The sequence below is a fragment of the Shinella pollutisoli genome (genome assembly GCF_024609765.1).
In the GTDB taxonomy this organism is placed as follows: Bacteria; Pseudomonadota; Alphaproteobacteria; order Rhizobiales; family Rhizobiaceae; genus Shinella; species Shinella pollutisoli.
Map to the genome: position 1 here is coordinate 1 of NZ_JANFDG010000017.1, position 56,738 is coordinate 56,738.

Below are 56,738 nucleotides of genomic sequence, written 5' to 3' on the forward strand. Positions count from 1 at the left end.
CGGCGCCATCACCGGCATCGGCTGCGTGCTGCCGAAGGAGGTGATCCACATGTGCAACCTCGCCAAGGCCGCCGCCAAGGGCGACCCGGATGCGCGCGCCCGTGCGCTGGAGCTGGAGGCGGCGCTCGCCGTCCTCTCCTCCTTCGACGAGGGCCCGGACCTGGTGCTCTACTTCAAGCACATGATGGTGCTGAAGGGGGACAAGGAATACACGCTGCACTTCAACGAGACGGACGTGCTCTCCGACAGCCAGCGCGGCTATGTCGAGGCGCAGCTCAGGCTGTTCGACACCTGGTATGGCGAATGGAGCAAGCTGCCCGGCGCCGTCCAGGCCTGCAAGCCGTAAGCACCCGCCTCCCCGGACAGAAGGCCCTTCCGCACAGCCTGTGCGGGAGGGCCTTTTCCTGTGCATTCCGGGGTACGAACGCGGGCGCGTTCGTGCCACATTCGCCGTGGCCCGGCTGATTCTGCGGGGCCTGCCACAGGTTCACAACCAGGGCGCGGGCGGCGGGCGAACGGACCCCTGCCGCGCCGGAGGGAAGCGATGACGACGAAAGCCTTCAACCAGCCGCTCGGCGGCAACGAGATGCCCCGTTTCGGCGGTCCCGCCACCATGATGCGCCTGCCGACGCAGCCGACCACGGAAGGGCTCGACGCCTGCTTCGTCGGCATCCCCATGGACATCGGCACCTCGAACCGGCCGGGCACGCGCTTCGGGCCGCGGCAGATCCGCACCGAGAGCTGCATGATCCGCCCCTACAACATGGCGACGCGCGCGGCGCCCTTCGACAGCCTGCAGGTGGCCGATATCGGCGACGTGGCGATCGACACGTTCAACCTGCCGAAATGCATCGACATCATCACCGACGCCTATCGCGAGATCATCAGGGACGGCTGCAAGCCGCTCACCCTCGGCGGCGACCACACGCTCTCCTACCCGATCCTGCGCGCCATGGCGGAGAAATACGGCCCCGTCGGCCTGATCCACGTCGATGCGCACGCCGACATCAACGAGCACATGTTCGGCGAGCCGATCGCCCACGGCACCCCCTTCCGCCGCGCGGTCGAGGCCGGCGTGCTCGACACGAAGCGCTGCATCCAGATCGGCGTGCGCGGCACGGGCTACGCTGCCGACGATTTCGACTGGCCGCGCGAGCAGGGTTTCCGCGTCGTGCAGGTGGAGGAGTGCTGGCACAGGTCGCTGACGCCGCTGATGGAGGAGGTCCGCGCGCAGATGGGCGACGGGCCGGTCTACCTCACCTTCGACATCGACAGCCTCGACCCCTCCATCGCGCCGGGCACGGGCACGCCGGAGATCGCCGGCCTCAACACCATCCAGGCGCTGGAGATCATCCGCGGCTGCTGGGGCCTGAACCTCGTCGGCTGCGACCTCGTCGAGGTCTCGCCGCCCTACGATCCCTCCGGCAACACGGCGATCACCGCCGCCAACCTGCTGTTCGAGATGCTCTGCGTGCTTCCGGGCGTCCAGCGCCGCCAGAGCAATTCCGGCGAAAGCGCATAGCGGCTTCACATCCGCAATCGCGAGAAACAAATCACCCTGTCAACCCGAAGAAGGAGAACAACCATGATCAAGCGTCTGAAACCCGGCAAGCGTTTCTGCCAGGCCGTCGTCGTCAACGGCGTCGTCACCACGGCGGGCGTCACCGGCGAGGGAGCCGACACCGCCAGCCAGACCCGCCACATCCTATCGCAGATCGATGCGCTGCTCGCCGAGGCCGGCACGTCCAAGGCGAAGCTGATCAGCGCCAGCATCTGGCTGCGCGACATCGCCCATTTCGCGCAGATGAACGACGTGTGGGACCAGTGGGTCGACCAGGACAACCTGCCGGTCCGCGCCACGGTGGAAGCGCGTCTCGCCACGCCGGAACTGCTGGTGGAAATCCAGGTCAGCGCTCTCGTCTGACCGACGATGGAGCCGGCCGGGCTTCCCGGCCGGTTCTCCTCAGATGAGGCCGAAGACCACGGCGCTCACGAAGAGGAAGGCGGAGACGACGGCGAGGCTGCTGACGAGCGCCTGCCGCTCCGCGCGGCGGGTGCGGCGGCTGCCGAGCGTGCCGGCGCCGGCCGCATCGAGGGAACCATGGGTGGATCGGCCGCCGAAGATTGCATTGCGCATCGCCATCATCCCTTCGTCCTCAGGCCGTTTGCCGGCCTCCCGGAAAGACGGGCCTCATGGCCCGCCCGTTCTCGAAGGAAATTTATACAGGAACCCTATAAGATTGGTAGGGTATTTTTTCTCAATTCCGCCACAAAGATGAACGGGCCTTCCGCCTGAGGCTCATTCGACGATCGTCGCGATGCGGAACTTCCGCTTCTCGAGCTCCGGGAAATAGGTCGCCGCATCGAAATAGCTTTCCGGCGCGTGCACCCCGGGCTTCCTCGGATGGGCGAGGATGAGCTGGGCGGCGATGGAGGCGTTCATCGAGGTGCAGGCGTCGACATAGGGCGCATAGAGCGGATCGGGCGAGACCGTCACCTCGACGCGCACGGTGCGCGCCACCCCGTCCTTGCGGCCGCGGCCGATGGCGAAATGGATCTCGTGGCTCTCCTGCGCCGGGATCTTCTCCGCGTTCCTGCGCATGTTGCGCTCGATCACCTTGTTCAGCACGTCGAGCGGCTTCACCCTGACGCCGCCGATCGTGACCGGCTCGTCGAAATCGCCGAAGCCGGCCTTGACCAGCCCTACCCATGCCTCGTGCTCGCGGTGCGGCAGGTGCAGCTTCCAGGAGAATTCCCGGATGCCCTTCTCGCGGATGCCGTCGGCGAGCGGCACGGTGAGCTGCTCGGAATGGGGCGAATGCATGAACTCGCAGCGCCCCCAGGGCTCCGGCAGATCGAGGAACTCGCGGCCGCTCATCGGCGGGCATTCGACATGCTTTCCGTCATAGAACTGCGTGCTCGGATGGGCGTATTCGGCGAGCACCGTCGAGACGCTGTAGGGCGGCACCAGCACCGGGTTCTCCTCGCCGGTGAGCTCGGCCGCCCAGTAGAGGTTGATCCGGTCGATCTCGTCCAGCTGGTCGGCGACAGCCCGGCAGATGACGTTCGACATGCCCGGGTCGGCGCCGCAGCCGATGACGGCGGCAACGCCCGCCGCCTTGAAACGCTCGTGCTCGGCAAGCTGCTTGACCGTATAGGTGCCGAGTCCGCCGAGGTCCATGTAGGCGACGCGGGCGGCAAGCGCCGCCGCGAAGATCGCCATCTGGAAGCCGAGCAGCGTCGGCACGCAGTTGATGCAGATATCGGCCCCGGCGATCGCCCGCTCCAGCGCCGCGGCATCCGTCACGTCGAGATCGACGAGCGCGATGCGCGGGTCGCCGAGATCGGCCGCCAGCGCCTCCATCTTCTCCCGCGAGGCGTCGCAGAGGCGGATTTCGGCGATGTCGATAATGGTGCGGTCGGAGACGAGGTCGCGCACGATGCCCGCGCCCATGAAGCCCGCGCCGCCGAGAATAGTGATGATCATCGGTCTTTCCTTTGTCTGTTCAGGCGTGCTTGCGCCCGCCGTCCTCGTAGAACCAGTCGTCCGGGTAGGGATACCACCAGTCCTGCACGACCGGCTTGTGGTCGATGATGACCATCTTCGAGCGGCGGAAGGTATCGAGGCCGAGGCGGGAGAGCTCGCGGCCGAGGCCGGATTTCTTCCAGCCGCCGAAGGGCAGCGCGTCGTTGTCGATCAGCGGGTTGTTGACCCAGACCATGCCGGCCTCCAGCCGCTCGGCCGCCTCCATCGCCTCCTCCAGCGACGTGGTGAAGATCGAGGCGCCGAGGCCGAACGCGCTGTCGTTCGCCCGCGCGATCGCCTCGTCGAAATCGGCAACCCGCATGATCGCCGCGACCGGGCCGAAGCACTCCTCGCGCAGGATCGCCATGTCCGGCGTGCAGTCCGTCAGGATCGTCGGCTCGTAGAACCAGCCGACCGGCTCGCTTTCCGGGATCTTTCCGCCGGTGACGACGGTCGCACCCTTCGCCGTCGCATCCTCCACCAGCCGCATGACCTTCGCCCGCGCCGCCTCGCTGACGAGCGGGCCGATCTCGGCGCGGGAAAGGCCGTTGCCGATCCGAAGCCGCCGCGTCTCGGCGGCGAATTTCTCGACGAAGGCGTCGTGCACGGCGTCGACCACGAAGAAACGCTCGGCCGAGGTGCAGACCTGGCCGGACATGTGGAAGGCGGCGGTGACGGCGCCGGCGGCGGCCACGTCGAGCGGCGCATGCGCCGTCACGATCAGCGGGTCGGAGCCGCCCGCCTCGATCACCGCCGGCTTCATCTCGGCCGCTGCGGCCATCGCCACCGCACGGCCCGCCGCGACCGAGCCGGTGAAGGCGACGGCATGCGTCTTCGGCGAGGCGATGAGGGCTGCCGCAAGCTCCGCGCCGCCCGGCAGGCAGGCGATCAGCCCCTCCGGCAACGCCTCGAACACCTCCATGAACTTGAGCGTCGACAGCGTTGTGGCCGGCGCCGGCTTGACGATGCAGGCGTTGCCGGAGGCGAGCGAGGCGGCCACCGTCCAGCACATCAAGAGGATCGGGAAGTTGAACGGCATGATGTGCACGCTCACCCCCAGCGCCTCGTAGCGGGCGTGCTGGAAGGAGCCGGCCTGCGTCGTGCCGGCCACCTTGCCGGCCTCGTCGCGCGCCATCTCGGCGAAATAGCGGAAGGCGCCGGCGCAGTTCGCCACCTCGCCGATCGCCTCCGGATAGGGTTTTCCCATCTCGCGCGACATCAGCTCGGCGCAGCGGCGCATGTCCGTCGCCTCGATGCGGGTTGCGATGCGGTGGAGGACGGTGGCGCGGCTCTTGGCGTCGAGGCGCTTCCAGGCCGTCTGCGCGGCGGTCGCCGCGTCGAGCGCCGCCTCCATCTCGGCCGGCGTCGTGTCGGCGATGGCGCCGACGGCGACGAGCCGCGCCGGATCGGTCACCGCATGGCGCCGGCCGGCGCTCGGGACATAGGCCGGGTGCCGGTAGTGCACGGGATCGGCGGGGTCGAACATGATACTCTTCCTTCGTTGTCGGAGGGTGGGAAAGCCCCCTCACCCTGCCCTCTCCCCGAGGGGAGAGGGAAAGCCGCATATGCCGCCGCCGCCTCCCCTTCTCCCCGGCGGGGAGAAGGTCGCCCGAAAGGGCCGGATGAGGGGGCGGCCCCTTGCCTCACCGGATCATGTAGACCTTCTTCACCGTCTCGTGGACGGTGCATTCGCCCTTCCAGCCCTCAGGGAAGAAGGCGGCGGTGTCGGGGGTGATCTCGATCACCTCGCCGCTTTCGTGCACATAGGTGCAGCGGCCCTCCAGGAAGTGGCAGAACTCGTCGCGGGTGACGTGGCAGAACCATTTTCCGGGCGTGCATATCCACAGGCCGCATTCGGACCGGCCGTCCGGGCCCTTGTGGATGACCTTGCCGGAGGTGCGGCTCTCGCCCTCGATCATCGTCGGGATGACGCCCCAGTCCTTGAGGTCGGTCTCCTCGAGCGGCTTGCGCATCAGCGGGGTGGCGGTCATGGGATGTCCTTTCTCTGCCGGTCAGGCCAGCATGTAGATGTTGCGCATGGTCTCGATGACGGTGCATTCGCCGGTCCAGCCGGCGGGGAACATCACCGCCGTTCCGGCCTCGACCTCGATCACCTCGCCCGTATCCGAGCGGTAGACCGCCCGGCCCGCCACGAAATGGCAGAACTCGTCGCGCGGGATCGACAGCCGCCAGCGGCCGGGCGTGCAGACCCAGATGCCCGTTTCCGGCCGGTTGTCCGGTCCCTTGTGCAGGAGCCGGCCGGAGGAATGCGACTGCCCTTCGAGGCAATCCGGCTGGTCGCCCCAGTCGACGAGGCCGGCGAAGGTGGTGGCGTTGTGGATGTGCGGCGCCGAGGATTTCAGGGTGGCGGTCATGGCGATACCCCCCTCTGGCCTGCCGGCCATCTCCCCCTCAACGGCAAGGCTATCGCATATGGGCATGGCCCCTCATCCGGCCTGCCGGCCACCTTCTCCCCGCAAGCGGGGAGAAGGAAATTTGCCGCGCCGTTTTCCCGGACCCGTACCCTCTCGTTGGGCACGTCCCCTCTCCCCGCTTGCGGGGAGAGGGTTAGGGTGAGGGGCAAAACCATATGCGACCGCCCTGTCTTCGAGGGGGGAGATGGATGGAGGGGGTGAGCGTCACGCACCGGCATAGCTCCCCGTCCGCACCAGCTCATCGAGGATGCCGGCGGCCTTTTGCGGGCCGTTGCGGGCCTGCATGTGCGCGCTGGTGGCGGCAAGCTTCGCCTTCATCGCCGGGTCGTTGATGCAGGTTTCGAGCTTCGCGGCGAGGTCGGCGTCGGTCCAGTCGTAGCGCGGCATCTTGAAGCCGTGGCCGGTCTCGTCGACGCGGGTCGCATTGTCGTGGCCGTCCCAGACATAGGGCATGATGATCGCCGGCTTGCCGAAATAGAGGCATTCCGTGAACGAGTTGTTGCCGCCGTGATGGATGACGGCGTCGACCTGCGGGATGACGGAGGGCTGCGGGAACCAGCTGTCGATGATGACGTTGCCGGGCAGATCGCCATACTCGCCCATGTAGTCGCCGACATTGACGAGGGCGCGATAGGGCAGCTTGCCGATGGTGACGATCAGGCGCTTGAGCAGCCCCGTGTCGCCGGCCCCGAGCGAGCCGAAGGAGATGTAGATCAGCGGCTTGTCGTTGTTTGCGGCGAAGGTCGGCACCTCGTAGGGCTTCTCCTTGCGCACGCAGCCTTCGAGATACTGGAATCGCTTCGGATCGAGCGGATGCGCGCGCTCGAACTTCACCGGCTCCGGATAGAGCAGCAGGTTCATGAAGGGCGAGGCTTCGAAGAACTGGCCGATCGGATAGGCCGCCTCGCCGCATTCCGCAAGGAAGCCGTTGAAATCGTCGTGGATCGGCTTGATGACCTCGTTGAAGCGGTCGCGATAGGCCTGGTGGCAGGAAAAATCCTTCTCGCCGCAGCCGGAGAGATGCGGCGGGATCTTCGGGTCCTCGATCTCGTTCTCCGAGCAGGAGATGATGCGCACCCAGGGCTTGCCGAAGCGCTTGATCGCCGGGAAGAGGATGACGTTGTCGACGCAGATGAGGTCCGGCGAAATCTTCGCCAGCACGCCGGGCAGGTCCTTCTCCGCCCATTTGGCGCTGTCGACGATCGCCGTCCAGCAGTCCTTCACGTAGTTGTCGATCTGGTCGTAGGGCGACTTGCGGAAGTTCGGGATGTGGCCGTTGATGAAGTCCTCCCAGAACTTCGCCATCTGCTCGGGCGGCATCGGCTCGGAGAGGTTCACGGGATGCGCCTCGAAGCCGTAGCCCTCGTAGACGGAGACGAAGCCGGGGTCGGAGAGGAAGACGGCCCTGTGGCCCAGCGCCTCCACGGCCTGGGCGATGCCGACGGAGTTGAGCGCCGGGCCGAAGGCCGCTTCCGGGAAGAATGCGATGGTCTTTGACATGGTGTTCCCCTGTTTTCTCGATATCGGTGTTGCCGGCTGCCCCTCATCCGGCCTGCCGGCCACCTTCTCCCCGTAAACGGGGAGAAGGAAATTTGCCGCATCGCTTTCCCAACCCATGACCCTTTCGCAGGGCAAGTCCCCTCTCCCCGCTTGCGGGGAGAGGGCTAGGGTGAGGGGCGGAGGCGGGTATGCGGTGTCTCATGGTGTATCCCCCGAAAAGACCCGGCATTTGGCCGGGTCGATCTTGAGGCTCAGCGCATCGCCGATCCGCCACGTCGCGGTGCCGGCGGGCACGCGCACCTGCAGCGGCGTCCCGGCGGCGGCGGTCTGGACGTGCAGCACCCGGTCGAGGCCGTGATAGGCGATGTCGGCGACGGTGCCGGCAAGCCGCTCGCCGGGCGGGCCGACGGCGACGTTTTCCGGCCGCACGGCAAGCGTCGCCGGGCCGGGCTTCGCATCGACGAGCGCCAGCCGCAGCCCCTCCGCCTCGAAGATGCCGTCCGCGCCGACCTTGCCCTCGACGAAGTTCATGACGCCGATGAAATTGGCGACGAAGCGGTCGGCCGGCCGCTCGTAGATCTCCTCCGGCGCGCCGACCTGCAGCAGCCTGCCGTCACGCAGGATCGCCATGCGGTCGGCCATCACCAGCGCCTCCTCCTGGTCGTGGGTGACGATGACGAAGGTGATGCCGGCCTCGTGCTGCATGCGCTTCAGCTCGAGCTGCATTTTTTCGCGCAGCTTCTTGTCGAGCGCGCCGAGCGGTTCGTCGAGCAGCAGCACCTTCGGCCGCTTGACCAGCGCGCGGGCGAGCGCCACGCGCTGCTTCTGGCCGCCGGAAAGCTGGTCGGGCTTGCGGCCCGCGAAGGGCGTGAGGTCGGTCATCGCCATGGTCTCGTCGACGCGGCGGATAATCTCCGCCTTGGCGAGCCGTTCCATTTCCAGCCCGTAGGAAAGGTTCTGCCGCACCGTCATGTGCGGGAACAGCGCGTAGGACTGGAACATCAGGTTGAGCGGGCGCTTTTCCGGCGGCAGCGGCGAGATGTCGTTGCCGTCGAGCAGGATGCGGCCGGCGCTCGGGCTCTCGAAGCCGGCGAGCATGCGCAGGAGCGTGGTCTTGCCGCAGCCGGAGGGGCCGAGCAGCGCGAAGAACTCGTTCTCGCGGATGTCGAGGCTGACGCCATCGACGGCCGTCACCGGGCCGAAGGTCTTTGCGACCCCCTCGATGCGCAGGATCGGTGCCGGGCTGGTCGGTTCTGTCATGGGACGTGCTGTTCCCTGTTGAGCCATTGCGAGAGCAGGAGCGCGGTGGCGCTGACGCCCATGACGAGGGTGGCGAGCGCGTTGATCTCCGGCGTGATGCCGAAGCGGATCATCGAATAGATCTGCATCGGCAGCGTCATCGAGGCGCGGCCCGTGCCCGCCGTGAAGAAGGCGATGATGAACTCGTCCACCGAGAGCGTGAAGGCGAGCAGGCCGCCCGCGACGATCGCCGGCAAGAGCACCGGAAAGGTGATGCGCCAGAAGGTCGTCCAGCCCGAGGCGCCGAGATCGCGCGAGGCCTCGACGATGGAGAAGTCGAAATGCTTGAGCCGCGCGCGCACCACCGAGCAGACGAAGGCGAGGTCGAAGATGACGTGGCTGACGACGATCGTGTGCAGGCCCATGGCGACGGAAAGCCGCGAGAAGAAGGTCAGCAGCGCCACCGCGAGCACGATGTCGGGAATGACCATCGGCGCGAAGGCGAGCGCTTCGAGGCCGCTGCTCTTCCTGCGCCGCGTCTCCATGCCGAGCGCCAGCAGCGTGCCGAGCACGGTGGAGATGAGGGTGGCAAAGACGGCGACGACCAGCGTGTTCCAGGCGGCGCGCAGGATGTCGGTGTTGTTGAGCAATGCGCCGTACCAGCGCGTCGAGAAGCCGGACCAGGAGGTGGGAAGCCCGCTGGCGTTGAAGGAGAGCAGCACGAGCACGGCGATCGGCAGGTAGAGGAAGCCGAAGACGAGGAGAAGGACGATCCGCCCCGGCAGCTTTTGGCGAAAGGCGGCGCTCATTCCCGCGCCTCCCCTGCCCGCTCGCCGGAAGCGTGCGCGGTGGCGCGCGCCTGCACGAGGAGGAGCACGATCATGGTGGCGATCAGCGCCGCGCCGAGGGCCGCGCCGAAGGGCCAGTCGTTGGCCGTCAGGAACTGGTCGTAGACGAGGTTGCCGACCATCTGGAAGCGCCCGCCACCGAGCAGCGCGGGCGTCACGAAATTGCCGATCGACAGCACGAAGACGAAGACGCCGCCCGCCGCCACGCCCGGCAGGGTGAGCGGCAGCGTGACGCGCAGGAACGTGCGCACCGGGCCGGCGCCGAGATCGCGCGAGGCCTCCATCAGCTCCGGGTTCAGCCGCGACAGAACCGAATAGATGGCGAGGATGACGAAGGGCAGGTAGTTGTAGACGAGGCCGGTGATGACCGCGCCCTCGGTGTAGAGCATGGAGAGCGGCTCGCCGGTGTAGCCGAGCTTGCGCAGCAGGTTGTTGACGAGGCCCTCGCGGTTGAGCAGCACGATCCAGGCATAGGTGCGGATCAGATAGTTGCTCCAGAAGGGCAGGACGGCGAAGAACAGCAGAACCGGCTGCGTCATGCGCGGCGCGCGGCTGATCGCATAGGCGGCGGGATAGGCGATGAGGATCGCGAGCACCGACGCCGTCAGCGCGATGCGCGCGGAGTTGAGGAAGATCTTCGCATAGAGCGGGTCGGCGACGCGGGCGAAGTTCTCCAGCGTGAACGTGTATTCCACCCCGCCCCAGACGCCGCGCTCGAAGAAGGCGTAGCTCAGCACCAGCAGGCACGGCGCCACCATGAAGGCGACGAGCCAGGCGACGCCGGGTGCTGCGAGCAGGGTCGGTCTGGTGGCGTTGAAGGACAATGCGAAGGCTCCGGCGGGGCCGCGTTCCGCGCCCGCCCGTTGTCAGTTAAAGGGTAAATCCCTTGGCGGCCCAAGGCTATCGCATATCGATACGGCGTTGCCGCTTCCCCTTCTCCCCGGCGGGAGAGGGTGGCCCGGAGGGCCGGATGAGGGGGCAAGTCCGCGGCTTCTTGCCTCCGGCGCGCCCCTCATCCCGCTGCCGCGACCTTCTCCCCGCCGGGGAGAAGGAGCAGGGGGCGCCCTCATAATTCCATATGCGATAGCCTTGGGCCGCCACGGGAGGAAGGCCGCGTGTCAGTTCGCGGCCTTGATCTCGCTGACGATGCGCGAATAGTCCTTCTGCGCGGCGCCGAGGTCGCGCAGCAGCTCGTATTTCGTGAAGTCGGCAGGGGCCATGGCCATGTTCGGGTACTGCTCGACGAGCGCCTTGTCGAGGCTGTCCATCGCCGCCTTGTTCGGCACCTTGTAGAGGATGTTCTCCGCCGCCCAGGCATGGTTCCTGGCGTCGAGGATGAAGTCGATGAACTTCATCGCCGCTTCCTTGTTGGCCGAGCTCTTGAGCACGACGATCGTGTCGATCCAGAGGTCCGAGCCCTCCTTCGGCACGACGTACTTGATGTCCTTGTTCTCGCCGATGCCGTAGTTGCACCAGCCGTCCCAGGCGTGCACCAGCGAGGCCTCGCCGGAGACGAGCTTGGAATAGAAGGTCGTGTCGTCATAGGCGAGCAGCGTCTTCTTCGCCTCGATCAGCAGGTTCTTCACCTCCTCAAGCTTCGCCGGGTCGGTCTCGTTGACCGAATAGCCCTTGGCGAGCTCGCCCGCGGCCATCAGCCAGCGGTCGGTGGCAAGCATCGTCGTCTTGCCCTTCAGCGCGTCGGAGGGCTGCAAGAGGTTCATCCAGCTGTCCGGCGTGCCTTCCACGAGGTCGGAGCGGTAGCAGAGGCCCGTCGTGCCCCAGGTATAGGGCACCGAGAAGGTGTTGCCGGGGTCGTAGGCGAGCGTCGTCGCCTCCGGGTAGAGATTGGCGAGGTTCGGCACGGCCGCGTGGTCGATCGGCTCGGCGAGCCCCTGCCCGTTCAGGATCTCCGCGAAGGGCGAGGAGACGAAGACGATGTCGTAGCCCTTGCCGCCGCTCGCCATCAGCTTGCCCATCACCTCCTCGTTGGTGGCGTGGTTGACCACCTCGATCTCCAGGCCCGTCGCGGCCTTGAAGGTGTCGGCGATGTCCGGGGCCATGTAGCCGTCCCAGTTGGAGATGACGAGATCGGCGGCGGATGCCGTGCCGGCCGCAAGGCTTGCGGCGAGAAGCGCCGCGGCCGCGGTGGTCGCAGCCAGTCCGTTCTTCGTTTTCACGGAAGACTCCCTTGTTTCGATTGTTCCTGCCTCAGACGGGCGCGCCGGTTGTCCCGGTCTCGTTCCCTGTCGATGGCAGTATTATTTATAAAAAAAATACGTCAATAGGCCGGGCTCGAATTTTATGCGCATCGCGGATTTCGCTATCGCCGGCCTTGCGAAACGCCTGCGCAAAGGGCAGCATGCGCGGTGATGGAGGGCCGAGGCGGCGATGACCGTGGAACCGAGACGCATCAATCACCGCCATGTCGAACTGGCGCAAAAGATACTGGATGTCGCCGGCGAGCGCGGCCTTTCGCGCGGGGAGCGGTTGGCCGAGCAGGCGCTCGCCTCGCTCTGCAACGTCTCGCGCACGCCGATTCGCAAAGCGCTGCAGGTGCTTGCCGAGCGCGCGCTGGTGACGGCGGATGCCGACGGCGGCTACCTGCTCGCCGTCGACCCGGTGGCGACGGCAAGGCTGGAGGATACGCCGGACGGACGCGGCGAAGGCGAGATCCATGCCGCGATCCTGCGCGACCTCGCCGCCGGCCGCATCGCCGAGGCGCAGACCGTCGCCGCCCTCCAGCGACGCTACGAGGCCTCGCGGCAGGCGGTACAAAATGCGCTGATGAAACTGGCGGAGGACAATCTGGCCGAGCGCGGTGCCGGACAGCAATGGCTGCTGAAGCAGTTCGCCATCGGCGGCGACGCGGCGGCGAAGAGCTACGAGTTCCGGCTTGCCACCGAGCCGCTGGCGCTGACCATGCCCGACTTCCGCCGCGACGTCCCGGCGCTGACGGCGCTGCGCCAGTCGATGCTGATCCTCAGCGGCATGGACGAGCGGGATTTCGACCGAAAGCTCTTCGACCGCACCGACTACGACTTCCACCTGACGATCGCCCGGGGCTGCGGCAATCCTTTCATGGCCGAGGCGCTTGTGAACCACCATCGCCGCCGCCGCGCGAGCCCGCCGGCGGGCCACGTCAACGCCTTCCGCCTGATGCAGTCGAACCTGGAGCACCTGCAGATCCTGGAGCAGATCGAGCGCGGCCAGATGGAGCTTGCCGCCGATCTGATGCGTGTGCATATACAGCTCTCCCAATCGCAGCGCCCGCGGCTTGCCGGGCGCGGCGTTCCCCCCGCCTTCAAGCTCGTCTCGCGTTAGTCCCCATGGCGTCTGCAAAGACCATCGCCCTCTTTCCCGAAGCGAGCTACGGCGCGGCGCTGAACTGCGTCGGCATCGCCCAGGAACTGCGGCGCATGGGCCACCGCCCGGTCTTCGTCTGCCATCCGGGCTTCGGCGGCGTCTTTTCCGAATACGGCTTTCCCGAATATCCGCTGGCCGACGCCGAGGCGGGCCGGCCCACCGACTGGAACGACTTCATCGAGCGCCACCAGGACGCCTTCCGCCAGTCGCCCCTCGACCAGATCGAGAGCTATGTCGAGCCCACCTGGGAGGCGATCGTCGACACGGCGATGCGGGTGGAGGAGCCGCTCCGGCAATTGCTCGCCCGGCTGAAGCCGGACGCCGTCGTGCTCGACAACGTGGTGATGTTCCCGGCGGTCGCCAATGCCGGCGCGCCCTGGGTGCGCGTCGTCTCCTGCGCCGAGACGGAGATCCCCGACGCGGACGTGCCGCCCTATCTCTCCGGCTGCGGCATGGACGAGCGCGAATGCTGGCCGGCCTTCGCCGCCCGCTACGAGAAGGCGGTGGCGCCCGCCCACCGGCGCTTTGCCGCCTTCCTCGCCGAATGCGGCGTGAAAGCCCCCGCCGCGCCGAACTTCCTCGACCCTTCGCCCTGGCTCAACCTGCTGCTCGCACCCGAGATCATCCGCCACGCGCGCCGCCGGCCGCTCGATCCGGAAAAATTCGTCTTCCTCGACGGCTGCGTGCGCAGCGAGGCGCCCTATACGCCGCCGCGCTTCGCCAGCCACAACGACGCGCCGCTGGTGCTGACGAGCTTCGGCTCGCTCGGCGCGATGGACGTGGAGATGACGAAGCGGATGATCGCCGTCTTCGCGCGGCTGCCCTGCCGCTTCCTCGTCAATGCCGGCCACTGGCGCGAGGACTATCGCGAGGTGCCGGACAATGTCTTCATCGACAGCTGGTTCCCGCAGCCGTCCGTGGTCGAGCAGGCCGATCTCTTCATCCACCACGGCGGCAACAATTCCTTCTGCGAGGCGCTCTATTACGGCGTGCCGTCGCTGATCATGCCCTATTGCTGGGACGGCCATGACAACGCCGTGCGTGCCGACGAGACGGGCGTCGGCCGTCGCCTCGACCGCTACGGCTGGAGCGAGGCGGAGCTCGAAGGCGCGATCCGCGCGCTGCTCGGCGACGTGGCGATGCGGCAAAGGCTGAAGGCCAATGCGGAGAAGATGCGCAAGGCGGCGGGGGTGACGCGCGCGGCGGAGGAAATCGTCAAGGTCGCGGCCGGCGCGCTCAGTGCCGTGCGCGCGTCGTAAAACATCGGGAGAAGGCGAATGCGCGACAGGCTCTTCATCGACGGCAAATGGGTGGCTCCGGCCAAGGGCGGCACGTTCACGGTAATCGATCCCGCCACCGAGGCGGTCGTCCACCAGGCGCCCGCCGGCACGGGGGAGGATATCGACGCGGCGGTCGCCGCCGCCCGCCGTGCCTTCGACGAGGGACCGTGGCGAAAAATGTCCGGCAGGGAGCGCGCCGCCGTGCTGCGCCGCGTCAGTGACCTCATCCTCGTCCGCAGGCAGGAGCTCGCCCGCCTGGAGGTGATCGACAACGGCAAGCCGCTGCCGGAGGCCGTCTGGGACATGGAGGACACGGCCGGCTGCTTTGCCTTCTATGCCGGCCTCGCCGAGGAGATGGACGACAATCCGGAAGAGGCGATCCCGCTCGCCGAGCCGCGCTTCTCCTCGAAGGTCGTGCGCGAGCCGGTCGGCGTGGCGGGGGCGATCATCCCGTGGAACTACCCGCTGCTGATGGCCTCGTGGAAGGTGGCCCCGGCGCTCGCCGCCGGCTGCACCATGGTGCTGAAGCCCTCGGAACTCACGCCGCTTACGGCATTGGAACTCGGTGCCATCGTCGCGGAGGCGGGGCTTCCGGCGGGCGTGCTCAACATCGTCACCGGCCTCGGGCCCGATGCCGGCCGACCGCTTTCCGAGCATCCCGGCATCGACAAGCTCGCCTTCACCGGCTCGGTGCCGACGGGCGCGAAGATCATGGCGGCGGCGGCGCGCGACATCAAGAACGTCAGCCTGGAGCTCGGCGGCAAGTCGCCCTTCGTCGTCTTCGCCGACAGCGACATCGACAAGGCCGTCGAATGGATCATGTTCGGCATCTTCTGGAACCAGGGCCAGGTCTGCTCGGCGACCTCGCGCGTGCTGGTGGAGGAGAGCCTCTATCCGGCGCTCCTCGAAAGGCTCGTTGCCGAATCGGCGAAGATCCGCATCGGCAACGGGCTGGAGGACGGTACGCTGCTCGGTCCTCTCGTCTCGAAGGGGCAGTACGACAAGGTGCTGGCGGCGATCGAGCGCGGCAAGGCGGAAGGCGCCACGGTCGCCGGCGGCGGGCGGCGACCGGCCGGTCTCAACACCGGCTATTTCCTCGAGCCGACGATCCTCACCGACATGCCGGAGACGAGCGCCGTCTGGACGGAGGAGATTTTTGGCCCCGTCGTCTGCGTGAAGCCTTTCCGCGACGAGGCGGAGGCGATCCGCATGGCCAACGACAGCCGCTTCGGGCTCGCCGCCGCCGTCATGTCGAAGGACCGCGCGCGGTGCGAGCGTGTGGCGAAGGCCTTCCGCGCGGGCATCGTCTGGATCAACTGCTCGCAGCCGACCTTCACCGAGGCGCCGTGGGGCGGCTACAAGCAGTCCGGCATCGGCCGCGAGCTCGGCCGCTGGGGCCTTTCGAACTATCTGGAGGTGAAGCAGATCACCGCCTTCGAGAGCGACGAGCCCTGGGGCTGGTACATCAAGCCGGCCTGAGGTTGCGGCTCCGGCCGTTCTGGGCCATAACTCCCCTCCCCACTGTCGGAGGCCAGCCGTTCTCGGAGCATCGCGGGCCGTGTGCACGTATCGCGCCACGGCATGCCTTGCTCTGCGGCCCGGTCGCGGCAAACGCAATCGCAATGCGGGTGACCGCAGAGGAGATCACCATGGGCGCAACCGGATTTCTCGACACGGCCTGGCGCAAGCGGGAGTATCACCGGCAATGGCTCGGCCAAGAGGCGAACCGCCTGTTCGACTTCTTCCAGAACCGCAGCTTCAACCCGCTCGGCGGCTTCCACGAGCTCGACGCCGAGGGCCGGCCGATCAATCCGGGCAATCCGGTGCGCGGCATCCATTCCACCGCGCGCATGGTGCATTGCTTTGCCATCGGCAGCCTGCTCGGCCGCCCCGGTTCCGACGCCATCGTCGACCACGGCATGCGCTATCTCTGGGAGAAGCACCGCGACCACGAGCGCGGCGGCTACCACTGGTCGCTCGACAATGCCGGCCTGCTCGATGCGACGAAGCAGGGCTACGGCCACGCCTTCGTGCTGCTCGCCGCCTCCTCCGCCAAGGTCGCCGGCCATCCCGACGCCGACCGCATGATCGCCGACGTCACCGAGGTCCTGGAAACCCGCTTCTGGGAGGAGGAGCACGGGGCGATCGCCGAGGAGTTCGAGGCCGACTGGACGCCGGTGCCCGGCTATCGCGGCCAGAACTCCAATATGCATCTCACCGAGGCGCTGATGGCGGCCTACGAGGCGACCGGCGAGAAGGCCTATCTCGACAAGGCCGAGCGCATCGCCGACCTCGTCATCCGCCGCCGCGCCGGCGAGAACGGTTTCCGCGTGCCGGAGCATTTCGACGAGGACTGGGTGCTCGACAAGGACTACCGCGGCAACGAGATGTTCCGCCCCTCCGGCACCACGCCCGGCCACTGGCTGGAATGGGCGCGGCTCGTCCTGCAGCTCCACGTGCTCGGCGGCAGGAAGCACGACTGGATGCCGGAGGCGGCAAAGGCCCTCTTCGCCCAGGCGGTCGCGCTCGGCTGGGACAAGGAGAAGGGCGGCTTCTTCTACACGCTCGACTGGGACGACGCGCCCGCCAAGCGCCAGAAGCTCTGGTGGCCGATGGCGGAGGGCGCGGGTGCCGCCGCCTTCCTCTGCGAGCACGCCCCCGGCGAATTCCACGAGACCTGGTACCGGCGGATCTGGGACGGGATCGCCCGCCATTTCCTCGACCAGGACCGCGGCGGCTGGCACGAGGAGCTGACCGAGGACCTCGTGCCGAGCTACACGCTCTTCGCCGGCAAGGGCGACATCTACCATGCGCTCCAGGCCTGCCTCATCCCGCTCTATCCGGCGACGGGCAGCCTGACGCGGGTGATCGTCGAGGCCGGCGGCCGTTGAGCGGCCTGCCGCAGGAGCTTTCCACGCTCGCGGTCGCCGTGGCGGTCGCGGCGTTCCTCGCCAAACATTTCCTCGCCGACTTCCTGCTCCAGACCGACTGGATGGCGGCGGGAAAGGACCGGGCGGAGGGCTGGCTGCTGCCGCTTTCCGCCCATCTCGCCGTGCACGGGGCGATGACGGCGGCGCTCTTCCTCGCCGTCGCCCCGTCGCTCGCCTGGCTCGGGCTGGTCGACATGGCTGTTCACGGCCTCATCGACCGCATGAAGAGCGTGGCGTCGCGCCGCGCGGGGCCGGCGCCGCGTCAGACGGCCTTCTGGTGGCTGTTCGGCGCCGACCAGACGCTGCATCACCTCACCCACCTGCCCTTCGCGCTGCTGTTCGCGGCCCATCTTGCCGTTTGACACTTTAAATCACATCGAACACTATGTGATCACATTTCAGGGCATTTCCAGCCGAAGCGAGGTCGCTTCGGCGTTGGACAATGCGGCAAAGACAGGAACTCAGAGCATTTCCGGTTCACCGGAAATGCTCCAGGCGGGAGAACGGGATGGAGAGGTCGGCTCTGGAAGCGCGCGCCCGCGCGCTCATCGAGGCGGAGGCGGAGGTTTTTCGCGAGAGGCGGCCGCGCTCGGCGGCGGCGCATGACGAGACCCGCTCGGGCTTCTTCGACGGCGTGCCGCAGCACTGGATGCTCGACTGGCCGACGCCCTTCCCGGTGGTGATCGAGGAGGCGCACGGCGCCGAGCTCGTCGACATCGACGGCAACCGCATCGTCGACCTCTGCCTCGGCGATACCGGCGCGATGTTCGGCCATGGCCCCGCCCCCGTGCTGGAGGCATTGAAGAACGCCGGCACGCGCGGCCTCACCACCATGCTTCCCTCCTCCGATGCGCAGGCCGTCGGCCGTCTGCTGGTCGAGCGCTTCGGCCTGCCGCGCTGGCAGCTCGCGGCGACGGCGAGCGATGCCAACCGCTTTTCCATCCGCGTCGCCCGCGCCGTCACCGGCCGGGCGAAGCTCCTCGTCTTCGACGGCTGCTACCACGGCGCGGTGGACGACACGCTGGTCGACCTCATCGACGGGAAAACCGTCTCGCGCCGCAATCTGCTCGGCCAGGTGCGCGACCTCGGCGAGCTCACCGTCTCCATTCCCTTCAACGACGAGAAAGCCCTTGCCGCCGCACTCGCCTCGCACGAGATCGCCTGCGTGCTCGCCGAGCCGGTCATGACCAATTGCGGCATGATCCCGCCCGCTCCGGGTTTCCACGACGCGCTGCGCCGGCTCACCCGCGAAGCCGGCACGCTGCTCCTCATCGACGAGACGCACACGATCTCCACCGGCCTCGGCGGCTATACGAAGGTGCACGGCCTCGAACCCGACCTGATGGTGATGGGCAAGCCGATCGGCGGCGGCGTGCCCGTCAGCGTCTGGGGCATGACGCAGGAAATCTCCGACCGCCTGCACGTCATCCGCCGCGAGCAGAGCGGCCACGGCCATTCCGGCATCGGCACGACGCTCTCCGGCAGCGCGCTCCAGCTCGCCTGCCTGCGCGCCTGCCTCGAACACGTCATGACCGAGGAGGCCTACCGCACCATGCTCGCCCGCGCCGACCGAATCGAGGCGGGCTTCAAGGCGGCGATCGCCGATGCCGGGCTCGACTGGACGGTCAGCCGCGTCGGCGCGCGGCTCGAAGTGGTGTTTTCGCCCGAGCCGGTGAAGAATGCCGCCGAGGCGCGCGCGGCCGCTTCCGACACGATCGAGGCGGCGCTGCACCTCTCCATGCTCAATCTCGGCTACCTGCTGACGCCGTTCCACAACATGGTGCTCGTCAGCCCGGCGCTCACCGAGACGCAGGCGGACGGGCTGGTCGCGGCCTTCGCCGCCGTGCTCGGCCGGCTCGCCGAGCGGAGGGCCGCCGCGTGAGCCGCGACCTCGCCGCGCGGCCGGCGGCGGCCGCCGACATCGCCGAGGCCGAAGCCTTCCTCGCCGCCCATCCCGAGATTGACGCCTTCGATCTCGTGCTGATCGACCTCAACGGCATCGCCCGCGGCAAGATCGTCCGCCGCCACGAGCTCCTGCCGATCTTCCGCTCCGGCCGTCACCTGCCGGGCTCGATCCTCGGCCTCGACGTCACCGGCGAGGACGTGGACGAGACGGGCCTCGTCTGGGCCGACGGCGATGCCGACCGGCGCGCCTGGCCGGTCGCGGGCTCGCTGGTTCCGCTCCCCTGGACCTCGCCGCCGCGCGGCGAGGTACGCCTTTCCCTGTTCGAGCTCGACGGCAAGCCGATGGCGGCCGACCCGCGCCGTGCACTGGCGCGGCAGGTGGCGCTACTGGAAGCCGACGGTTTCCATCCCGTGCTCGCCTACGAACTGGAATTCTACCTGCTCGACCGCGTGCGCGGCGAGGACGGCGGCTTCCGGCCGCTCAGGCTGCCGCTTTCCGGCGAGCGGCCGAACGGCATCCAGGTCTACGGCGTCAGCGAGCTCGACCGGCTGGAGCCCTTCATCGACGCGGTCTATCGCGGCGCGGAGGCGCAGGGCCTGCCGGTGGAGACGATGATCTCCGAATATGCCGAGGGCCAGTTCGAGCTGACGCTGCGCCACGGTACGGCGCTGCGCGCCGCCGACGACCTCGCCATGCTGAAGCGGCTGATCCGGGCGCTCGCGGTGCGCCACGGCATGATGGCCTGCTTCATGGCAAAACCCTTCGGGGAGCGCGCCGGCTCCGGCATGCATGTCCATGCGAGCCTTGCGGACGCGGCCGGCGGCAACCTGTTCGCCGATGCGGGCGAGGAGCTCTCGCCGCTGCTCCGTCAGGCCGTCGCCGGCCTGCTCGCCACCATGGAGGAATCCATGCTGGTCTTCGCGCCGCATCTCAATTCCTGGCGGCGCTTCTCCGCCCAGAGCTATGCGCCGACGACGCCAAGCTGGGGGCGCAACAACCGCAGCGTCGCCGTGCGCATCCCCGCCGGCGCCCCGGCCGGCCGGCATCTGGAGCAGCGCGCCGCCGGCATCGATTCCAATCCCTATCTGGTCGGCGCGACGGTGCTCGCCGGCATGCGCAAAGGCATCCTCGAAAAGGCCGATCCCGGCCCGGAGACGACGGCCTATGCGGAGACCGGCAGCGACGCCCTGCCGCCCGACTGGCGCGGCGCCATCGAGACGGCCGCCCGCTCCTCTTTCCTGAAGGACGCGCTCGGCGCGCGGCTGCACCACGTCTTCCTCGCCTTGAAGCGGACGGAATATCGCCGCTTCAATGCGGAAGTCACGGCGCTCGAACGCTCGCTCTACGGCGAGGTCGTCTAAAAGCAATCGCGGCAAACGTGTGCGGGCGGTTTTGCGCAAGACGTTCTAGAGATCGCGGTGCAGGTTCTGGCGCGAGAGGTTCTTGACGTCGCGCTCGCCGCAGAGCGCCAGCGTGACGTCGAGCTCGCGGCGGATGATCTCCAGCGTCTGGCGCACGCCCGCCTTGCCGCCCGCCCCGAGGCCGTAGAGGAAAGGGCGGCCGATATGGGTGCCCTTGGCGCCGAGGCAGAGCGCCTTCAGCACGTCCTGGCCCGAGCGGATGCCGCCGTCGAGATGCACCTCGACCTTGCTGCCGACCGCATCGACGATGCGCGGCAGCATGCTGATCGACGACGGCGCGCCGTCGAGCTGGCGGCCGCCGTGGTTGGAGACGATGATGGCGTCGGCGCCGGTCGCAAGCGACATGCGCGCGTCTTCCTCGTCCAGAATGCCCTTGAGGATCAGCTTGCCGCCCCAGCGCTCGCGGATCCACTCGACGTCCTTCCAGGAGAGCTGCGGGTCGAACTGCTCGGCCGTCCAGGAGGAGAGCGAGGAGAGGTCCGTCACGCCCTTGGCATGGCCGACGATATTGCCGAAGGTGCGGCGCTTCGTGCCGAGCATGCCCATGCACCAGGCCGGCCGCGTCGCCATCTGCCAGATGTGCTTGGGCGTGAAGCGCGGCGGCGCGGAGAGCCCGTTGCGCAGGTCCTTGTGGCGCTGGCCGAGGATCTGCAGGTCGAGGGTGAGCACCAGCGCCGAGCAGCCGGCCGCCTTGGCGCGGTCGATGAGGTTGTAGACGAAGTCCTTGTCCTGCATCACGTAGAGCTGGAACCAGAACGGCTTCGTGGTGACGGAGCGCACGTCCTCGATCGAGCAGATGCTCATGGTCGAGAGCGTGAAGGGCACGCCGAATTCCTCGGCCACCTGCGCGGCCAGCATCTCGCCTTCCGGATACTGCATGCCGGTCATGCCCGTCGGCGACAGCGCCACCGGCATGGAGACCCTCTCGCCGATCATCTCGCTTGCGAGCGACCGGTTCGTCATGTCGACGAGCACGCGCTGGCGCAGCTTGATCTTGTGGAAGTCCTCCTCGTTCGCCCGGTAGGTGCCCTCCGTCCAGGCCCCGGAATCGGCATAGTCGAAGAACATCTTCGGCACGCGGCGGCGTGCGCGCTCCTTGAGATCGGCGATCGTCAGGCACTGGGTCAACGTCATGCTATCCTCACACTTCGGGCACGTGTCGCTGCCCGTCTTTTAAGGTCAGGTCGCATGAAATGGCAATCGCCATCTTGCCGCGCGGGGCGTGGATTTCCGTGTGAGGCGCTGCTCCTCACCTGCCTGCCGGCATCCTCTCCCCGCAGGCGGGGAGAGGAAGGATGGGCGTGCCGTTTTCCGCCTTCTCCCCGTTTACGGGGAGAAGGTCCCGGCAGGGGGATGAGGGGCGAATTCCACCCTCTCAGCCGGCGGCGTAGAACTTCGCCATTTCCGGCAGGCGCTTGACGCGGATGCCGGACGCCTTGCCGGCGGTGCGGAAGGCCTCGAAACGCTCCCGGCAGACCTCGGTCATGCGGGCGGTCGCCGGCTTCAGGTAGTTGCGCGGGTCGAAATTGTCCGGCTTCTCCTTGAAGTTCTTGCGGATCGTGCCGGTCATGGCGAGGCGCAGGTCGGTGTCGATATTGACCTTGCGCACGCCGAGCGGGATCGCCTTCTGGATCTCGGCGACCGGCACGCCCCAGGTCTGCTTCATCTCGCCGCCATAGGCGGTGAAGAGGTCCTGCAGGTCCTGCGGCACGGAGGAGGAGCCGTGCATGACGAGGTGCGTGTTCGGCAGCTTCGCGTGGATCTTGGCGATCGTCTCGATCGAGAGGATGTCGCCGTCCGGCGCGCGGGTGAACTTGTAGGCGCCGTGGCTGGTGCCGATGGCGACGGCGAGCGCGTCGACGCCGGTCTTGGTGACGAAGTCGAGCGCCTGGTCGGGGTCGGTCAGGAGGTCCTCGCGCGAGAGCTTGCCCTCGAAGCCGTGGCCGTCCTCCTTGTCGCCGGCGCCCGTCTCCAAGTTGCCGAGACATCCGAGCTCGCCCTCGACGGAGACGCCGGCGGCATGCGCGATCTTCACCACTTCGGCCGTCACGTCGACATTGTACTCGTAGCTCGCCACCGTCTTGCCGTCGGCGAGCAGCGAGCCGTCCATCATCACCGAGGTGAAGCCGTTGGTGATGGCGGAGATGCAGGTGGAGGGCTGGTCGCCGTGGTCGAGATGCAGGCAGACCGGGATGTGCGGATATTCCTCGGCCGCGCCGAGGATCAGGTGGCGCAGGAAGGCATCGCCCGCATAGGCGCGCGCACCGCGGCTTGCCTGCAGGATCACCGGCGAATCGGTCGCATCCGCGGCCCGCATGACCGCCTGGATATATTCCAGGTTGTTGACGTTGAATGCGGGCAGTGCGTAGTCGTTCTCCGCTGCGTGGTCGAGCAACTGCCGCATGGTGATCAATGCCATTCCTATCCTCCTTCGGATACATGCTATGTCGAGGCTGGCGGCACTATTCACGCATCATCCGGCATATGCAACAGGCCGCAGGGACCCCGTCCCGGGCAAAATCGATTAAATGCCGGGGCCGGGTCCGAAGTCCGTTCCAATTCAGATAAATAGGACTTTTTCCACCCGCCCGGAGGCGGGCCGCGGCGCGCTCAGTCCGCCTCGTCGGCATCCGGCGGCTGGAAGCCACCGCGCTCGCCGTTGACGATCTCGCGCTTGCCGACATGGTTGGCCGGGCCGACGAGGCCTTCCTTCTCCATGCGCTCGACCAGCGAGGCGGCGCGGTTGTAGCCGATGGCGAGCCGGCGCTGGATGTAGGAGGTCGAGCACTTGCGGTCGCGCATGACGACCTTGACGGCCTTCTCGTAGAGATCGTCGCCGTCTTCCGCCGCGATGTCGCCCTTGTCGAAGACCGCGCCGGACGCGGCGGGCTTCTCCTCCTCGTCCTCCTCCTCGTCGGCGGTGACGGTCTCCAGATAGTCCGGCCGGCCCTGCGCCTTCAGGTGCAGCACCACCTTCTCCACCTCCTCGTCGGAGACGAAGGGACCGTGCACGCGGGCGATGCGGCCGCCGCCGGCCATGTGCAGCATGTCGCCCTGGCCGAGGAGCTGCTCGGCGCCCTGCTCGCCGAGGATGGTGCGGCTGTCGATCTTCGAGGTCACCTGGAAGGAGATGCGGGTCGGGAAGTTCGCCTTGATCGTGCCGGTGATGACGTCGACGGAGGGGCGCTGCGTCGCCATGATCAGGTGGATGCCGGCCGCGCGCGCCATCTGCGCGAGGCGCTGGATCGCGCCCTCGATCTCCTTGCCGGCGACCATCATCAGGTCGGCCATCTCGTCGACGATGACGACGATATAGGCCATCGGCTCGAGGGAGAGGTCCTGCTCCTCGTGGATCGCCTCGCCCGTCCCCTTGTCGAAGCCGGTCTGGACGCTGATCGAGATCGTCTCGCCCTTCGCGCGGGCGGCGGCCACCCGGCTGTTGTAGCCGTCGATGTTGCGCACGCCGAGGCGCGACATCTTGCGGTAGCGGTCCTCCATCTCGCGCACCGCCCATTTCAGCGCCATGACGGCCTTCTTCGGATCGGTGACGACGGGGGTCAGGAGGTGCGGGATGCCGTCGTAGATCGACAGTTCCAGCATCTTCGGGTCGACCATGATCAGCCGGCATTCCTCCGGACGGAAGCGGTAGAGCAGCGACAGGATCATGGTGTTGATGGCGACCGACTTGCCCGAGCCGGTGGTGCCGGCGACGAGCAGGTGCGGCATCTTCGCGAGCTCGGCGATCACCGGCTCGCCGCCGATGGTCTTGCCGAGGCAGATCGGCAGCTTGAAGCCGGTCTTCGCGAAATCCTGGCTCTCGATCATCTCGCGGAAATAGACGGTCTCGCGCGTCGCGTTCGGCAGCTCGATGCCGATGACGTTGCGGCCGGGCACGACCGCGACGCGGGCCGACAGCGCCGACATCGAGCGGGCGATGTCGTCGGCAAGGCCGATGACGCGGGACGACTTGACGCCCGGCGCCGGCTCGAACTCGTAGAGGGTGACGACGGGGCCGGGGCGGACGTGGATGATCTCGCCGCGGACGCCGAAATCCTCCAGCACGCTTTCGAGCAGGCCGGCATTCTGCTCGAGCTGCTCCTGCGTCAGCACGAAGCCGACGGTGCGGGGCGGCTCCTGCAGCAGCTCGCGCGGCGGATATTCGTAGGCCTCGCCGCTTGCGGCCGGCGCCGCCGTGCTGACCTGGAAGGGCCGCGAGCGGGAAAGGACGGACGGCGCGCTTTCCCGCGCCGCCGGCTCGGCGACGACGGGTGCGGGTGCTGCGGGCTGCGCCGGCTCGGCCCTGGCTTCGGGTTCGACGACGACGGCCGGCGTCTCGACCGGCGCCGGCTCGGCCGCGACGGTTTCGGCTTCCGGCTGTCGTGCCTGCGCGGGGCGGCACTCCACGACGCGGAAGAGGGCGGCGATCGACGGCGGCTCGTCCCGCCGCTCCGCCAGCGGCACGGGCCGCGGTGCGGCCGCCGGCGCCGGGGGCGCGATGCGCGCCGGGATGGCGGCGACCGCAGGAAGAGGCCGTTCCTCGGCGATCCCGTCCGGGATCAGCGTTTCCCAGAAGGCATGATCGGAAAGATGGGCGAAGCGGCCGACGGCGGTGCGGGCATCGGCGGCCGCCGGTGCCGCCGGCGCGGGTGCCGGAGGAGGCGCCGTCGGTTCGACCGCGACGGCCGGCGGCGGCGCGGCGGGGGCGGCCTGCTGCTGTATCTCGAAGCGGTGGCGGCGCTCCTCGAGGGCCGCGCGCAGACGCTGCAGCAGATCCGATTCGGAGGGCAGCGCGGGCGCGGGTTCGGCCGGCGGCGGGGCCTCGGCGACCGGCTCCTCGGCGCGGGCCGATGCCTTGTCCGGCGTGCGGGTGAAGCGCACGTTCGGCGCCATGTAGAAATGGCTCTCCCAGCTTCCGTCGGCGAACCGGCCGGGATCGTAGCCCTTCAGCACCGGCGAGCGGAAGCGCGGCCGGTAGTCGTCGTTGGCAACGGGCGGCGCCCCGGTTGCCTCGTCTTCCTGCAACGCATTGTTTTCATCGGGAAAATACGACCCGCGGCCGTCGTCGTCCTCCTCGTTCTCGAGCACGGGATAGAAGTTCGTTCTGGAAATACGCATGGACCTTCAACACGACGATCATTGCCGACAGGGGGTGACGTAGATGGTTAGAAAAGGAAGGTTAACAATGTCTTTGGACGGCCGCGAAATCGCGTGCGGCGGACCCGTCCGGCGCTGCCCGGAATCGCGAAGCCGAGCGTCCACCTGTCGCCGAGGATGCGGTCGCGCTCGGGCGGGTCGAAGCGCTCGAAACCGCCGTCGGGATAGAGCGTCAGCTCGCCGACCCGCACCCAGTCCCTGCCGGCATAGAGATCGACGCGAAGGAAATCGAAGCCCCGGGCGATCGTTCCGGCGATGCGCAGCATCTCGTCGAGCTGCGCCGGTCGGGCAAGGTCGCCGGGATAGGCCGGCAGGTAGTCGGGGTCGCGCACCTGCAGCCTCACCCAGTCGGGCGAGTAGGTGCAGATATAGTCCTCGCCGCCGGCATTGAGCTCCACCTCGATGTGCGAGACCACGCCGTCGAAGGTGAAGAGCCGGTAGTCCCAGGGCACGTCGCCGTCGACCAGCAGCATGGCCTCGACGATGATCCGCGGCTCGACGCCGCCATAGGCCCATTCCCGGTTGTAGCTGGCGTGGTCGATCGCCAGCCAGGCCGGACCGGGATCGTCCCGCAGCAGCTCGGCGACGTCCTCGCGCGTGTGCAGGAAGCGGCCGTGCCCGCTCGCATGGGTCGGCTTGACGACGGCCGGCAGCGGCACGGCCTCCCAGTCGACGGCGGCGAGGTCCGTGCCGGTCCAGTAGGTGGGCACGACGTGGCGCTCGCCGACCCGCGCGGCGATGAACGCCTTGGCGCGCGCCTTGTCGACGAGCGTGACGTAGAGCGGGTTGCGGTCGTAGAGCTTGCGGGCCTGGACCTTCTCGCAGAAGGTCTTCGGATGGTCGATATCCGGCCAGACGCCCTTGATGAGGCGATATTTCAGCATCAGGTAAGGCTTGTCCGGCAGCGGCCTGATGAGGCGCCAGACGAGACGGCGGAACAGTTCCTTGAATGTCCGCTCGCGGCGGCCGGGAGCAGGGAACATCTCCTTGCGGACCTGTCTTTCCATTGCTGCTCCTGACCGATTTCCTTCGCCTTTCCCAACAAATGCAGCGTTTTATTTAATTCAAAGTTATCTTTTCGTGGGAAAACGGCACATGGCCAGCGTCCTCGGTTCATCCCTGCTCAATCTTGCCGCGACCTCCGTGTCGCTCGCGGCCGGCTTCCTCGTCAGCGTCATCAACGCCCGCCTGCTCGGCCCCGCCGGGTCGGGCGCGGTCGCCTATGCGCTGTGGCTGGTGATCTGCGCGGCGGCGATTGCCGACCTCGGCCTGCCGCAGACCGTGCTGCGTTATGTCGCGGCGCTTGAGGGCGCGCGCGAGGCGGCCTGGAAGCCGATGGTCCGCCGCGCCTTCTCGCTGTTCCTGCGCGGCGTCGCGCTGGTCTTCCTGCTCTTCCTCGCAAACGTCGCCTTCCACTGGGAGGCGGGCGCGGTGCCGTGGCTGTGGATCGCCGCCGCCGTGCTCTTCCTCGCCTATGCCCTGTCGGCCTTCTCCGTGGCCGCCGCGCGCGGCCGCGGCCTCTTCCGCGAGACGGCGGAGACGACGGTCGTCGGCAGCCTGCTGCAGGTGCCGGTCGTCTTCCTGGGCGCGCTTCTCCTCGGCCCCGCCGGCGCGCTCTTCGGCATGCTCGTGCGCTACCTGCCGCAGGCCTTCTGCCTGTTCCGCCACGTCGACCGCGCCGTCCCGGGCGATCCGGCGGCGCTGACGCCGGAAATGCGCCGCTACGGGCGCAGCATGTGGACGAGCGACGTGATCGACGTCGTGCTGGCGACGCGCATCGAATATGTCGTGGTCGGCTATTTCCTCGCCGATGCCGAGATCGGCTATTTTGCGGCGGCCGTCGTCTTCGCCGGCCTCGTCGGCCAGCTGACGGTCCAGCTCTCGCCGGCCTTCCTCGTCGGGCTCGCCTCCAGGCGGACGGAGGCGGAGACGCCCGAGGCGGAGGGCGAGCTCTACCGCAACACCACGCGCCTGGCGGCGCTGCTGATCATGCCGCTCGGCATCGGCGGCGCGGCCATCGTCCCGCCGCTCGTGCCGCTCGTCTTCGGCGAGGCGTTCTCGCCCGCCGCCGGCGCGGCGGCGCTCTTCATGCTTGCCGCGGTGCCGGCCGGGCTTTCGGTGGTGCCCTGGGCCTATCTCGCCGCGCACGAGCACGGCCGCGACGTGATGCGCCTGACGCTCGTTTCCGCCCTTCTCACCCTGGTCGCGCTCGTCGCCGTCGTGCCGGTGGCCGGCGTTCTCGGCGCCGCCGTCGTGCGCCTCGTCTCCGAGATATTCGCCTTCGGCCTCTTCGTCCGGTCCGTGCGCGTCCACGGGGGCCCGCCGCTGCCCTGGGGCGTGCTGGCGCGCACGCTCGCCGCCGCGCTCCCGTGCGGGGCCTGTGCGTTCCTCCTGAGCTGGGCGATGCCCGGTGTCGGCGGGATCCTGCTGGCGATCCTTGCGGGCGCGCTGGTCTTCGTCCTCGCCGTGCGCACGCTCGGCCTGATCGGCGTCGACGAGGCCGGGCGCCTGGCCGAGATCGTGGAAGAGCGCCTGCCGGGCGGCCTGCGCCCCCTCGCCCGCCATCTTGCGGGCCTCGTCTGCGCGGCACCCGCCCGCAGCGGCTGATCAGGACGGCAGGACGGTGGCGAGCGTCCTCCGGGCGACCTCCTCCCAGGTCAGGATGTCCTCGTGATAGGCGTCGCGGTGCGGCATGGCGAGCGCGCGGTCGAGGATCGCCCGCCAGTCGTTCTCCCCGCCGAGCCGGTAGGTCACCTCGTTCCCGCGCGAGACGGGAATGATGTCGGGAAGCACGACGGGCAGCCGGCAATAGGCATATTGCAGGAGCTTGAGGCTCGACTCGGCGAGATAGACCTCGTCGCGCGCGACCCGGTAGGGCGCGAGCCCGAAATCCGCATGGCGGATATAGGCCGCCATGTCCTCGAAGCTGCGCTCGCCGTGCACCCTGACGTTGGGCAGGACGTCCCCCGCCCAGCGGATGCCGAAGAGATGGAAGGCGATCTCCGGCGCGGCCTCGGCCATGCGCTCGACGGCATCGCGGTCGAACAGCATGTCGCCGACCGCGATGGCGTTGCGGCTTTCCGGCGGATAGGGCGAGGCCGAGGCCCGGTCGAAGATCCCGGTGTCGATGCCCTGCGGCACGAAATGCACCCTGCCGCCGGGCGGCAGCATCGCGCCGAGCCTCTCGGAGGGCACGCAGACGCTGTCGAACCGGGCGATCGCCCGGCGTTCCGCGCGCACGAGGCTGGGGGCCGCGCCGATGCTGGCGAGGAGGTCGCGGCAGAAGTAGAGCGTCTTCGCCTGCGGGTTGAGGCGGCGCACGAGCGGCAGGAAGACGACGGGCGTGCCGCTCTCGATCACCACGACGTCCGCCGCGCGGATGCGGTCGGCGACGAAGGCGGGAAGCCAGCGGCCGTAGGCGGAAAAGAGCGGTGCCGCAAGCGCGTTGACCAGCCGGTTGCCGGTGCTGAAAGCGTGGACGGGCGGGAGATAGGCGCCGGCATGGAGGCCGGGCGCGACCTCGGCATAGCGGTTGTCCTGCGCGCGGCTCAGCGCCTCCAGCCGCGCCTTCTGCTTGAAGCGGCTGAGGCGGCTGTGGCCGAGCGTCGTGAAGAAGACCCGGTGGCCGGCGGCGGCCCAGCGGGCGGAGACGAAGTGGACGCTCGCCTTGCGGAAGCCGTCGAGGAAGACGTGCGAGGTGAGGACGACGATCGTCTTCGGCCGCATGCCCGGCCTACGCCTTCTCGGCCTGCACGGCCGCGGACGGCGGTACCGGCGGCTCGGACGGCACGTCGGGATTTCCCTCCGCCCGGTCGCGGTGCAGCGCGGCGCGGGCGAGCAGCATGAGCGTGACAGGCGTCGTCACGGTCACGAAGATGCCGATGAGGATCTCGTGCACCACCGGCCGGGTGGCGAGCACGGTGAAGAAGATCATCGAGGCCATGACGATGCCGCCCGTGCCCCAGCTCGTGCCGAGGGTCGGGGCGTGGATGCGCTCGTAGAAGGTCGGCAGGCGGACGAAGCCGATCGTGCCGATCACCGTCAGGCCGGCGCCGATGATCAGGAAGACCGAGACGAGGATGGCCGCCCAGGCGGGCAGGCCGGCGGCATGATCCAGCGGCGTCATTCGATCACCTCCCCGCGCATCAGGAACTTGGCGAGCGCCACCGTCGCCACGAAGCCGAGCATGCCGATGACCAGCGACGCCTCGAAATATACGACCTCGCCGGAGCGGATGCCGAACACCATGAGCAGCAGCATCGAGTTCACGTAGAGCGTATCGAGCGCCAGCACGCGGTCCTGCGCGCGGGGCCCGCGGAACATGCGGAAGACCGCGAGGCCCATCGCGGCCGCGAGCAGGAACTGCGCGATCGTGACCGACCAGAAGAGAATCGTGTGGCTCATGTGAAGATCTCCATCAGCAGCTTCTCGTAGCGGTTCTTGATCAGGTCCTGCCATTCCGCCTCCTCGACGAGGTCGAAGACGTGGATCAGCACCGTGCTGCTCAGCGAGTTGTATTCGAGCCAGGCGGTGCCGGGCGTGCTGGTGACGATGACGGCGAGGATCGCGAGCCCCGTCGGGTCCTTCAGGTCGAGGGGCACGGTGATGAAGTCGGAGCGGCGCTTGTGCCCGCCGCCGCCGAAGAGCAGCGAGACGACGGCGATGTTCGAGCGCACGATGTCGTAGAGCACGATGCCCAGGAGCTTCGGCAGGAGATGCCACTTGCGGATGCGCGGCTTGGAGGGCCGGAGCGCCGCCATGCCCCAGGAGGCGAAGACGGAGACGATGCTGCCGAGGATGAGCTGGCCGAGCGTGAAGCCGTTGAGGGCGAGCCACATGACGACGAGCGAGAGGCTGAGCAGCGGATAGGGCAGCATGTCAGTCGCCCTCCCCTGCCGTTGTCGTGGCGGCGGCCTCGCCGGCGCGGCGCGCGCCCGAGACGGCCTCGATGTAGCCCGCCGGGTGCTGGAGCGCGCGCACGGTCTCCTCCATGTAGGCCATGGCCGGCCCGGCCTTGACGGCGAGCATCAGCGTCAGCGCGAGCAGCACGAGCACGGGCGCCATCTCCATCACCAGCACCCGCGGCACGGTCCCCTCCATCGAGGCCCAGAAGGTGCGGATGCCGGCGCGCGTCATCGAGATGAGGGCGGCGAGGCCGGAAAGGATCATCAGCGCGACGATCCACCAGACCGGCGCGGGGATGGTCCCGCCCGATTGCACGCCCGCGCCGATCATGCCGGACAGCATGACGAACTTGGCGACGAAGCCGGAGAGCGGCGGCAGGCCGGAGAGCAGGATGCCGATGGCGGCGAAGCAGGTGCCGAGCACGGCGATCGTCGCCGGCATGGTGACGCCGACCTCGGTCTCCGGCTCCTCCTCGTCGGCGTCGCCGTAGGCCTCCATCGTCACGGCCAGCACCGAGGCGCCGGCGTCCTGGCCGCGCTCGACCAGCTCGATCAGCATGAAGAAGGCGCTGATCGTCAGCGTCGAAGAGACGAGGTAGAATAGCGCGCCGGCCGTGACCTCGCCGTTGCCGAGGCCGAGCACGGCGAGCAGCGTGCCGGAGGAGACGAGCACCGAATAGCTCGCCAGCCGTCCGAGCGCCTGCGAGGCGAGCACGCCGATCGTGCCGAAGAGGATGGTCGCCATGCCGCCGTAGAGCAGAACGTTGAGGCCGTGGCCGGCCGATTCCCCCTCGCCGAAGACGAGCAGCGACAGGCGCAGGATGACGTAGACGCCGACCTTGCTCATGATGGCGAAGACGCCGGCGACGGGCGCGGTTGCCGCGCTGTAGGCGCCCGGCAGCCAGAAGTTCAGCGGCCACATGCCCGCCTTGATGAGGAAGGCGACGCCGAGCACGCTGGCGCCCGCCTCGAGCAGCATGCGGCGGTCGGGGTCGAGCTCGCCGATGCGCAGCGCGAGATCGGCCATGTTCAGCGTGCCGACCGAGCCGTAGATCGTGCTGACGCCGATCAGGAAGCAGAGCGCGGCCACCAGGTTGACGGCGATGTAGTGCAGGCCGGCCTTGACGCGCATCGAGCCGGAGCCGTGCATCAGGAGGCCGTAGGAGGCGGCCAGCATCACCTCGAAGAAGACGAAGAGGTTGAAGAGGTCGCCCGTGAGGAAGGCGCCGTTGAGCCCCATCATCAGCAGCTGGAACAGGGTGTGGAAATGCGGGCCGGCCGCATGCCAGCGGGCGAGCGAGAAGACGAGCGCGGGGATCGAGAGCACCGAGGCGAGCACGAGCATCAGCGCGGAAAGCCGGTCGACGACGAGCACGATGCCGAACGGCGCCGGCCAGTTGCCGAGCAGGTAGACGCCCTGGAAGCCGGCCTCCGCGCCGGAGAAGCGCAGCAGGGTGATCGCGACGGCGGCGAGCGCCAGGCACGACAGCACGCTGACCATCGCCTTCAGCACGCGCTGCCGCTCGTCGAAGAACAGGAGGAACGCCCCCGCGACGAGCGGGATGAGGATGGGCGCGACGATGAGGTGTTGCATCCAGCCGTTCATTTCGGCTGCTCCCTGCCGTCGACGTGGTCGGTGCCGGTGAGCCCGCGGGCGGCGAGCAGGACCACGAGGAAGAGCGCGGTCGTCGCGAAGCCGATGACGATCGCCGTCAGCACCAGCGATTGCGGCACGGGATCGGCGAGCGCCGCGATGTCGACGCCCTCGCCGAGCAGCGGCGCGGCGTTGGACTTCACCCCGCCGACGCCGAAGATGAACAGGTTGACGGCATAGGACATCAGCGACAGGCCGATGATGACCTGGTAGGTGCGCGGGCGCAGGATCAGCCAGACGCCGGAGCCGGTCATGATGCCGATGGCGAGTGCCAGAACGAATTCCATCAGGCTTCCTCCGCCTTCGACGCCTCGATGGCGCGCACCCTATGGGTGCGGATGGACTGGTGGGCGAGCGCGATGAGGATCAGCACCGTCGCGCCGACGACGAGGGAGAACACCCCGAGATCGAAGAGCAGCGCGCTCGCTACCGGCGCCTTGCCGATCAGCGGCAGGTCCACGTAGCGCGCATGGCTGGTCAGGAACGGATAGCCGAGGAGCCAGGCGCCGACGCCGGTCGCGACCGCCAGGAGCAGCCCCGTCCCCATCCAGCGCAGCGGCAGCACGCGCAGCCGGTCCTCGGCCCAGCGCACGCCGCCGGCGAGATATTGCAGCAGGAAAGCGATCGCCATGGTGATGCCGGCCGCAAACCCGCCGCCCGGCAGGTCGTGGCCGCGCATGAAGATATAGACGGCGAAGGTGATCACGACCGGGAACATCCACTGCATGATGACCGAGGGCACGAGCAGGTAGTCGCGCACCGTGTCGCCGGCCGAGCGCTCCGGGCGCTCCGCGTCGAAGGCGTTCTGGATGAGCTGCTGCTCCGGCTTCTCGATCGAGTCGGGCGCGGGGCGGAAGCGGCGCAGGAGCGCGAAGACGGTGAGCGCCACGATGCCGAGCACGCAGATCTCGCCCATCGTGTCGAAGCCGCGGAAATCGACGAGGATGACGTTGACGACGTTGCGTCCGCCGCCCTCGGAATAGGCGCGCTCCAGGAAGTAGCTGGCGATGGCGTCCGGCACGGGCTGCTTCATGATCGCATAGGCGAAGACGAACATGCCGATGCCGCAGCCGACGGCGAGCAGGAAATCGCGGAAGCGGCGGCCGCGGGCGGCGAGCGCCACGCTGTTGTCGACCTTCTCCGAGCGCTTCGGCAGCCAGCGCAGCCCGAGCAGGATCAGCACCGTCGTGACGATCTCGACGAGGAGCTGGGTGATGGCGAGGTCGGGCGCCGACAGCCAGACGAAGGTGATGCAGGTCGAAATCCCCGCGCCGCCGAGCAGGACGAGGGCCGCGAGCCGGTGGTACTTCGCCTGGTAGGCGGCGCCGACGGCGCAGACCGAGCCGACCAGCCAGATCGCCGCGAAGACCGGGTCGACCTCGCCGAAGGCGGGCGGGCGCGGCGAGAAGCCGGAGATGTAGAGCGGCACGACGCCGGCCAGAAGCCCCGCCGTCGCCACGAGCCGCAGTTGCGGCTGGAGGTTGCGCGTGCCGAGGCGGCTTTCGAGCCAGCGCGCCCATTTCCACGACACGGTGACGAGCACGCGCTCGAAGATGCGCTGGCCGCGCAGGTGGCGGAAGAGCGGCGGCCCGTCGTCGCACCGGGCGAGATAGTCCTTCAGGACCGCGTAGAGGGCGATGCCGCCGACGAGCGCGATGGTGCTCATGATCAGCGGCGTGTTGATGCCGTGCCAGACGGCGAGGCTGTATTCCGGCGTGCGGTCCCCGAGCACGGAGACGACCGCCGTGTGCAGGAACGGCCCGATCGACATGCCGGGGATGATGCCGACGACGAGGCAGGCGAGCACCAGGAACTCGACGGGGAAGCGCATCCAGCGCGGCGGCTCGTGCGGTTCGGGCTTGGGCAGGTCGACGGGCGGCGGGCCGAAGAAGACGACGTGGATGAAGCGCAGCGAATAGGCCACGCTGAAGGCGCCGGCGAGCGTCGCCACATAGGGCAGGATGCGGTCGAGGAAGGAATCCGCGTGGGTCTCCACGGCCTCCGCGAAGAACATCTCCTTGGAGATGAAGCCGTTGAGGAGCGGCACGCCGGCCATGGCCGCGCTCGCCACCATGGCGAGGATCCCGGTGGCGGGAAGGTAGCGCAGGAGCCCGCTCAGCCGCCGCATGTCGCGCGTGCCGGTCTCGTGGTCGATGATGCCGGCGGCCATGAACAGCGAGCACTTGAAGGTGGCGTGGTTCATCATGTGGAAGATCGCCGCGACGGCGGCGACGGGGCTTCCGAGCGAGAGCAGCGTGGTGATGAGGCCGAGATGGCTGATCGTCGAATAGGCGAGCAGGCCCTTCAGGTCCTGCTGGAACATGGCGAAATAGGCGCCGAGCAGAAGTGTGCTGATGCCGGCGATGCCGACCAGCATGAACCATTCGTAGGTGCCCGACAGTGCCGGCCAGAGTCGGACCAGCAGGAAGACGCCGGCCTTCACCATCGTCGCCGAATGGAGATAGGCCGAGACCGGCGTCGGCGCGGCCATGGCGTTCGGCAGCCAGAAATGGAACGGCACCTGCGCGCTCTTCGTCAGCGCGCCGATGAGGATCAGCACCAGCGCGGTGAGATAGAGCGGGTGCGCCCTGATCCTGTCGCCGGCGGCCAGAACCGCGTCGAGGTCGTAGCTGCCGGCGATGTGGCCGAGGATCAGCAGGCCGGCCAGCAGGCAGAAGCCGCCGATCCCCGTCACCGTCAGCGCCATGCGCGCGCCGTCGCGGGCGGCCGCGTTGTGGTGCCAGTAGCTGATGAGCAGGAAGGAGAAGATGCTCGTCAGCTCCCAGAACACCGAGAGCAGGATGATGTTGCCGGACAGCACGATGCCGAGCATCGAGCCCATGAAGGCGAGCAGGAAGGAGAAGAAGCGCGGAACCGGGTCCTCCTCCGACATGTAGTAGCGCGCGTAGACGACGACGAGCAGGCCGATGCCGGTGATCAGCATCGTGAACAGCCAGGCGAGACCGTCCATGCGCAGCGTGAAGTCGAGGCCGAGCTGCGGCAGCCATTCCACCTCGAAGCGCACGGGCCCGCGCTTGACGGCGGGGTAGAGGAAGGCCGTCATGACGAGGCCGGCGAGGGCCACCACGCCGGACATGCGCGCGGCGAGCACGCGCGAATTCGTCCTCAACAGGGCGGCCGCGGCCAGGCTCCCCAGGAAGGGGAGACAGACCAGCAGCGCCAGTAGGGTTTCACCTGTCATCGTTTGATGGATCGCTTTCGAACGTCAGACTTCTGGTGCCGGGCACCGGATGCATCCCGTCCGCGAAGCCGGACGGGTTCAGGCCGCCGCTGCCGGTGGCGCACGGGCCCCGCCCGGCCGCTCGAAGCCCTGGCGACGCGCGACGTCGTCGAGCCGGGCGGCCGCGGCCGGTTCCCCGCGGTCCGCGACGACGGCGGTCTCCTGCGGAAGGCAGGCCGTGTCGGCAGCGCCGCCGCCTGCCGTCGCCACCTTGCCGGATGCCGCGCGCTTGCGGCATTCGCGCTCCTTGGCCGGAAGCTTGATGGCGGCGGCCTTGCGCAGGGCGTAACCCGGCGTCTGCCACGGCAGGACTGCGGCAGACTGACGCGGCAGGGCGCAGACGACGAGGAACAGGCAGGCGAAAGTGGCGCAGACGAGGCGGAACCGCCGATGGATCGGTCGATTCTGTTGGCCGGATCGCGCCAAATGCCGCCCCTTTCGTCCTCACGAGTCGCATTGATATTGTGTCGTCAGGACAATACGTTGGCCGGATCGGCGCTGTCCACCCGCTGGCATGAAACTTTTCCGAAAATCGCCCGCCGCAGGGCCGGAAGCCCCTCCGGCGCGCCCGCTTGGCCGCCCGGCGGCGGCGACTTGATGCGGCGGTGCTTTGCGCGCATTCTGTGCCGAGCGATTCGCACGTGCAGACCTGCTCCGCCGGGACCGAGGGTCCGGAGCGCAAGGTGCGCGCCCGCTGGGTGCCGATGTCGAGCTGTTGCGGCTCTCCAGCCAGTCCCGTGTTCCGGTCATGTCTCCCGTGCGCTGCGGCGCAAGGGTCCGGCGCACGGCATCACCCACTCTCGAACGAGGATAGACGATGACGGATGCGCGAAGGGAATGGATCAGCAAGCGGGCCTACACGCTCTGGGAAGAGGCGGGCCGCCCGCACGGCCGCGACGGCGAGCACTGGCAGCAGGCCGAGCGCGAGCGCGACGAGTTCGAGCGCGTCGCCCTTGCCACGCACGAGGGCAAGAAGGCCGCCAAGCCGGTGATCGAGCTTTCGCGCGCGGCGAAGGCCGCCAAGCCGAAGAAGGCCGTGGCCGACAAGGCGACGCCCGCCAAGGCGAAGGTGAAGGCCAAGGCGCCGGTCGAAGCCGCGCGCGGCGAGCCGCACTGACATCCGCCGCAAGCGGCGGGAAGCGAGGACAAGCGTTGCGTTCCATCTACCTGCTCGCCGGCTTCGCCCTGACGGCGGTCGGCATCACCGGCATCTTTCTGCCGCTCCTGCCGACGACGCCGTTCCTGCTCGCCGCCGCCTGGTGCTTCTCCCGCTCCTCGCCGCGGCTGGAGCAGTGGCTGCTCGATCACCGCACGTTCGGGCCGCCGCTGCGCGACTGGCGCCGCGACGGCGCCATCTCGGCGCGCGCGAAGACGATCGCCATCGTGCTGATGGCGGCGAGCTTCGCGTTCTTCCTCTACCGGGCCGACCCCTCGCCGCTTCTCGCCGGCGTCGTCGCGCTGATCCTCGGCCTGTGCAGCCTGTTCATCCTCACGCGGCCGCTGCCGAAATGAGCCGGGGCGATTCCAGCAGGAGCGCGTAGCGGTCTTGCCAAGAAACAGGCGTTCTAGCCGGCGTTTTTCGCGACGAGCTCGCGCTGCACCTCATCCTGGAAGGCGAAGACGGCGGCGCGCAGCTCCGCCTCGCTGCGGCCGAGCCGGCGCAGCTCCTCGGCAAGCTCGCGGCACACCCGCTGCCAATAGGTCCGCGCGGCCTCGCCGTTGAGCGAGTCGAGCTCGCTGGCGCAGCGGCGCACGTGGGCGGTGCGGCGGTCGGCCGGGAACGGCACGATGGTCTCGGGCAAAGGGCGGCGGCGCGCGGCCGGGGCATGTGAAGGCATCGAATCGGGCTTCCTGTTCGTCCGCCCATGATTAGGAAGCCTATGGTTAACGCCGGGTTTCCTCAGCCGTCCGCCGCCGGCCCGTCGAGGCCGAGCTCCTCGATCAGCGTGCGCTGGCGGAGCAGGCTGCGGGCGAGATAGGCGGTCTCCTGCGCGGCTGTCGCCTGCACGCTGCCGTTATGGGCGGCGGCGCCCAGCGCGTCGAGGATGCCGGCGATCTCCTTGCTGAGCCGGTGGAGCTCGGCAAAGCGCGGATCGGCGACGGCATCCGCAAGCCGCGCAGCCGTGACCCGGCCGATGCCGCGCGGCACGGCCGATCCGCCATCGCTGTAGCCCTCCGGCAGGTCGCCCTTGCGGTTGACGACGCGGCGATGGCGGATGACGTCGACAATCTGGTCCACCGCCTGACAGGCGCCGGCGACGCGGGAGGGATGGTCCGTGTCGGCCGCCGCGTGCGGCAGCAGCTCCAGCCGGCCGGGATGACGGTCCGCAAGCGCGATATAGGGCACCATCGGGCCGCTCAGCGCGCCGCTCGCCTCGTCCCGGAAGAGATCGGCGTCGATCGCCGCGTGCCGCACCCTTCCCGACGCGAGCGCCCGGTCGAGCGCCTCGGCGTCCACCACCTCGCCCCGGTCGTAGTTGACGAGCACTGCGCCGGGCCGCAGCGCGCCGAGGACGGCGTCGCCGACGAGGCCGGCATTGGCGTGGCGGCCGGTCTCGGGATCGAGCCGGCCGAGGCCGACATGGACGGAGAGCACGTCGGCCCCCTCGGCCGCGACGATCGGCGTTTCGGCGAAGACGAGGCCCTCCGCCTCGATCCAGGCGCGATGGCGCGGCCGGGCATGGACGGTGACGCGCATGCCGAAGGCGCGGGCGAGCCGCGCCACCTCGCGGCCGATATTGCCGTAGCCGAGCACGGCCATGGTCCGGCCCTCCAGCTTGGCGGTCGGATAGTCCTTGAGGTCGCGGCCGGTGTCGAAGCCGCCTTCCGACACGCGCCGGTGCAGTTCCTCCACCGACAGGTCGGGCAGGACCCTGAGGATCGCCTTCATCACCATCTGCGCGGTCGCCCGGCTGTTGATGCCGGGCGTGTTCATAAGCGGTGCTTTACCGCCCTCGCCGTTGCCGCCGCCCCAGGAGGCCGAGCCCATGTTGCCGGTGCCGGCGCCGATGCGCACGCCGCCGAGCGGGAAGACCGCGTCCTTCGGGATGAAGGTGGCGGCGGCGATCAGCGCGTCGTAGCGGCCGTCCCCGGCGGCCGCGAGGATCTCGGCCTCGGTCGAAAGATGCGGACAGTAGAAGAAATGAATGCGGCCCGTCTCCAGCCTCTCGCCCGCATGGGGGCCGTCGTGGAAGACCTCGCCCTTCTCCTCGATATGGGCCTTGACCTCGCCGTGGTCCGGCTTGCCGTCGGCGCCGAAGCGCAGGCCGACGAGATCGGCGATCAGCACCTTCCAGGCACGGCTCTCCCCTTCCGCGCTTTCGTTCGACGCGGTTTCGCGCTCAGCCATGACGATCCTCCTCCTTCACCGCCTCCATTTCCGTAGGCGACTTTTGCGGGCAGGGCAACGCGGCAGTCTTGCTCCCTTCGGAAATAGCGCGATACAAAGGCGGCACAAGAGGATAGCCATGGCCGACCGCCCCTTCACCGTCATCGAGAACGAATGGATCACCCTTGCCGACGGCACCCGGCTTGCCGCGCGCATCTGGATGCCGGAGGGGGCGGAGGCGGACCCGGTGCCGGCCGTCCTCGAGTTCCTGCCCTATCGCAAGCGCGACGGCACGAGCCCGCGCGACGAGTCGACCTATCCGGTCTTCGCGGCGGCCGGCATCGCCGGGGTGCGCGTCGACATCCGCGGCTCGGGCGAATCCGACGGCGTGATCGACGGCGAGTACACGCCGCTGGAGCTCGCCAACGCCTGCGAGCTGATCGCCTGGATCGCCGCGCAGCCCTGGTCGAACGGCGCGGTCGGCATGATGGGTATCTCCTGGGGCGGCTTCAACTGCCTGCAGGTGGCGGCGCTGAAGCCTCCGGCGCTGAAGGCGGTGATCTCGATCGCCTCCACCGTCGATCGCTACAACGACGACATCCACTACAAGAACGGCACGCATCTCTCCGCCCAGCTCTCCTGGGCGGCGACCATGCTCGCCTACCAGTCGCGCGCGCCCGACCCCGCGCTCGTCGGCGAGCGCTGGCGCAAGATGTGGCTCGCGCGGCTGGAGAACGAGCCGTTCTTCCTGGAGGAATGGCTCGAGCACCAGCGCCGCGACGCCTTCTGGAAGCACGGCTCGATCTGCGAGGACTTTACGGGCTTCCCCGTCCCCGCCCTCGTCATCGCCGGCTGGGCGGACGGCTATCGCAGCACGCCGCTCAAGGCCGTCGAGGGGCTGGGCGACAGGGCCAAGGCGATCGTCGGGCCCTGGATCCACAAGTACCCGCATTTCGCCTGGCCGAAGCCGCGCATGGATTTCCACGCCGAGGCCATCGACTGGTGGAACCGCTGGCTGCGCGGCGAGGACAACGGCGCGGAGAAGAAGCCGCAGGTGCGCGCCTATATCCAGGAGGCCGCGCGGCCGGCGCTGCGCCGCGAATCCGATCCCGGCTTCTGGATCGCCAAGGACAGATGGGAGGCGCCGGAGATGGCGACCTTCTACGTCGAGCAATACGGCGCGCTCGTGCCCGGCATGCCGATCGCCAGCGCGGCGGGCCACGACCGTTATCTGAAGTCGCCGCTCGACACCGGCATCATGGCCGGCGAATGGTTCACGCTGAAGCCGGATGCGGAACTGCCGCTCGACCAGCGGCCGGACGATGCCGGCTCGCTCGTCGTCGAGACGGCGCCGCTCGCCGACGCCCTGGACTGCCTCGGCCAGCCGGCGCTGGAGCTCGACGTGGCGACGGAGGCGCCGACCGCCAATCTCTGCGCCCGCATCGTCGACGTGCATCCCGACGGCACGGCGACGCGCGTCACCTTCGGCGTCGTGAACCTCGCCCATCGCGACGGCAACGAGGAACCCAAGGCGATGCCCAGGGGTGGGAAGGTCCGCGTCCGCCTCGTGCTCGACGCGATGGGCTACCGTTTCCGCGCCGGGCATCGCATCCGCCTGTCGCTGTCGACGTCCTACTGGCCGATGGTGCTGCCGCCGCCCATGGATGCCGGCGTGACGATCGATCTCGCCGCGCTGGGTCTCGCCCTGCCGAAGCTCGGCGCGCATCGGGTGGTTTCCGTGCCGGAGCCGGAGAACCCCGATCCGCTGCCGAGATATGTCGAGCTCGCGCCCCCGGAGACGGCGCGCGGCGTGGAGCGCGACCTGACGAACGGCCTCACCGAATACACGATCTACGAGGACAGCGGCCTTTTCGAGCATCCCGGCACGGGCCTTGCCACGCGGGAGGTGCGCGACGAGCTCTGGTCGATTGCCGCGGACGATCCGCTGTCGATGACCGGCACGGCGACCTGGACCTGCGAGATGCAGCGGCCCGGCTGGTCCGTGCGCACGCTCTCGACCGCGAGCATCGCCTGCACGGCGACCGACTGGCTGATCTCCGCCCACGTGCGCGCCTACGAGGGCGAGACGGAGATCTTCGGGAAACGGTTCGAGAAGATGGTACCGCGGGACTTCATGTAGACCCGCGGAACCCGGTGGGCGTCGCCTCACCCCCCTCTGCCCTGCCGGGCATCTCCCCCTCAAGGGGGGAGATCGGCAAGAGGCAAAAACCTTGCTCAAACCGCAGCGTTTCAGATGGGTAGGACGACGCTCCATCCAATCTCCCCCCTTGAGGGGGAGATGGCCGGCAGGCCAGAGGGGGGTAGCGCAGCGAGATACGTTCATCAATGGAAGTCGTGCGATTTCACCCGGAGCAGGCCGCCGCCGTAGCCGCCGAGCAGGTTGCGTGGCCGGACCGGCGGCGCGCCGTCGCCGTTGCGATGGCCGATCGTGGCGAAGAGATCCGAAAGGTCGATGAGCTTTCGCGCCACGATGTGCACCACCTCGCCCTCACGCTGGAGGTGACCCTTCACGCCGATCAACGGTGCGCCGAGCACGATGCGGCGGTGGGCCTCGAACACCTTCCTCCAGACGACGACGTTGGCGATGCCCGTCTCGTCCTCGAGGGTGAGGAAGATGACGCCCTTGGCCGAGCCCGGCCGCTGGCGCACGAGGACGATGCCCGCCGTCTCCACCGGCTGCCGGTCGCGCCGCGCCGTCGCCTCCGCCGAAGTGAGGATGCGGCGGCGGTTCAGGTCCTCGCGCAGGAAGCGCACCGGATGGTCGCGCAGCGTCAGGCCGACATGGCCGTAATCCTCGACGACCTCGTGGCCTCCCGTCATGGGGGCCAGCGCCACGTCCGGCTCGTCCAGCTCGCGCGCGGCCGCGGCGGCGAAGAGCGGCAGCGGCTCGTCGCGCAGCGCCCGGATCGCCCAGAGCGCCTCGCGTCGGGAAAGGCCGAGAGACGGGCGGAAGGCGTCCGCCTCGGCAAGGTCGACAAGGGACGAGACCGGCAGGCCGGAGCGGCGCCAGAGGTCGTCCACCGAGGCGAAGGGCTCGTCCGCCCGCGCCGCCAGCATGTCTGACGCCTGCCTGTTCTTGAGGCTCTTCACCAGCCGTAGGCCGAGGCGCACGGCGAAGCGGTCCTTGTCGGCGGTCGGCTCCAGCGTGCAGTCCCAGCGGCTCCGATTGACGCAGACGGGCCGCACCTCGACCCCGTGCTCGCGTGCGTCGCGCACGATCTGCGCCGGGGCGTAGAAGCCCATCGGCTGGGAATTGAGCAAAGCGGCGCAGAAGACGTCCGGATGGTGGCATTTCACCCAGGCCGAGGCATAGGCGACGATGGCGAAGCTGTAGGCGTGGCTTTCCGGGAAGCCGTAGGAGCCGAAGCCCTCGAGCTGACGGCACATGCGCTCGGCGAATTCGGACGCGTAGCCGTTTTCGACCATGCCGTCGACCAGCTCCTGCCGGAACTTGTCGACGCCGCCGGTCTGCTTGAAGGTCGCCATGGCGCGGCGGAGCTGGTCGGCACGCTCCGGCGTGAATTTGGCGCAGACGATCGCCACCTTCATCGCCTGCTCCTGGAACAGCGGCACGCCGAGCGTCTTGCCCAGCACGTCTTCGAGTTCCTTCGTCGGATAGTCGACCTTCTCCTGCTTCTCCCGGCGGCGCAGATAGGGATGCACCATGTCGCCCTGGATCGGGCCGGGCCGGACGATCGCCACCTGGATGACGAGGTCGTAGAATTCCTTCGGCCTGAGCCGCGGCAGCATGGACATCTGCGCCCGGCTCTCGATCTGGAAGGTGCCGAGCGTGTCGGCCTTGGAGATCATTGCATAGGTCTCCGCATCTCCTTCCGGAATGCCGGAAAGCGTCAGGGTCTTGCCCTTGTGCTCTTCCATGAGCTCGAAGGCGCGGCGCATGCAGGACAGCATGCCGAGCGCCAGCACGTCGACCTTCATGAAGCCGAGCGATTCGACGTCGTCCTTGTCCCATTCGATCACCTGCCGGCCGTCCATCGCGGCGGGCTCGATCGGCACGAGGTCGTCCAGCCGGTCGCGCGTCAGCACGAAGCCGCCGGGGTGCTGCGAGAGATGGCGCGGCGCATCGAGAAGCTGTTTGGCGAGCTCGAACAGCAGCCGGACGCGGCGGTCGTCGACGTTGAGGCCGAGACCCCGGACATGGTCGACCGGCAGCTCGCGCGACCAGCCCCAGACCTGTGACGACAAGACCTTCAGCACGTCCTCCGGCATGCCGAGCGCGCGGCCGACGTCGCGCATCGCCGCGCGCGAGCGGTAGCGGATGACGGTGGCGCAGAGTGCGGCGCGCTCGCGCCCGTAGGTCTCGTAGATCCACTGGATCACCTCCTCGCGCCGCTCGTGCTCGAAATCCACGTCGATGTCGGGCGGTTCGCCGCGCTGCTCGGAGACGAAGCGCTCGAAGAGCAGGCCGTTGCCGAGCGGATTGACGGCGGTGATGCCGAGCACGTAGCAGACGGCGCTGTTGGCCGCCGAGCCGCGGCCCTGGCAGAGAATGCCAATGGTGCGGGCATGGCGCACGATGGCATTCACGGTGAGGAAGTAGGGCGCGTATTGCAGCTTGGCGATAAGCGCCAGCTCCTCGTGCAGCTTCGTCTCCACCTCGTCGGGAATGCCCTGCGGATAGCGCTCCGCCGCCCCTTCCCAGGTGTATTTCTCCAGCGCCTCCTGCGGCGTCAGCTCCGGGTGATCCCGCTCCTCGGGATACTGGTATTTCAGCTCGTCGAGCGAGAAGCGGCAGCGCTCGGCGATCTCCAGCGTGCGGTCGAGCGCTTGCCGGTAGCGTGAGAAGAGGCGGTGCATCTCCGCAGGCGCCTTGAGATAGCGGTCGGCATGGCGCTCGCGCAGGAAGCCGGCGTCGTCGATTGCGACCTTGTGGCGGATGCAGGTGACGACGTCCTGCAGCATCCGCCGGCCGGGCTCGTGATAGAGCACGTCGTTGGTGACGACGGTCGGGACATGGTGGCGGGCGGCGAGGTTCGACAGTTCCCAGAGCCGCAGTTGGTCGTTCGGCCGGCGGCGCAGCGTCAGCGCGAGATAGCAGCGGCCGCGGAAGGTCTCCTTCGTCCGCCGGAGATGGAAGTCCGTCGTCTCGTCCGCCTCGTCGGGCACGAGCACGGCGATGAGGCCCTCGTTCCATTCGGCGACGTCCGCCCAGTCGAGGCGGCAGGCCCCCTTGCCGCCCCGCGCCTTGCCGGTCGAGAGCAGCCGGCAGAGCCGCGCATAGGCGTCCCGGTCGGTCGGATAGACGAGGAGCGACTGGCCGCAGGCGAGGTCGAGCCGGCAGCCGACGACGAGGCGCACGCCCGTCACCTTCGCCGCCCGGTGCGCCTGGACGATGCCGGCGAGGCTGTTGCGGTCGGCAATCCCGAGCGCGGCAATGCCGAGCTCGGCCGCCCGCAAGAACAGGTCCTCGGCGCTGCTCGCCCCGCGCAGGAAGGAGAAGTGGGTCGTCACCTGCAATTCGGCGTAGCGCGTCGTCATGCGAAGATCCCGTGCAGGAACCAGCGGCCCTTCCCGTTCGCCGCGGCCTCCTCCGCGCCCGAGCGGAACACCCAGAAGCGCTTTCCGGCCTCGTCCTCGACGGCGAAATAGTCGCGCACGGCGGCGCGCTCGGCATCGCGCTTCCACCATTCGCCGAAGACGCGCTCCGGCCCGTCCGCCCGTTTCACCATGCGGCGCACGCCGCGCCAGGTGAAGGCGGCCGGCGGATGATCGGGCAGGAGCGCCATGACCTCGATCGCCTCCGGCCGGGCGAGAAGCCGGGCGGGACGCGGCCAGCGGCTCGGCCAGCCGGCGCCGTCGTCGGGTGCCAGCGGGCTGACGCGGTGGACGGAGCGTTCGGGCACGTCGCTTTCGACGGGGGCGAGGCGATAGAGCCGCCGGGCGCCGATGCGGTTGGCGATCAGGTCGACGAGGCCGGCGATGTCCGCTTCCTCCTCGCCGGGAATGAGCCCGGCCATCTGCCGGCCGCAGAGCGGCTCGGCGAGCGTCGCCGTGAGATCCATGGCCTCGATGCCGAAGCCGGGGTCGACCGTCTCGATGCGGTCGCAGAGGAGGCGGGTCAGGCGTTTCTCGTCGCGCACGGGCAGCGCCGTGCCGACGCGGATCGCCTGCAGGCCGCTGTCGACGCGAGAAAACAGGAGATCGAGCCGGCGGGCGCCGAGCCCGTGCCGCTCGAGCCCGCGACAGAGATCGTGCACGAGCAGGCCCGCGTAGCGGGCGATGGTCTCCGCCGCGCCGATCGGCTCGCCGAAGGCGCGGCGCACCGTCACCAGCTCCGGGTCGCGCACCGGCTCGACCGGCTCGGCGACGATACCGTCGAGCTGGTCGAGCCGGAGGCCGAGCCCGGTGCCGAAACGCAGCACCAGCGGCGCGCGCGGCACGGCACGCAACGCGCCGATGCTGTCGAGGCCGAGGAGGCGGAGGCCGGCGGCGGTTGCGGGGTCGATCCGCAGCGCCGCGACCGGCAGGCCGGCGACGGTCTCGGCCTCGCCCCCGGGCGGGACGACGCGGACGGGATCGGCGAGGAAGCGGGCGGCCGCATGGGCGGCGCCGAGCGTGCCGGCGATGGCGGCGCGGGCGGTGATACCCGAGGCGGCAAGCCGGTTGACGAGGCCCGTCAGCAGCCGTTCCTCGCCGCCGTGCAGCCGGTCGGTGCCGGTCGTGTCGATGACGAGCCCGTCCGGCGGGTCGGCGGCGACGATGGGCGCGTAGTGCCCGAGGGCCCAGAGCGCGAGCCGCGTCAGGGCCGCCGCATCCGCCGCCGGCGCGGCATTCATCGTCACGAGATCGGGCACCAGCGCGTGGGCCTTGGCGAGCGGCATGCCGATGTGCACGCCGGCCTGTTCGGCGGGCCGGCTCACCGCCGTGACGATGCGGCGCGCGCCGTCGCGGCCGACGAGCACCAGCCGCGTCTCAGGCGGTGGCGCCGAGGCGCCCATCGCGCGCCGCAGGCGATCGATCGGCCAGCCCGGAAGAAAGAGCGATACGACCCTCGGCATCCGCCGCCTCCACTTCGAATTCCGCCGCCTCGCCCGCCCGGCAGCGCACCAGTTCCAGCCGCCAGCGCGCCCGGCCGAGGCCGGGAACGGGCAAGGGCGCCGACGGCAGCGCGGTCACCCGCCAGCGCGTCACGGCGGCGGAGGGCTCGGCATAGGCGTCCGCCTGCCCCCGGTGGCGCCGCAGGCGCAGCGCCAGCGCCAGCGTGCCGCCCGCTTCCGCCGCGAGTTGCAGCCGGCGCGAGGCGGTCATCGACAGGCGGGCGACCTCCGCCACCACCGCGCCGAGGCCGCCGTGGCGCAGCCCCTCCTCGAAACAGGCGAGCAGGCTCTTCTCGTCGTCCGCCTCGACATAGACGACCCGGCCGGGCGCAAGGCCGGCCTGCGCCAGCGCGGGGGCGAAGAGGTCCGCGCGCGTGAGGCACCACAGCACCGGCCCGCGCGTGCGTGCGGCGACCGCCGCGGCAAACAGCGTGGCCGCCGCGGCCCCCGTCATGTCGTCCCCGCCGCCTGAGACCTCGTGCAGGCTGGCGAGCGCCAGCCCGCCGTCCGGCAGCCGTGCGTCGATCTCCGGCACGCCGAAGGAAAGCGCGGCCCGGTCGCGCGGCGCGCGGCCGTCGAGCCGCCGGATGCGGTCGCGCAGGTCGGCGACGGCGGCGCGGGCGGCGGAAGCGGACATCGATCATGCGTCTCCACGGAAAAAGCAAACATGTTCCCTTTTTGTTCTCTGGCTGGAAAAGAGTCAACGCTCCTTCCGATCACAGTTTGAATCAGCCGCGGGAACCATCGCGGCGGTCGGAAGTTCTTTCTTCCGCAATTCCCATCATTTCAGGAGACAGGGCAATGGCTGACGAAAAGATCCCGGGCAAGAAGACGTCGCTCGGCATCGTGGAGACGGGCGAGAAGGTCGCGGAGGACGCCCGGCAGGCCGCGGCGGAGGCCACGGTCAGCGAGCAGATCGAGGCGCTCAAGGCGGAGATCGGCCGGCTCAAGGAATCCGCCGGGCTGCTCGCCGAGGGGACCGGGCAGCTCGCGATCACGCAGGTCCAGTCGCTGCGCGAGGAGCTGCGTCAGACCGTGGTGGCCAATCCGCTCGCCGCCCTCGCCGGTGCCGCTTTCATCGGCTATCTCTGCGGCCTGCGCCACCGCTGATCGATGCATCAATAGCCGATGGCGGCGCCGGCCGTCGCCCGGCTGTCGATCGCCCCGTAATAGCGCGCCCCGCCGCCGGCTTCGATCTCCGACAGGTTCCGTCCGCCGACGAGGATGCCGGCAGCCTCCCCCCAGACCGGCCAGCCGTCGTCGACGCCGACGTCGTAGCCCATGCCGGTGAGCAGCCGGATCGTGTCGGGCGAGAGCGCGAAGGGCTCCATGAACACCTTGTCCGGCAGCCACTGGTGATGGATGCGCGGCGCGTCGATCGCCGCCTGCAGGTCCATACCGTGGTCGATGACGTTGACAATGGCCTCCAGCGTGATGGTGATGATGCGCGCGCCGCCGGGACTGCCGATCACCATGAAGGGCTGTCCGTCCTTCGAGAGGATCGTCGGGTTCATCGACGACAGCGGCGACTTGCGCGGCGCGATCGCATTGGCCTCGCCCTGGATCAGGCCGTAGAGATTGGCGACGCCCGGCTTGACGGTGAAGTCGTCCATCTCGTTGTTGAGCAGGATGCCGGTCCCCTCCGCCACCTTGCCGATGCCGAACGAGCCGTTCAGTGTATAGGTGACCGCGACCGCGTTGCCGTCCTTGTCGATGATCGAATAATGCGTCGTCTCGGCCGCCTCGGCGAAACCGCCCGGCTTCAGGTCCTCGCTGACGCCCGCTTTGTAGGGATCGATGCGGGCGCGGATTTCCGCGGCATAGGCCTTGCTCGTCAGCTTCTCCACCGGATTGTCGACGAAGTCGGGATCGCCGAGCGCGGTGTTGCGATCGACGAAGGCGTGGCGCATGGCCTCCACCATCAGCCGCACGGTCTCGGCCGAGCCGTAGCCGAGATAGGCGATCGGATAGCCTTCGAGCACGTTGAGGATTTCGCAGATGATAAGCCCGCCGGAGGACGGCGGCGGCGAGGAGACGATCTCGTAGCCGCGGTAGCTGCAGGTGACCGGCTCCAGCTCGCGCACCCGGTACTGCTCGAAGTCCGCCTTCGCCAGGATGCCGCCGTTGGCCTCGCTTACCTTGACGATCAGGTCGGCGATCCTGCCCTTGTAGAAGGCATCCGCGCCGCCCTCGGCGATCGCCGTGAGCGAACCCGCGAGGTCGGCCTGCACCAGCCGCGTGCCCAGCTTCAGCGGCTTGCCGTCCTTGAGGAAGATCTTCGACGCCGCCGGATCCTGCGCCAGCATGTCGTTGCCGTCGGCAAGGGCGGCGATGTCGCCCGGTTCCAGCACGAAGCCGTCCCGGGCCAGCCGGATCGCCGGCGCCAGCAGCTCGCCGCGCTCGCGCGTGCCGTATTTTTCGCGCGCCGCTTCGAGGCCGGCGACGGAGCCGGGCACGCCCACGGCGAGATAGCCGTCGGTGCTGGCGCCCGGCACGGGATTGCCGTCGGCGTCGAGATACATGGTCTTCGTCGCGGCGAGCGGCGCGCGCTCGCGGAAGTCGAGGAAGGTCGTCGTGCCGTCCCTGAGGCGGATGGTCATGAAGCCGCCGCCGCCGAGATTGCCGGCCGTCGGGTAGACGACGGCGAGCGCGTAGCCGACCGCCACCGCCGCGTCGACGGCGTTGCCTCCGGCCTTCAGCACGTCGACGCCGACCTGCGAGGCGAGATGCTGGGCCGTCACCACCATGCCGTTCTCGCCCTCCGCCGGGGCGGGCGAGGCCGCAAGCGCGGCGGAGGCGGCAAGCGCCGTTGCCAGGGTGAGGGCGAGGGAAAGCGGTCCCGGACGCATGGGCTGCATGGATTCCTCCTGTTCCTCCCGCGCCGCGAGCGGCGACGGCAAAAGCGGAGCATGACGCGCCGCGGGACAAATGCAAGCGCCGAAGCGGGCCACGAAGCTCAGATTCCGTTAACGGAACCCCCTAATCGAACCGTAACCCCTATGCCTTAGACCGCCCGCTGGGATTCCGTCATGCGGGAGGTTGAGGGGATGATGACAGTGCTCGGCTGCGTGTACAACGACCATAATCTTTTCATGGTCGTCCTCGCCGTCCTTGTCTGCGTCCTCGGCTCGGCGGTGACGCTGCGCCTCCTGCGGCGCGGGGTGCGCGCGACGGGCATGCAGCGGTTCGGCTGGCAGTTCCTCGCCGCCGTCGCCGGCGGCGGCGGCGTCTGGGCGACCCATTTCGTCGGCATCCTCGCCTACCGTCCGTCCGCGCCCGTCTCCTTCGATCCGGTCATGACGGCCTTCTCGCTGCTGATCGCCATCGCCGGGGCGCTTGCTGCCTTCTTCCTCAGCGGCATGCGCGGCGGTGGCCGGCTGTTTCCCGCCCTCGGCGGCGCCTTCGCCGGGCTTTCCTTCTCGGCCATGCACTATACCGGCATGATGGCATACCGCGTGGTCGGCATCGTCGAATGGCGCGTCGGCTACGTCGCCGCCTCCGTCCTGTTCGTCATGCTGTGCACGGCGGCGGCGATCGGCCTCGTCTGGCGGCGCCATCTCGGCATGCGGGGTTTCTGGACGGCCGTCGCGCTCTTGGTCGCCGGTATCGCCGGGCTCCACTTCACCGGCATGACCGCACTGCGCATCGTGCCGCTCCTCCAGGAGATGCCGGAGCACGAGGTCCCGGCCTTCCTCGCCCTTGCCATGACGGTCGCCGTGGTGGCGCTGATCATCATCGGCACCGGGCTGACGAGCTACCTCATCGACAGCAACGTGCGCACGGGCTCGCAGCAGCAGCTGCGCCATCTCGCCAGCCACGACACGCTGACGGGCCTGCCCAACCGGGCCCATTTCAACGAGCACCTGAGGGATTGCCTGCACGACGCCCGGCAATCGCAGCGGCAGTTCGCCGTCGTCGGCATCGACCTCAACCGCTTCAAGGAGATCAACGACACGCTCGGACACGCCACCGGGGACGAGGCGCTGCGCATCGTCGCGCGCCGCATGGCGCAATGCCTGGAGGACGGCGAGTTCCTGGGCCGCCTCGGCGGCGACGAGTTCTCGGGCATCAAGCCCTGCCGCACCCGGGACGAGGCCCTCGCCTTCGCGGAACGCCTCGCCGGCGTGCTCGCCCGCCCGATGCGCCTCGGCACCATGGAGATGACCGTCGGCGCCAGCATCGGCGTGGCGATGTGGCCGGAGGACGGCCGCAGCCTCGACGAGCTCGTCAACAATGCCGACATCGCGATGTACCACGCCAAGCACGCCTCGCTGGACACGATCTGCTTCTACGACGCGGGCATCGGCGCGGCGGTGCGCAAGCGCCGCCAGCTCGCCGACGCGCTGCGCGTGGCGCTGGAGCACGACGAGCTGGCGGTCCACTACCAGGTGCAGAAGTCGCTCGCGACCGGCGAGATCAGCGGCTACGAGGCGCTGCTGCGCTGGACGCACCCGCAGCTCGGCCCCATCCCGCCGGTCGAGTTCATCCAGGTCGCGGAGGAGAACGGGCTGATCGCCGCGCTCGGCGCCTGGGTGCTGCGCCGCGCCTGCCGGGACGCCGCCACCTGGCCGCCCTCCTACCGCATCGCGGTCAACGTGTCGGCCGTGCAGCTGATGGACGTGAACCTGCCGCAGGTCGTGCACAGCGCGCTCGTCGAGACCGGCCTGCCGGCGCACAGGCTGGAGCTCGAGCTCACGGAAACCGCGCTCGTCAAGGACAAGGGCCGCTCGCTGCACGTCATGCGGCAGATCAAGGCGCTCGGCGTCGGCATCGCGCTCGACGACTTCGGCTCCGGCTATTCCTCGCTGGACACGCTGCGCAGCTTCCCCTTCGACAAGATCAAGCTCGACCGGACCTTCGTCGAGGGCATCGGCCAGGACCGGCAGTCGAAGGCGATCGTCCGCGCCGTGCTCGCCCTCGGCAAGAGCCTCGACATCCCGATCCTCGCCGAGGGCATCGAGACGGACCAGCAGCGGGCCATCCTGCAGGAGGAGGGCTGCGACGAGGGGCAGGGCTTCCTTCTCGGCCGTCCGAGCCCGCTGACGGCGCTCGACGGAAAGGCCCGCTCCGACGCGGCCTGATCACGGACGGGCCCGCGGTTTCCCCGCGAGCCCCGCGTGCATTATTCCGGGCTCTGGTCGGCGGGGCCGGCATGCATTATGGCGTCGTTCTCCGGCCCGTCGACGATCAGGTAGCCCGCAAGCCCCCGCTCGGCGCGCGACAGGGCGTGGTCGACCAGCACGTAGTGACCGCCGCGGTCGATCTTGAAGTCGACGATGGTCGCGCCGCCCGGCGGCACGGTGACGGTCTGCACGCCCGTCACCGGCGGCGTGGTGACGCTGCCCAGCGTATAGACGTGGTCGAAGATCTCGCCGATGACGTGGAAGGACGAGGTATAGTTCGGCCCGCCGACGCCGAAGAAGATGCGCACCGTCTCGCCGGCATTGGCATAGAGCGGATGCGATTTCGTCAGCGCCCCGACGGCCCCGTTGAACAGGAAGTATTCCGGCCGCTCGGAGGTGAGCTTGTCGTAGTCCATCTCCAGGTCGCCCTTCGTGCCGAAGGTCTCGACCGTGTAGAGCTCGCCCTGCATGACGTAGAACTCGCGGTCGACCTGCGGCAGGCCGCCTTCCGGCTCGACCAGGATCAGGCCGTACATGCCGCTGGTGATGTGGTGCGCCACGCTCGGCGTCGCGCAATGGTAGACGTAGATGCCGGGCTTCAGCGCCTGGAAGGTGACGACCGTCTCGTCGCCGGGGGCCGTCTGCGTGAAGTCCGCGCCGCCGCCGGGGCCGGTCGCGGCGTGGAAATCGACCGAATGCATCATCACGCTGTCGGAGGCGTTCTTCAGGTGCACCTGGACGGTGTCGCCGACGCGCACGCGCACGAAGGGACCGGGGACCTTGCCGTTGAACGTCCAGTAGACATAGGTCGTGCCGTCGTCGAGCTTGCCCTTCAGCTCGATCGTCTCGAAATCGACGCGCACGACCTGCGTGGGCCGCGAGCCGATCGGGCCGGGCAGGTCGGCCGGATCGCGCACGATGTCGGCCGCGTCCATGTCCATCGTCTCGCGCGCGCCGGGCATGACGCGCAGCAGGCCTTCCATGCCGGCGAGCCGGTGGCCGGCGATCGAGCAGAAATAGGCGAACTCGCCCACCTTGTTCGCCGTGAAGGAGAAGGTCGAGGAGGCATTCTTGCCGACCACGATGGAGGAGCGCGCCGCATACTGGTCGATGACCACGTCGTGCTCGGCGCCCTCGCCGTTGATGAGGTTGATCTGGACGATCTCGCCCTCGTGCACCATCAGCTCGGGATTGACCTGGCCGTCGATGTCGCCGCCGACGCCGATATAGACCATGCGGCCGGCCGCGATCCCTGTCCTCAGCGTGAAGGTCGTGGCGCTGTGATAGCTCGTGCCGAGCGCCGGGTCGCTGCGCGTCGGGGCCGCCTCCTCGCCGGAGGAGGCTTCACCGGACTGCTCGCTTGCCGGCTGCGCGCCGTGGTCGTGGGTCTGCGCCGCCGCCGGCAGCGCAAGGAACGTCATGGCCGCCAGGCCGATCGCGGCGGCGATCGCGCGTCGCGCGTGCCGGGCAGGAAACATGCAGGCGAAAAGCGCCGCCGCCGCGGCGGCAAGCGCCAATAGAACCGGATTCGTCATGGACTTCTTCCCTCTCCTTGCGAATTCTGCGTTCCGTAACTTAGATCGTCTAGCACGGTTCTCCAGAGCGGAATCGCGGAAAGGCAAGAATTAGGGGGGGCGAATCCGGGCGGCGGGCCGGATTCGCGCGCGATCGGGCGCGGACCGTCCTCAGTACCAGCGCGAACGGCGCGGCGGCTCGTTCTGCAGGGTGCCGACCAGGTAGCCGATCGCGATGCCCGCGAGACCGGCCGCCATGACGACGGCCGACAGGCCCGCCGGATGGTCGCGCGCCGTCTGCGCCACCGCGGCGCCTTCGGCTCTCACGTATCGGCGCGCCGAGCGCACGGCCGGCCGCGCGGCCTCGACGGCGTCGCCCGCGCGCTCGCGCAGGCTTTCATAGGCATCGCCGCCCCGCTCCGCCAGATCCTGCTGGATGCGGGAAATCTCGTCGCGAAGGGCGGAAATCTGGGATTGGACGTCGTTGCTTGCCATTTCGGTCTCCTTGTCAGCAATGGAACCGAACGGTTGTCGGCCCGGCTTGGTTCCGGGCCGCCCGCATTCTTCCCTCAGCTCGCCTGCCGTCGGCCGTCGCGGCGGATCTGCGAGGGCGTGTCGCCGAAGGCGGCGCGGAAGCGGCGGGTGAAATGCGAGAGGCTCTCGAAGCCGGTCTCGAGCGCGATCTCGATCAGCGGCTTGTTGGTGCGCATCACCATGGTGAGCGCCGCCGCCATGCGGATGCGCATGTAGATCGCGCTCGGCGAGGCGCCCATGTCGCTCTCGAACAGCCGCTCCAGCTGCCGGCGCGAGACGCCCGTCATGGTGGCGATGCTGTCGATGGAGAGCAGGTCCTCGGTGTGCTGCTCCATCATCATGATGGCGAGGTGCACGCGGCGGTCGCGCGCCTCCAGCCCCAGCGGGTTGCGCGGCTGCAGGTCGGTCGCGTCGCGGCGGTGGCGGATCTGCAGGATCTCCAGCGCGTTGCGCTCGGCCGCCTCGCCGACGTGATGGCGCACCAGCGTTGCGGCAAGGTCGGCGACGCTGCTGCCGCCCGCGCAGGTGGCGACCTTGCCGTCGAAGCGGAAGATCTGCTCGGAGGTCGCCTCGATGTCGGGGAAGCGGGCGCGGAAGTCGCGGTGGTGCAGCCAGCTCACGCAGGCCGTATGGCCCTTGAGCAGGCCGGCCTCGGCGAGGATGAAGGAGCCGGTGCACAGGCCGATCAGGCCGACGCCCTTCTCGGCCGCCTTGCGCAGATAGGCGCGCGCATAGCTGTCGATCGGCTCGTCCACCTTGAGCAGGCCGCCGACGACGGCGATGTAGTCGAAGCAGGACGGATCGGCGAAGGGCGCGGTCGGCGCCACCTGGATGCCGCTGCTCGACGAGATGAAGTTGCGCGTGCTGGAAAGCACGTCCCAGTCGCAGTTGACGCGGCGCGAGCGGTCCTCGCTGTCGCTGGCGAGCCTCAGCGTGTCGACGAAGAGCGCGAAGGCCGAGAGCGTGAAGCTCTTCGACAGGATGAAGCCGACGCGCAACGCCTTCGGCGCCGTCGCGCCGTTCGTCTCCCTCGAAGTCCGCACGTCCGCTCCCATCGGGCTCTCCTCCCCATGCCCGCAGCATGCGGGATCACGCAGCATATATCAAACTTCCGTCAGATGCTCCAATCCGTTCGGCGGTTTTCTCCTCACCCTTTCGCGACCGCCGCCACCGATGGCGCGAAGACCGGATCGGCCATCAGCGCGCGGCAGCGGGCGAAGCGGCCGTCGGCATAGGCGCGGAAGTCGGCGGCCGGATTGCCGTTGGCGAGCTGGATCAGGCCCCAGAGCGTCCAGAGGAGATCGCACATCGCCTTGTAGATGACGATCCGCCCGCGCTCGGCCGGCGTCGGTTCGCCGCGAAAATAGGCGCGGATCATCTCCTCCTCCTGCGCGGCGTCGAACTCCGCCTCGACGGAGAGATCGCCGAGATCCCACATCGGGTCGTTCATGCCGGAATATTCCCAGTCGACGATCCACATGCGCTCGCCGGTGTCGAGCAGGTTCTCGCAGAGCGGGTCGCAATGGCAGGCGACGACCGGCAGCGGCCGGGCGGCGAGCGCCGCGCGCACGGCTTCCGCCTCCTGAAGCACGTCGTGGTAGCCCTCCGACAGGGCGACGTCCTTGCCGGAGAGGATGGAAAGATAGTCGTCGATCATCGCGAAGAGCTCGAAGCGGGCGGAAAACACCGCGTCGCTGTCGTGCAGCCGGCGGAAGGCTTCGCCGGCCCGCGCCGGCGCGCCGGCGATGGTGCGGAAATTCTCCGGCGTCATCGTCGTCGCGCCGGCGATGAAGCGCGTCGCCATCAGGCCCGTCTCCGCGTCTGCATGGGCCACCTCCGGCCCCGCGCCGACGCGGGCGGCCTCGATTGCCGCGACGCGCTCGTTGCGCCGGTCGATATATTCCTCCGTGCCCTTGCCGGGCAGGCGCAGGCACCAGTCGCCGGCCTGGAAGACGAGATTGGTGAGGCCGCCGAGCCGCGTCACCGGGCCGCGATAGCCGGCAAGCACCGGGATCGTCTCCATCGCCGCGCGCGCCCTGTCCTCGTCATTCATGAAAAGCCTCCCCTTTTTGCTGCCGCCGACGGTTCCACAGATTTCGCCGTTTGGCTATCATCACGCGAAAGACGGGGAGAGCAAGATGGCGGACGGGCATCACGACGGCGCACTCGGCGCGGTCTACGAGGCGAAGGATAGCAAGGAGGTGGCGGCGCTCTACGATCGCTGGGCCGAGACCTACGATGCCGACATGGCGGCGGCCGGCTACCGCCATCCCTCGATCTGCCTGGGGCTCGTCGCCCGCCACCTGCCGCGGGGCTCCGCCCCCGTGCTCGACGCCGGGGCCGGCACGGGGCTGATCGGCGAATGGCTGTCGATCCTCGGCTATCCGCATGTCGAAGGCCTCGACATCTCCGAGGGCATGCTGGCGCGGGCGGCGGAGAAGGAAGTCTATGCGGGCCTGCACCGCGCGGCGCTCGGCGAGCGGCTTCCCTTCGCCGACGGGCATTTCGCCGGCATCGTCTCGGCCGGCGTCTTCACCTCCGGCCATGTCGGGGTGGAGGGCCTGCCAGAGCTCCTGCGCATCTGCCGGCCGGGCGGCGTCATCGTGCTGACGGTGAAGAACACGCTCTGGCAGGAAGGCTTTGCCGCACGGCTCGACGAACTTGAGGCGGAGGGCCGGATCGTCCGCGCCGAGGAGACGGAGCCCTACGTCTCCATGCCGGGCGAGGCCGGCACCGTGCCGAGCCGCGGCGTGGTGCTGCGGCTGTCGACCCGGTAGCCCGCGAACCAAGCCCAATCGGAATGACGGCGGCGCTTCCTGCGCCTTCTCCCGCCTGCGGGGAGAGGTCGCGGCAGCGGGATGAGGGGGACGCCGCAGGCGAAGATACGGTGCGTTCCACCCCCTCATCCGGCCCTTCGGGCCACCTTCTCCCCGCTGGGGAGAAGGGGAGGACGTGCCATATGTGCTCCTGGTCGTTGGAATGGAGAAGGCCGGGGCGGTTTCCCGCCCCGGCCCTTCACTCGCGCTTCGAGAGGGGCTTATTCCTGCCAGCTCTTGACCAGCTCGTCGTAGTTGACGGTCTGGGGCGTTTCCTTCTCGTTCTCGATCTTCAGCTGCGGCGCGAGGTTGCCCTTCGCCACGGCGTCCTTGTTCCAGTATTCGAGATCGTGCTCCTCGGCGAGCTTCGGCCCCATGTCGCCCATGACGCCCGCGCGTTCCAGGCGTTCCAGAACCTTCTCCTGCTCGGCGCAGAGCGAGTCCATGGCTTCCTGCGCGGTCTTCGCACCCGAGGACGCATCGCCGATCGCCTGCCACCAGAGCTGGGCGAGCTTCGGATAGTCCGGGATGTTCGTGCCGGTCGGCGACCACTGCACGCGGGCCGGCGAACGGTAGAACTCGATCAGCCCGCCGAGCTTCGGCGCACGGTCCGTGAAGGACTGATGGCGGATCGAGGACTCGCGGATGAGCGTGAGACCCACGTGGCTCTTCTTCACGTCCACCGTCTTGGAGGTGACGAACTGGGCGTAGAGCCAGGCGGCCTTGGCGCGGTCGTCCGGCGTGGACTTCAGAAGCGTCCAGGAACCCACGTCCTGATAGCCGAGCTTCATGCCTTCCTTCCAGTAGACGCCGTGCGGGGACGGTGCGAAGCGCCACTTCGGCGTGCCGTCCTCGTTGACGACCGGCAGGCCCTCCTTGACGAAGTCGGCGGTGAAGGCCGTGTAGGTGAACATCTGCTGGGCGATCTCGCCCTGCGACGGCA

The 56,738-nt window shown here is 68.9% G+C and carries 48 protein-coding genes and 2 pseudogenes (1 of these 50 running past the window's edge); 17 read left to right on the forward strand and 33 right to left on the reverse strand.

Annotated features, from left to right (window positions below; translation table 11 throughout):
* The 3 genes and pseudogenes from NNZ72_RS14710 to NNZ72_RS14720 all read left to right on the forward strand — a co-directional run.
* Positions 1-346 (forward strand): annotated as a pseudogene (locus NNZ72_RS14710) (dihydrodipicolinate synthase family protein); the annotation flags it as partial.
* Between the two features lie 198 nt (positions 347-544).
* Positions 545-1,522, forward strand: a complete 978-nt coding sequence (gene speB / locus NNZ72_RS14715; protein WP_257316108.1) for an agmatinase — start codon at positions 545-547, stop codon at positions 1,520-1,522.
* Positions 1,523-1,585: 63 nt separating this feature from the next.
* The gene (locus NNZ72_RS14720; protein WP_257316109.1) at positions 1,586-1,924 is read left to right on the forward strand and encodes a RidA family protein; all 339 of its coding nucleotides are present in this window, start codon (positions 1,586-1,588) and stop codon (positions 1,922-1,924) included.
* Positions 1,925-1,963: 39 nt separating this feature from the next.
* Here NNZ72_RS14720 and NNZ72_RS14725 read toward each other — a convergent pair whose 3' ends face one another.
* From NNZ72_RS14725 to NNZ72_RS14770, 10 genes are all read right to left on the reverse strand, one after another.
* On the reverse strand, positions 1,964-2,137 hold the full coding sequence (locus tag NNZ72_RS14725; RefSeq protein WP_257316110.1) for a hypothetical protein: 174 nt from the start codon (positions 2,135-2,137) through the stop codon (positions 1,964-1,966).
* 162 nt (positions 2,138-2,299) lie between these two features.
* Positions 2,300-3,487 carry a saccharopine dehydrogenase family protein gene (locus NNZ72_RS14730; RefSeq protein ID WP_257316111.1) on the reverse strand — a complete coding sequence of 396 codons (1,188 nt, stop codon included), beginning with the start codon at positions 3,485-3,487 and terminating at the stop codon, positions 2,300-2,302.
* A gap of 19 nt (positions 3,488-3,506) precedes the next feature.
* Positions 3,507-5,012, reverse strand: coding sequence for an aldehyde dehydrogenase family protein (locus NNZ72_RS14735; RefSeq protein ID WP_257316112.1), 1,506 nt, complete (start codon positions 5,010-5,012; stop codon positions 3,507-3,509).
* 157 nt (positions 5,013-5,169) lie between these two features.
* The gene (locus NNZ72_RS14740) at positions 5,170-5,517 is read right to left on the reverse strand and encodes a cupin domain-containing protein (RefSeq protein ID WP_257316113.1); all 348 of its coding nucleotides are present in this window, start codon (positions 5,515-5,517) and stop codon (positions 5,170-5,172) included.
* Between the two features lie 21 nt (positions 5,518-5,538).
* A complete protein-coding gene (locus NNZ72_RS14745) occupies positions 5,539-5,889 on the reverse strand; it encodes a cupin domain-containing protein (protein ID WP_306766324.1) in 351 nt (116 codons plus the stop codon).
* Positions 5,890-6,165: 276 nt separating this feature from the next.
* Positions 6,166-7,461, reverse strand: coding sequence for a nucleotide disphospho-sugar-binding domain-containing protein (locus tag NNZ72_RS14750; RefSeq protein WP_257316115.1), 1,296 nt, complete (start codon positions 7,459-7,461; stop codon positions 6,166-6,168).
* A gap of 198 nt (positions 7,462-7,659) precedes the next feature.
* Positions 7,660-8,721, reverse strand: coding sequence for an ABC transporter ATP-binding protein (locus tag NNZ72_RS14755; protein WP_257316116.1), 1,062 nt, complete (start codon positions 8,719-8,721; stop codon positions 7,660-7,662).
* Positions 8,718-9,509, reverse strand: coding sequence for an ABC transporter permease (locus NNZ72_RS14760; protein WP_257316117.1), 792 nt, complete (start codon positions 9,507-9,509; stop codon positions 8,718-8,720). Before NNZ72_RS14760 ends, NNZ72_RS14755 begins: the two co-directional genes overlap by 4 nt.
* Positions 9,506-10,306, reverse strand: coding sequence for an ABC transporter permease (locus tag NNZ72_RS14765; protein ID WP_257316226.1), 801 nt, complete (start codon positions 10,304-10,306; stop codon positions 9,506-9,508). Before NNZ72_RS14765 ends, NNZ72_RS14760 begins: the two co-directional genes overlap by 4 nt.
* A 360-nt stretch (positions 10,307-10,666) precedes the next feature.
* The gene (locus NNZ72_RS14770) at positions 10,667-11,725 is read right to left on the reverse strand and encodes a polyamine ABC transporter substrate-binding protein (RefSeq protein WP_257316118.1); all 1,059 of its coding nucleotides are present in this window, start codon (positions 11,723-11,725) and stop codon (positions 10,667-10,669) included.
* Between the two features lie 217 nt (positions 11,726-11,942).
* On the opposite strand from NNZ72_RS14770, the gene NNZ72_RS14775 reads away from it, so the two are divergent.
* The 7 genes from NNZ72_RS14775 (at position 11,943) to NNZ72_RS14805 (ending at position 20,388) form a co-directional block, all read left to right on the forward strand.
* Entirely contained in the window at positions 11,943-12,869 is a 927-nt protein-coding gene (locus tag NNZ72_RS14775) for a GntR family transcriptional regulator (protein ID WP_257316119.1), read from the forward strand.
* Positions 12,870-12,874: 5 nt separating this feature from the next.
* A complete protein-coding gene (locus NNZ72_RS14780) occupies positions 12,875-14,170 on the forward strand; it encodes a glycosyltransferase (RefSeq protein ID WP_257316120.1) in 1,296 nt (431 codons plus the stop codon).
* 18 nt (positions 14,171-14,188) lie between these two features.
* The gene (locus NNZ72_RS14785; RefSeq protein ID WP_257316121.1) at positions 14,189-15,670 is read left to right on the forward strand and encodes an aldehyde dehydrogenase family protein; all 1,482 of its coding nucleotides are present in this window, start codon (positions 14,189-14,191) and stop codon (positions 15,668-15,670) included.
* Between the two features lie 170 nt (positions 15,671-15,840).
* Positions 15,841-17,082, forward strand: coding sequence for an AGE family epimerase/isomerase (locus NNZ72_RS14790; protein WP_257316122.1), 1,242 nt, complete (start codon positions 15,841-15,843; stop codon positions 17,080-17,082).
* On the forward strand, positions 17,079-17,483 hold the full coding sequence (locus NNZ72_RS14795; RefSeq protein ID WP_257316123.1) for a DUF3307 domain-containing protein: 405 nt from the start codon (positions 17,079-17,081) through the stop codon (positions 17,481-17,483). The genes NNZ72_RS14790 and NNZ72_RS14795 overlap by 4 nt, the downstream gene beginning before the upstream one ends.
* Before the next feature lie 146 nt (positions 17,484-17,629).
* Positions 17,630-19,003, forward strand: coding sequence for an aspartate aminotransferase family protein (locus tag NNZ72_RS14800; protein ID WP_257316124.1), 1,374 nt, complete (start codon positions 17,630-17,632; stop codon positions 19,001-19,003).
* A complete protein-coding gene (locus NNZ72_RS14805) occupies positions 19,000-20,388 on the forward strand; it encodes a glutamine synthetase family protein (protein WP_257316125.1) in 1,389 nt (462 codons plus the stop codon). The genes NNZ72_RS14800 and NNZ72_RS14805 overlap by 4 nt, the downstream gene beginning before the upstream one ends.
* A gap of 45 nt (positions 20,389-20,433) precedes the next feature.
* Here NNZ72_RS14805 and NNZ72_RS14810 read toward each other — a convergent pair whose 3' ends face one another.
* From NNZ72_RS14810 to NNZ72_RS14825, 4 genes are all read right to left on the reverse strand, one after another.
* Positions 20,434-21,582, reverse strand: a complete 1,149-nt coding sequence (locus tag NNZ72_RS14810; RefSeq protein ID WP_257316126.1) for an alpha-hydroxy acid oxidase — start codon at positions 21,580-21,582, stop codon at positions 20,434-20,436.
* 241 nt (positions 21,583-21,823) lie between these two features.
* Positions 21,824-22,867: a class II fructose-bisphosphate aldolase gene (gene fba / locus NNZ72_RS14815; protein ID WP_257316127.1), complete on the reverse strand. Its 1,044-nt coding sequence runs from the start codon at positions 22,865-22,867 to the stop codon at positions 21,824-21,826.
* A 191-nt stretch (positions 22,868-23,058) separates the two neighbouring features.
* On the reverse strand, positions 23,059-25,563 hold the full coding sequence (locus NNZ72_RS14820; RefSeq protein ID WP_257316128.1) for a DNA translocase FtsK: 2,505 nt from the start codon (positions 25,561-25,563) through the stop codon (positions 23,059-23,061).
* Positions 25,564-25,610: 47 nt separating this feature from the next.
* Positions 25,611-26,609 carry an ATP-grasp fold amidoligase family protein gene (locus tag NNZ72_RS14825; protein WP_257316129.1) on the reverse strand — a complete coding sequence of 333 codons (999 nt, stop codon included), beginning with the start codon at positions 26,607-26,609 and terminating at the stop codon, positions 25,611-25,613.
* Between the two features lie 88 nt (positions 26,610-26,697).
* On the opposite strand from NNZ72_RS14825, the gene NNZ72_RS14830 reads away from it, so the two are divergent.
* Positions 26,698-28,209 carry a lipopolysaccharide biosynthesis protein gene (locus tag NNZ72_RS14830; protein ID WP_257316130.1) on the forward strand — a complete coding sequence of 504 codons (1,512 nt, stop codon included), beginning with the start codon at positions 26,698-26,700 and terminating at the stop codon, positions 28,207-28,209.
* On the opposite strand, the gene NNZ72_RS14835 is transcribed toward NNZ72_RS14830, so the two are convergent.
* The 8 genes from NNZ72_RS14835 to NNZ72_RS14870 form a co-directional block, all read right to left on the reverse strand.
* Positions 28,210-29,328 carry a GumK N-terminal domain-containing glycosyltransferase gene (locus NNZ72_RS14835; protein WP_257316131.1) on the reverse strand — a complete coding sequence of 373 codons (1,119 nt, stop codon included), beginning with the start codon at positions 29,326-29,328 and terminating at the stop codon, positions 28,210-28,212.
* 7 nt (positions 29,329-29,335) lie between these two features.
* Entirely contained in the window at positions 29,336-29,728 is a 393-nt protein-coding gene (gene mnhG / locus NNZ72_RS14840) for a monovalent cation/H(+) antiporter subunit G (RefSeq protein ID WP_371747761.1), read from the reverse strand.
* Positions 29,725-30,006 (reverse strand): K+/H+ antiporter subunit F, encoded by a 282-nt coding sequence (locus NNZ72_RS14845; RefSeq protein WP_257316132.1) that lies wholly within the window; start codon positions 30,004-30,006, stop codon positions 29,725-29,727. The genes mnhG and NNZ72_RS14845 overlap by 4 nt, the downstream gene beginning before the upstream one ends.
* Positions 30,003-30,479, reverse strand: coding sequence for a Na+/H+ antiporter subunit E (locus tag NNZ72_RS14850; RefSeq protein WP_257316133.1), 477 nt, complete (start codon positions 30,477-30,479; stop codon positions 30,003-30,005). The genes NNZ72_RS14845 and NNZ72_RS14850 overlap by 4 nt, the downstream gene beginning before the upstream one ends.
* Position 30,480: 1 nt before the next feature.
* On the reverse strand, positions 30,481-32,112 hold the full coding sequence (locus NNZ72_RS14855) for a monovalent cation/H+ antiporter subunit D (RefSeq protein WP_257316134.1): 1,632 nt from the start codon (positions 32,110-32,112) through the stop codon (positions 30,481-30,483).
* Positions 32,109-32,447: a Na+/H+ antiporter subunit C gene (locus NNZ72_RS14860; protein WP_257316135.1), complete on the reverse strand. Its 339-nt coding sequence runs from the start codon at positions 32,445-32,447 to the stop codon at positions 32,109-32,111. Before NNZ72_RS14860 ends, NNZ72_RS14855 begins: the two co-directional genes overlap by 4 nt.
* The gene (locus NNZ72_RS14865) at positions 32,447-35,362 is read right to left on the reverse strand and encodes a monovalent cation/H+ antiporter subunit A (RefSeq protein WP_257316136.1); all 2,916 of its coding nucleotides are present in this window, start codon (positions 35,360-35,362) and stop codon (positions 32,447-32,449) included. Before NNZ72_RS14865 ends, NNZ72_RS14860 begins: the two co-directional genes overlap by 1 nt.
* 78 nt (positions 35,363-35,440) lie before the next feature.
* The gene (locus tag NNZ72_RS14870; protein ID WP_257316137.1) at positions 35,441-35,827 is read right to left on the reverse strand and encodes a hypothetical protein; all 387 of its coding nucleotides are present in this window, start codon (positions 35,825-35,827) and stop codon (positions 35,441-35,443) included.
* A gap of 391 nt (positions 35,828-36,218) precedes the next feature.
* Here NNZ72_RS14870 and NNZ72_RS14875 point away from each other — a divergent pair, with 391 nt between their 5' ends.
* Both NNZ72_RS14875 and NNZ72_RS14880 read left to right on the forward strand, forming a co-directional pair.
* A complete protein-coding gene (locus tag NNZ72_RS14875) occupies positions 36,219-36,518 on the forward strand; it encodes a DUF2934 domain-containing protein (RefSeq protein WP_257316138.1) in 300 nt (99 codons plus the stop codon).
* A gap of 35 nt (positions 36,519-36,553) precedes the next feature.
* Positions 36,554-36,913 (forward strand): YbaN family protein, encoded by a 360-nt coding sequence (locus NNZ72_RS14880; protein ID WP_257316140.1) that lies wholly within the window; start codon positions 36,554-36,556, stop codon positions 36,911-36,913.
* Between the two features lie 53 nt (positions 36,914-36,966).
* Here NNZ72_RS14880 and NNZ72_RS14885 read toward each other — a convergent pair whose 3' ends face one another.
* Positions 36,967-37,239, reverse strand: a complete 273-nt coding sequence (locus NNZ72_RS14885) for a DUF6074 family protein (RefSeq protein ID WP_257316141.1) — start codon at positions 37,237-37,239, stop codon at positions 36,967-36,969.
* 62 nt (positions 37,240-37,301) lie between these two features.
* Positions 37,302-38,765: pseudogene (locus NNZ72_RS14890) on the reverse strand (NAD(P)-dependent oxidoreductase); the annotation flags it as partial.
* Between the two features lie 103 nt (positions 38,766-38,868).
* On the opposite strand from NNZ72_RS14890, the gene NNZ72_RS14895 reads away from it, so the two are divergent.
* Entirely contained in the window at positions 38,869-40,869 is a 2,001-nt protein-coding gene (locus NNZ72_RS14895; RefSeq protein ID WP_257316143.1) for a CocE/NonD family hydrolase, read from the forward strand.
* 203 nt (positions 40,870-41,072) lie between these two features.
* On the opposite strand, the gene NNZ72_RS14900 is transcribed toward NNZ72_RS14895, so the two are convergent.
* From NNZ72_RS14900 to NNZ72_RS14910, 3 genes are read right to left on the reverse strand one after another with little or no spacing between them, the layout of a single operon-like run.
* A complete protein-coding gene (locus tag NNZ72_RS14900) occupies positions 41,073-44,249 on the reverse strand; it encodes an error-prone DNA polymerase (protein ID WP_257316145.1) in 3,177 nt (1,058 codons plus the stop codon).
* Positions 44,246-45,769, reverse strand: coding sequence for a DUF6504 family protein (locus NNZ72_RS14905; RefSeq protein ID WP_257316146.1), 1,524 nt, complete (start codon positions 45,767-45,769; stop codon positions 44,246-44,248). The genes NNZ72_RS14900 and NNZ72_RS14905 overlap by 4 nt, the downstream gene beginning before the upstream one ends.
* Entirely contained in the window at positions 45,684-46,445 is a 762-nt protein-coding gene (locus tag NNZ72_RS14910; RefSeq protein ID WP_257316147.1) for an ImuA family protein, read from the reverse strand. Before NNZ72_RS14910 ends, NNZ72_RS14905 begins: the two co-directional genes overlap by 86 nt.
* A 164-nt stretch (positions 46,446-46,609) precedes the next feature.
* On the opposite strand from NNZ72_RS14910, the gene NNZ72_RS14915 reads away from it, so the two are divergent.
* The gene (locus tag NNZ72_RS14915) at positions 46,610-46,918 is read left to right on the forward strand and encodes a hypothetical protein (RefSeq protein ID WP_257316148.1); all 309 of its coding nucleotides are present in this window, start codon (positions 46,610-46,612) and stop codon (positions 46,916-46,918) included.
* An 8-nt stretch (positions 46,919-46,926) separates the two neighbouring features.
* Here NNZ72_RS14915 and ggt read toward each other — a convergent pair whose 3' ends face one another.
* Complete coding sequence (gene ggt, locus NNZ72_RS14920; protein ID WP_371747762.1) at positions 46,927-48,666, reverse strand: gamma-glutamyltransferase; 1,740 nt, start codon at positions 48,664-48,666, stop codon at positions 46,927-46,929.
* Positions 48,667-48,855: 189 nt separating this feature from the next.
* On the opposite strand from ggt, the gene NNZ72_RS14925 reads away from it, so the two are divergent.
* Entirely contained in the window at positions 48,856-50,889 is a 2,034-nt protein-coding gene (locus NNZ72_RS14925) for an EAL domain-containing protein (protein WP_257316149.1), read from the forward strand.
* 41 nt (positions 50,890-50,930) lie between these two features.
* Here NNZ72_RS14925 and nirK read toward each other — a convergent pair whose 3' ends face one another.
* From nirK to NNZ72_RS14945, 4 genes are all read right to left on the reverse strand, one after another.
* Positions 50,931-52,466: a copper-containing nitrite reductase gene (gene nirK, locus NNZ72_RS14930; protein ID WP_257316150.1), complete on the reverse strand. Its 1,536-nt coding sequence runs from the start codon at positions 52,464-52,466 to the stop codon at positions 50,931-50,933.
* Between the two features lie 150 nt (positions 52,467-52,616).
* Positions 52,617-52,940 carry a hypothetical protein gene (locus NNZ72_RS14935; RefSeq protein WP_257316151.1) on the reverse strand — a complete coding sequence of 108 codons (324 nt, stop codon included), beginning with the start codon at positions 52,938-52,940 and terminating at the stop codon, positions 52,617-52,619.
* Between the two features lie 74 nt (positions 52,941-53,014).
* Positions 53,015-54,022: a GlxA family transcriptional regulator gene (locus tag NNZ72_RS14940; protein ID WP_371747763.1), complete on the reverse strand. Its 1,008-nt coding sequence runs from the start codon at positions 54,020-54,022 to the stop codon at positions 53,015-53,017.
* Between the two features lie 104 nt (positions 54,023-54,126).
* Positions 54,127-55,032, reverse strand: a complete 906-nt coding sequence (locus NNZ72_RS14945) for a phosphotransferase family protein (protein WP_257316154.1) — start codon at positions 55,030-55,032, stop codon at positions 54,127-54,129.
* 85 nt (positions 55,033-55,117) lie between these two features.
* Between NNZ72_RS14945 and NNZ72_RS14950 the strand changes: the two genes are divergently transcribed.
* Positions 55,118-55,756, forward strand: a complete 639-nt coding sequence (locus NNZ72_RS14950; RefSeq protein ID WP_257316155.1) for a class I SAM-dependent DNA methyltransferase — start codon at positions 55,118-55,120, stop codon at positions 55,754-55,756.
* A gap of 260 nt (positions 55,757-56,016) precedes the next feature.
* On the opposite strand, the gene NNZ72_RS14955 is transcribed toward NNZ72_RS14950, so the two are convergent.
* Positions 56,017-56,738: the end of an ABC transporter substrate-binding protein gene (locus NNZ72_RS14955; protein ID WP_257316156.1), read on the reverse strand. The gene runs 1,000 nt beyond the window's last position; 722 of the gene's 1,722 nt are visible here — the last part of the coding sequence; the start codon falls outside the window, past its right edge; its stop codon occupies positions 56,017-56,019.

Excerpts from the sequence above, each read along its gene's own strand:
- speB (WP_257316108.1), top strand. The coding sequence starts at position 545 with ATGACGACGAAAGCCTTCAACCAGCCGCTCGGCGGCAACGAGATGCCC.
- NNZ72_RS14720 (WP_257316109.1), top strand. The coding sequence starts at position 1,586 with ATGATCAAGCGTCTGAAACCCGGCAAGCGTTTCTGCCAGGCCGTCGTC.
- NNZ72_RS14725 (WP_257316110.1), bottom strand. The coding sequence starts at position 2,137 with ATGCGCAATGCAATCTTCGGCGGCCGATCCACCCATGGTTCCCTCGAT.
- NNZ72_RS14730 (WP_257316111.1), bottom strand. The coding sequence starts at position 3,487 with ATGATCATCACTATTCTCGGCGGCGCGGGCTTCATGGGCGCGGGCATC.
- NNZ72_RS14735 (WP_257316112.1), bottom strand. The coding sequence starts at position 5,012 with ATGTTCGACCCCGCCGATCCCGTGCACTACCGGCACCCGGCCTATGTC.
- NNZ72_RS14740 (WP_257316113.1), bottom strand. The coding sequence starts at position 5,517 with ATGACCGCCACCCCGCTGATGCGCAAGCCGCTCGAGGAGACCGACCTC.
- NNZ72_RS14750 (WP_257316115.1), bottom strand. The coding sequence starts at position 7,461 with ATGTCAAAGACCATCGCATTCTTCCCGGAAGCGGCCTTCGGCCCGGCG.
- NNZ72_RS14755 (WP_257316116.1), bottom strand. The coding sequence starts at position 8,721 with ATGACAGAACCGACCAGCCCGGCACCGATCCTGCGCATCGAGGGGGTC.
- NNZ72_RS14760 (WP_257316117.1), bottom strand. The coding sequence starts at position 9,509 with ATGAGCGCCGCCTTTCGCCAAAAGCTGCCGGGGCGGATCGTCCTTCTC.
- NNZ72_RS14765 (WP_257316226.1), bottom strand. The coding sequence starts at position 10,306 with ATGGTGGCGCCGTGCCTGCTGGTGCTGAGCTACGCCTTCTTCGAGCGC.
- NNZ72_RS14780 (WP_257316120.1), top strand. The coding sequence starts at position 12,875 with ATGGCGTCTGCAAAGACCATCGCCCTCTTTCCCGAAGCGAGCTACGGC.
- NNZ72_RS14785 (WP_257316121.1), top strand. The coding sequence starts at position 14,189 with ATGCGCGACAGGCTCTTCATCGACGGCAAATGGGTGGCTCCGGCCAAG.
- NNZ72_RS14790 (WP_257316122.1), top strand. The coding sequence starts at position 15,841 with ATGGGCGCAACCGGATTTCTCGACACGGCCTGGCGCAAGCGGGAGTAT.
- NNZ72_RS14800 (WP_257316124.1), top strand. The coding sequence starts at position 17,630 with ATGGAGAGGTCGGCTCTGGAAGCGCGCGCCCGCGCGCTCATCGAGGCG.
- NNZ72_RS14810 (WP_257316126.1), bottom strand. The coding sequence starts at position 21,582 with ATGACGTTGACCCAGTGCCTGACGATCGCCGATCTCAAGGAGCGCGCA.
- fba (WP_257316127.1), bottom strand. The coding sequence starts at position 22,867 with ATGGCATTGATCACCATGCGGCAGTTGCTCGACCACGCAGCGGAGAAC.
- NNZ72_RS14820 (WP_257316128.1), bottom strand. The coding sequence starts at position 25,563 with ATGCGTATTTCCAGAACGAACTTCTATCCCGTGCTCGAGAACGAGGAG.
- NNZ72_RS14825 (WP_257316129.1), bottom strand. The coding sequence starts at position 26,609 with ATGGAAAGACAGGTCCGCAAGGAGATGTTCCCTGCTCCCGGCCGCCGC.
- NNZ72_RS14830 (WP_257316130.1), top strand. The coding sequence starts at position 26,698 with ATGGCCAGCGTCCTCGGTTCATCCCTGCTCAATCTTGCCGCGACCTCC.
- NNZ72_RS14835 (WP_257316131.1), bottom strand. The coding sequence starts at position 29,328 with ATGCGGCCGAAGACGATCGTCGTCCTCACCTCGCACGTCTTCCTCGAC.
- mnhG (WP_371747761.1), bottom strand. The coding sequence starts at position 29,728 with ATGACGCCGCTGGATCATGCCGCCGGCCTGCCCGCCTGGGCGGCCATC.
- NNZ72_RS14845 (WP_257316132.1), bottom strand. The coding sequence starts at position 30,006 with ATGAGCCACACGATTCTCTTCTGGTCGGTCACGATCGCGCAGTTCCTG.
- NNZ72_RS14850 (WP_257316133.1), bottom strand. The coding sequence starts at position 30,479 with ATGCTGCCCTATCCGCTGCTCAGCCTCTCGCTCGTCGTCATGTGGCTC.
- NNZ72_RS14855 (WP_257316134.1), bottom strand. The coding sequence starts at position 32,112 with ATGAACGGCTGGATGCAACACCTCATCGTCGCGCCCATCCTCATCCCG.
- NNZ72_RS14860 (WP_257316135.1), bottom strand. The coding sequence starts at position 32,447 with ATGGAATTCGTTCTGGCACTCGCCATCGGCATCATGACCGGCTCCGGC.
- NNZ72_RS14865 (WP_257316136.1), bottom strand. The coding sequence starts at position 35,362 with ATGACAGGTGAAACCCTACTGGCGCTGCTGGTCTGTCTCCCCTTCCTG.
- NNZ72_RS14875 (WP_257316138.1), top strand. The coding sequence starts at position 36,219 with ATGACGGATGCGCGAAGGGAATGGATCAGCAAGCGGGCCTACACGCTC.
- NNZ72_RS14885 (WP_257316141.1), bottom strand. The coding sequence starts at position 37,239 with ATGCCTTCACATGCCCCGGCCGCGCGCCGCCGCCCTTTGCCCGAGACC.
- NNZ72_RS14895 (WP_257316143.1), top strand. The coding sequence starts at position 38,869 with ATGGCCGACCGCCCCTTCACCGTCATCGAGAACGAATGGATCACCCTT.
- NNZ72_RS14900 (WP_257316145.1), bottom strand. The coding sequence starts at position 44,249 with ATGACGACGCGCTACGCCGAATTGCAGGTGACGACCCACTTCTCCTTC.
- NNZ72_RS14905 (WP_257316146.1), bottom strand. The coding sequence starts at position 45,769 with ATGCCGAGGGTCGTATCGCTCTTTCTTCCGGGCTGGCCGATCGATCGC.
- NNZ72_RS14910 (WP_257316147.1), bottom strand. The coding sequence starts at position 46,445 with ATGTCCGCTTCCGCCGCCCGCGCCGCCGTCGCCGACCTGCGCGACCGC.
- NNZ72_RS14915 (WP_257316148.1), top strand. The coding sequence starts at position 46,610 with ATGGCTGACGAAAAGATCCCGGGCAAGAAGACGTCGCTCGGCATCGTG.
- ggt (WP_371747762.1), bottom strand. The coding sequence starts at position 48,666 with ATGCAGCCCATGCGTCCGGGACCGCTTTCCCTCGCCCTCACCCTGGCA.
- NNZ72_RS14925 (WP_257316149.1), top strand. The coding sequence starts at position 48,856 with ATGATGACAGTGCTCGGCTGCGTGTACAACGACCATAATCTTTTCATG.
- nirK (WP_257316150.1), bottom strand. The coding sequence starts at position 52,466 with ATGACGAATCCGGTTCTATTGGCGCTTGCCGCCGCGGCGGCGGCGCTT.
- NNZ72_RS14935 (WP_257316151.1), bottom strand. The coding sequence starts at position 52,940 with ATGGCAAGCAACGACGTCCAATCCCAGATTTCCGCCCTTCGCGACGAG.
- NNZ72_RS14945 (WP_257316154.1), bottom strand. The coding sequence starts at position 55,032 with ATGAATGACGAGGACAGGGCGCGCGCGGCGATGGAGACGATCCCGGTG.
- NNZ72_RS14950 (WP_257316155.1), top strand. The coding sequence starts at position 55,118 with ATGGCGGACGGGCATCACGACGGCGCACTCGGCGCGGTCTACGAGGCG.